Origin of the sequence: Mycobacterium sp. (assembly GCF_035506235.1) — a bacterium.
Classification (GTDB): Bacteria; Actinomycetota; Actinomycetes; order Mycobacteriales; family Mycobacteriaceae; genus Mycobacterium.
In genome coordinates this window covers 1-56,475 of sequence record NZ_DATJPU010000014.1, presented here as the reverse complement: position 1 = coordinate 56,475, position 56,475 = coordinate 1, and the positions used below count along the sequence as shown (strand labels likewise).

The window sequence follows — 56,475 nt, the reverse complement described above, 5'->3', positions numbered from 1 at the left end:
CTGAACGCCGAGGTGTCCACCTGCACCGCGGTCGGGGTCATGCCGCTGCGCCGGACCTGCTCGACCAGGTCGCTGATGCGCGCCGAACCCCGGTACCAGGTGTCCACATCCGGCGCCGCCGCCGACAGCGCCGGGTCCCCGGCGCCCACCAGCACGATCGGCCCCTGGGGGTTCGGGCTGCCGGCGACCACCCGGGTGCTGATCCGGGCCTGATGGTCCAGCGTGAGCAACGCCGCGGCGGCGGTAAGGACCTTGTTGGTGGACGCCGGCACCAGGGGCAGGTCGGCGGCCACCTGCCAGACCGCTTTCCCGGTCAGGGCGTCGGTGATCCGGCCACCCAGCTTGCCCAGGTTGGGATCGGCGGCCGCCGGCGCCAGGGCGGCGGCCACCCCCCCAGGGCTGGGCGTCTCGGCGGTGGCCGGGACCGGGACCAGCCCTGGCGTGACCGTCGGCGGGCGCGGAGGCGGCACCGGGACGTGCGCGGCGCCCGCGCCGTGCCCGCCCGTGGTGAAAAACGTTGCCGCCGCCACCACCGCGGCCACGAACGCCAGCACGGCCAACCCGATGAACACCTGGGTGGATTTCCGCCAGCGAGTAGGACCCATCACTCTCCCGACTGTTTGGACCCATTCTGCCGAATCGGCCGAAACGCGCTCGACTAGGGTAATGCCCGGCGCAACTGACCTACCCAGACCCCATCCCTCGTGAAGGAGCCGGCGCGGTGCAATTCGACGTGACCATCGAGATTCCGAAAGGCCAACGCAACAAGTACGAGGTCGATCACGAGACGGGCCGGGTGCGTCTGGACCGCTACCTCTACACCTCGCTCGCCTACCCGACCGACTACGGCTTCATCGACGACACCCTGGGCGAGGACGGCGACCCGCTGGACGCGATGGTGCTGCTGCCGCAGTCGGTGTTCCCCGGCGTGATCGTAAAGGCGCGCCCGGTGGGCATGTTCCGGATGGTCGACGAGGCCGGCGGCGACGACAAGGTGTTGTGCGTCCCGGCCGGCGACCACCGCTGGGACCACATCCAGGACATCGGCGACGTGCCAGAGTTCGAGCTGGACGTGATCAAGCACTTCTTCGAGCAGTACAAGGCGCTGGAGCCGGGCAAGTTCGTCAAGACGGCCAACTGGGTGGACCGCGCCGAAGCCGAGGCGGAGGTGCAGCGTTCGGTTGAGCGGTTCAAGGCCCACGGGCACTGAAGGGCACTGAAGGGCGCTGACGTAACTCACGCTTTTGGCGTAACCGCGTCCCGCGTCGCGGTGGCATCCTGGCGATGTGACTCCGATGCTGCATTTCGCCGCCAATTTCTGGTGGCTGATCTTTCCGCTGGGCGGCTCGATCGGAGCCGGCGTGCGGGCGGTCGCGGCCGCCAACGAGCGCCGCGCCGAACGGCGGCTCGAACGCTACCGGCTGAAGCAGCAGGCCAAGATCGCTGCTGCCGAGGCGGCCGGGCGGGCGCGCGAAAACGAAAAAGGCTCGCGCCGGGAGCTCGCCAAACTCATTGCGGCGCATGACCGTACCGATGCGCGGTGGTTCGACTACGAACTCGATATCGCCAAATTGCTGGACTTCCCGATGATGACCGATATGCGCGATCCCCTGACCATCGCGTTTCACCGGGCGAAGGCGCGCGCCGACCTGCTACGTCCGGAGCGCGCCGAGGACCTCGTCGGCGACCGGACGGCGCAAGTGGAGTACCGCGACGCAGTGCACGAGTACATCAGCGCGTTCGAAATCGCCGAGGCCGAGGCGATCCGCCGCCGCCGCAGCGACTTCTCGCGGGACGACCAACAACGGCTGGCGCGCGCGCAGAACCTGCTGCACCTGGCGCAGGACGAGGCGGCCACGCATGACGAGCGACAGAACGCCTACCTACGGGCGCGGAAGGAACTCGACGGGCTCATCGTGCTGCCGGCGCCCGCCCGCGCCGCCATCGAACGGCGCATCGCCGGCCAGATCGAGGCCTAGTCCGAGGAAACGGCCCTGGCAGTGCGCCGATTGCGCAGCACGCTCCAGCCCAACGCCGCCCCGATGAAGACCACGCCAACCGATGCGGTGACCGCCTCGGGCACCTGAAAGCGCGGCTCGATGGAAAGCAACATGATCACGGCCAGCACGCCGATCGCCCAGTGCGCGCCGTGTTCTAGGTACACGTAGCGGTCCAGTGTGTCCTGTTGGACCAGGTAGATCGTGATCGAACGGACGAACATCGAGCCCACCAGCCCCAGGCCCAGCGCGATGAGGATCGGGTCCGAGGTGATCGCAAAGGCGCCGGTGACCCCGTCGAAGGAGAAGGCCGCGTCGAGCATCTCGAGATAGAGGAACAGGGTCAGACCGGCCTTGCCGACAGCCGCGCCGGCCGCCTTGCCGGCCGTCACCGCCTCGACGTCAGGCGGCCGGAACGCCCGGCTCAAACCGTTGACGACGAGGTAGGCGATCAGACCCAGCAGCCCGGCGGTCAGCACCGTCGCGCGTTCGTCGCTCGAGTGCGTCAGCTGCGTCCCGGCGAGAACTAGCGCGATGCCGGCCACCACCACGGGCACCTGACCCAGCCGTCCGATGCGCGCGAAAGGGATCTCAATCCATTTGAGCCACTTGATATCCCGGTCGTAAACGATGAAATCCAAAAACAGCATCAACAGGAAAATGCCTCCGAAGGCCGCGATCTGCGGGTGGGCGGCCGCGATCAGCTTTTCGTAGCTGGGTGACCCGTCTGGGAATTCCGGCGCGCCGTGCGGCGGCGGATTGAGCGCCAACTCGAACGCGCGCACCGGTTCCAGGCCCGCCGTCGCCCACACGATCAACAGCGGGAAGACCAGCCGCATGCCGAACACGGCGATCAAGATCCCGATCGTCAGGAACATCTGTCGCCAGAACGGGCTCATCCGCTGCAGGATCGCGGCATTGATGATCGCGTTGTCGAACGACAGCGACACCTCGAGAACGGCCAGCACCAGCAGCAGAAAGAGGGCGTTCGCGCCGCCGTGCGCGTACCCGAGGGCAAGGGCCGCGAAGGTGATTAACAGCGAAATCCCGAAGATGCGGAACGCGGCCATGGATCCTTCCCGACAGCCGCCCACAATAGCGAACCGCCTCGCCGGCGCGATCCGTCGCTGCTGGGCACTTACTATTTTCAAATTGTGGCGATGCCCGAAGTCGGAGGTACCCAGGCCTCGAGGGGGCCGGTCGCGCGTGGCAGTGTGGCCCGGGTCGGCACCGCCACCGCGCTGACCGCCCTGTGCGGGTACGCGGTGATCTATCTGGCCGCCCGTGACCTGGCGCCGCGCGGCTTTTCGGTATTCGGGGTGTTCTGGGGCGCGTTCGGCCTGGTGACCGGCGCCGCCAACGGTCTGCTGCAAGAGACCACCCGGGAGGTCCGCTCGGCGAGCTACCTCGGGGACATCGGAGCGGCCCCGGTCGGGCGCACCCATCCGCTGCGCGTCGCCGCCATGGTCGGCGTGGTCGCGGCCGTCGCGATCGCCGGCAGCTCGCCGTTGTGGAGCGGGCGGGTGTTCGTCGAGGCGCGCTGGCTGTCGGTGGCGCTGCTCAGCGTGGGGCTGGCCGGCTTCTGTCTGCACGCCACTCTGCTGGGGATGCTGGCCGGCACCGATCACTGGACCACTTACGGGGCGCTGATGGTGACCGATGCGGTCATCCGGGTGGCGCTCGCCGCGGCGACGTTCATGATCGGCTGGGGCCTGGCGGGCTTCCTGTGGGCCACCGTGACGGGCGCGACGGCGTGGCTGATCATGCTGGCCGCCTCACCCACGGCGCGCGCCGCGGCGCGGCTGCTGACGCCCGGCAGCGCCGGGACCTTCCTGCGCGGCGCCGCCCATTCGATTACCGCGGCCGGTGCCAGCGCGATCCTGGTGATGGGGTTTCCGGTCCTGCTGAAGCTGACCAGCGCCGACCTGGGTGCGGAGGGCGGCGTGATCATCCTGGCCGTGACATTGACCCGCGCGCCGCTGCTGGTGCCGCTGACCGCGATGCAGGGCAACCTCATCGCTCATTTCGTCGACGAGCGCAGCGACCGGCTGCGGGCGCTGAGCGCGCCGGCGGGGATCATCGGTGGTATCGGGGCGGTCGGGGTGCTGGCGGCGGGCGTTGTCGGGCCCTGGTTGCTGCGGGTCTTCTTCGGGCCGCAGTATCAGGCCAGCAGCGCGCTGCTCGCGTGGCTGACCGCGGCCGCCGTCGCGATCGCGATGCTGACGCTGACCGGCGCCGCCACCGTGGCCGCCGCGCTGCATCGGGCCTACGCGCTGGGGTGGGTCGGGGCGACGGTGGCTTCGGGACTGTTGCTGCTGTTGCCGCTGCCGCTGCAGACGCGCACCGTGGTCGGCCTGCTGTGCGGCCCGTTGGTGGGAATCGGCGTCCACCTGGCGGCGCTGGCGCGCGCCGGGCGCTTAACCGGCTGATCCTGGCTAACCTATGGGCTTAGATGGTTACTGAATCCCAATACTCCGGCGTCTGGATCGTCATTCCCGCCTTCAACGAGGCCGCGGTCATCGGCGAGGTGATCGCCGACGTGCGCTCGGTCTTCGACCACGTCGTCTGCGTGGACGACGGCAGCACCGACGGCACCGGTGAAATCGCCCGGCGGGCCGGGGCCCATTTGGTGCGACATCCCGTCAACCTCGGCCAGGGCGCGGCCATCCAGACCGGCGTTGAGTACGCACGCAAGCAGCCCGGGGCAGGGGTTTTCGCCACATTCGACGCCGACGGCCAGCACCGCGTCAAGGACGTGGCCGCGATGATCGACCGGCTCAGCGAGGGCGATATCGACGTCGTCATCGGCACCCGGTTCGGCACGCGGGAGGGTAGCCGGCCGCCATTTTTCAAGCGGATCGTCCTGCGGACCGCGGCGCGGCTCAGCCGCCGCGGTCGCCGACTCGGCTTGACCGACACCAACAATGGGCTGCGGGTGTTCAACAAGAAGGTCGCCGACGGGCTCGACCTCACCATGAGCGGCATGAGCCACGCCAACGAGTTCGTCTCGTTGATCGCCGAAAACCATTGGCGCGTCGCCGAACAACCGGTGGAGGTGCTGTACACCGAATACTCGAAATCGAAGGGGCAGCCCTTGCTCAACGGCGTCAACATCATCTTCGACGGGTTCCTGCGAGGGAGGATTCCGAGATGAACTGGATCCAGGTACTGCTGATCGGCTCGATCATCGCGCTGCTGTTCTACCTGCTGCGGTCCCGTCGCAGCTCGCGATCGAAGGCATGGGTCAAGGTCGGGTACGTCGTCTTCGTGCTGGCCGGCATCTATGCCGTGCTGCGGCCGGACGACACCACGGTCGTGGCCCACTGGTTCGGGGTGCGCCGCGGCACCGACCTGATGCTCTACGCGCTGATCATGGCGTTTTGCTTCACCACGCTGAGCACGTACATGCGGTTCAAGGACCTGGAATTGCGCTACGCGCGACTGGCCCGGGCCGTCGCGCTGGAGGGCGCGCAGGAACCCGAGCCGTCGTCGAACGTGTAGCTACTGCGAAAATCCGCCGGCGGCTTCTCCCCGTCAGTACACGCTCGGCGCAAGGTCAAACGGTCTGGGCGTGACGGAAGTACTCGACCGTGCGACGGACGCCCTCGTCCAGCCGAACCTGCGGGCGCCAGCCCAAAACCTGTGCGGCCAAGCCGATGTCGAGGCAGGACCGCTTCAGGTCGCCCAGGCGATCCGGATGAAACTCCGGGTCGTCGGGTCCGCCTACGGCGGAGGCCACCGCCGAATGCAGTTGGCGGTCCGAGGTTTCGATTCCGGTGCCGACGTTGAAACGCTGCCCACCGCCGGCCTCCCCGGAGGCCCTGATAAAGGCGTCCACCACGTCGTCGACGTACACGTAGTCGCGGGTCTTCCCACCGTCGCCGAACACCTTGGTGGGCTTGCCCGACAGCAGCGCCTGGGCGAAGATCGCCACCACGCCGGCCTCGCCGTGCGGGTCCTGGCGGGGGCCGTAGACGTTGGCGGGCGCGATGTGTGAGCAGTCCAGGCCGTACAGGTGGCGGAACGTGTTCAGGTAGATCTCGCCCGCCACCTTGCCCGCGGCGTACGGCGACGCCGGATCGGTGGGCACCGTCTCGGGGGTCGGGTACACCGGCGGCGTGCCATAGATGGAGCCCCCAGAGGAGGTGTGCACGATCTTGCGTACCCCGGTCAGTCGGGCCGCTTCGGCCAGGCGGATGGTGCCGACGACGTTGACCGACGCGTCGAACTCCGGGTCGGCCACCGAGTGCCGCACGTCGATCTGCGCTGCCAGGTGAAACACCACCTCCGGCCGGTGCTCGTCGAGGATGGCGTGCAGGTCGGCGGTCACGATGTCGGCCTCGACGAAGACGTGGGCCGGGTTGTCGGCCAGATGCTCGAGGTTCGTCGCGCGACCGGTGGCGAAATTGTCCAGCCCCACCACCGCGTGACCGTCGGCCAGCAGACGGTCGACTAGCGTCGAGCCGATGAATCCGGCTGCCCCGGTGACCAGTGCGCGCACCGGCCCACCATACCGGCGGCCCGCGCGGGCGAGCCGCCTACCTCGCGTGGCGCTGGTCGCCGCCGCGCTGATCGTCGTGCAGCTGGGCATACGCGCGGTACTGGCGTTCGGCGGCTACTTCTACTGGGACGACCTGATCCTCGTCGGGAAGGCCGGCACCGAGGGGCTGTTGTCGGCGCCGTATCTGTTCGACGACCATGACGGCCACGTGATGCCCGCGGCCTTCCTGGTCGCCGGGGGCATCACCCGGCTGGCCCCGCTCGTCTGGACAGGGCCGGCGATCAGCCTGCTGGTGCTGCAGGCGCTGGCCTCGCTGGCCCTGCTGCGCGCGCTGTACGTCATCCTCGGCTGGCGGTGGGCGCTGCTGATCCCGCTGACGTTCGCGCTGTTCACACCGCTGGGTGTGCCGGGCTTCGCGTGGTGGGCGGCGGCGCTGAACTCACTGCCCTTGCTGGCCGCGCTGGCGTGGGTGTGCGGCGACGCAATCCTGCTGGTCCGCACCGGCAACCCGCGCTACGCCCTGACCGGTGTGCTGGCGTACTTCGGCGGCCTGTTGTTCTTCGAGAAGGCAGCCGTCGTTCCGTTCGTCGCCTTCGCGGTGGCCGTCCTGCTGTGCCACGTGCAGGGTGACGGGTCCGCGCTGCGGACGGTGTGGCGGGCCGGTATGCGGTTGTGGATCGCGTCGCTGGCGTTGACCGTCGCCTGGGTGGCGGTGTATCTGGCCGTCGTCAACCAGCGGCGGTGGAGTTTCGACCTGTCGATGACCGGCGATCTGGTGTGGCGATCGATCACCCGTGGCATCGTGCCGGGGCTGGCCGGCGGGCCATGGCATTGGGACCGGTGGGCGCCGGCCTCGCCGTGGGCCACGCCACCGCCGCTTGTGATGGCGCTCGGCTGGCTGGTGCTGATCGGGACGGTCGCCGTGTCGCTGTTGCGCAAAGAGCGCATCGGGCCGGTGTGGCTGACAGCCGCGGGTTACGCCGTCGCCTGTCAAGTACCGATCTATCTGATGCGGTCGTCGAGGCAGACGGCCCTGGAGCTCGCTCAGACCCTGCGGTATCTGCCGGATCTCGTCGTCGTGCTGGCGTTGCTGGCGGCCGTCGCGTTCTGCGCGCCGAACCGACCCGCCACCACGCGGTGGCTGGACGCGTCGCCGAAACGCACCGTGGTGACCCTGGGTGTGGCGGTGGCTTTCGTGGCGAGCAGCCTGTACTCGACCTGGACGTTTCTCGCCAGCTGGCGGGACAACCCCGCGCAGCCCTACCTGGAGAACGCGCGCGCGAGTTTGGCAGCGGCGCACGCAGTTTCGGATGCGCCGCTGCTGGATCAGGAAGTGGACCCGCTGGTGCTGCAACGGGTGGCCGCGCCGGAGAACCTGGCCAGCCACCTGTTCGCGCTGCTGCGCGATAGACCCGAATTCAGCTCGGCCACAACGCAATTGCGCATGCTGGACAGCTCCGGCCGGCTGATCCCCGCACGGGTGACTTGGATCCGCACCATCGTGCCCGGGCCTCTGCCGCAGTGCGGCTACTTCGCCCAACCGGACAAGCCGGCGCGGCTGGTCCTCGACGGCCCGCTGCTGCCCGCCGATTGGACCGTCGAGCTGAATTACCTTGCGAACAGCGACGGTTCGATGACGTTGTCGCTATCCGAGGGACCCGAGGTCAAGGTTCCCGTGCATCCGGGGCTCAACCGGGTCTACGCACGGCTGCCCGGCGCCGGAGAAGCGATCACCGTCCGGGCCAACACCACGGCGCTGGCCTTGTGCCTCGCGTCGGGACCGGTGGGTTTCGTCGCGCCGGCCTGAGTAGGCGGCCCAGCGTCACGCTGGCGTGACGCTGCAGACCGACGGTCACGCTGGCGTGACGTTCGGAGACGAAAGTGGAGCCACCTAGGAGAATCGAACTCCTGACCTGCTCATTACGAGTGAGCCGCTCTACCGACTGAGCTAAGGTGGCGTGCCCTGCCGGGCGGCACGAGTCTACGGCAGGCCGGCCGGGTCACCCAAGTTCCTGGCCGATGGTCGCGACCATCGCGTCGACGGCGAACTTGGGTTTGACGTTGATCGCCAGCGCCTCGCGGCACTCCAGCACCGCCTCGATGCAGCGCAGCAGCCGCTCGGGTGAGGCATGGCTGGCCAGCGCCGCCGCCCGCTCGGCCATGTCGGGATGGTTCGCCCGCACGCCGCCGGCGCGCGCCGCCACCACCAGCGCGTCCCGGAAGTACGTCGCCAGGTCGATCAGCGCCCGGTCCAGGGCATCGCGCGACGCCCGCGTCTGCCGCGACTTCTGCCGTCGCTCCAGGTCCTTCATCGCGCCGACGGCGCCCCGCAGCGCACCCGCGGTGCCCTTGCCCGTCCCGCCGGCGCCCAGGGCGGTGCGCAGCTCTTCGGTCTCGGTCTCGGCGCGGTCCGCCGTCAGCACCACGGCCTCGGCCTCGGCGGCAGCCACGAGTTCCTCGGCGGCGGCGTAGGCGCGCGCCGGGGTCGCGGCGTCGCGCACGAGCCCGAGCGCCCGCTCCCGCCGCTGCCGGGCCTCGGGGTCGGTGGCCAGCCGGCGCGCCCGCCCGACGTGCCCGCCGCTGACCGACGCCGCCCAGTTCGCCGTCGCGGCGTCCAGGCCGTCGCTGTCGACGAGGACCTGCGCGATCGCCTCGGTCGGCGGGGTGACCAGCGCGACGAGCCGGCAGCGGGATCGCAGCGTGACCGCGATGTCCTCGGGATCTACCGACGGCGCGCACAGCAGGAACACCGTCGACGGCGGCGGTTCCTCGACGACCTTCAGCAGCGCGTTCGCCGCACCCTCGGTCAACCGGTCGGCGTCTTCGATCACCACGATCTGCCGGTGCCCCGTAGTGGGCCGGCGCGACGCGATCTGCACGATGGCGCGCATCTCGTCCACGCCGATGGACAGGCCTTCCGGGATCACCCGGCGCACGTCGGCGTGGGTACCGGCCATCGTCGTCGTGCACGCCCGGCAACGCCCGCACCCCGGTTCGCCAGCGGAGGTGCATTGCAGCGCGGCGGCGAAGCACAGCGCCGCCACCGAGCGGCCGGAACCCGGTGGCCCGGTGATGAGCCAGGCATGTGTCATAGTCCCGTCGCCCGCGTCGCTGTGAGCCGGATCACCGCGGGCGGCGCGCGCGGCGGCGAGCAGCCCGGCCACCACGGCCTCTTGGCCTACCAGCCGCGTAAACACCCCGGACATCACCGGCAACATTAGTGACACCGGCGGACAGATACCGATCGGCCACCGTATCGCGACAATGCCGTTACCTTCCGGCGCATTTTGGCAGGTGCCGACGACTTGCCGAGATACTTGTTGTTTTCCGCCAAGTCCGCCCTGCCCGATACGGTGGATTGGTGGCAACCGCGGCAGCACTGCCCGGGCGAATCAACGCGTTCGTCCGGTGGGTGGTGCGCACCCCGTGGCCGCTGTTCGCGCTGAGCATGCTGCAGGCCGACATCATCGGCGGCCTTTTCGTGCTGGGCTTCCTGCGCTACGGGCTGCCGCCCCAGGACCGCATCCAGCTGCAGGATCTGCCGCCGGTCAACCTGGCCATCTTCATCAGCGTGGTGATCTTCCTGTTCCTGGCCGGGATCGTGTTCAACCTCAGGCTGATGCTGCCGGTGTTTCGCTGGCAGCGCCGCGACAATCTGCTCGCCGACGACGATCCGGCCGGCACCGAACTGGCCCGCAGCCGCGCGCTGCGCATGCCGTTCTACCGGGCCCTCACCAGCGGGGTCGCGTGGTGCATCGGCGGTGTGGTGTTCATCATCGCCAGCTGGTCGGTGGCCAAGTACACCGCGCCCGTCGTCGCGGTCGCCACCGCGCTGGGCGCCGCCGCGACCGCGATCATCGGTTACCTGCAGTCCGAGCGGGTGCTGCGGCCGGTCGCCGTCGCGGCCCTGCGCAGCGGCGTGCCCGAGAACGTCAAGGCGCCCGGGGTCATCCTGCGGCAGATGCTGAGTTGGATGCTGTCCACCGCCGTGCCGCTGTTGGCGATCGTGCTGGCCGTGGTGGCCGACAAGGCCTCCCTGCTGCACGCCACGCCCGAGAAGTTGTTCAATCCCATCCTGCTGCTGGCGCTGGCGGCGCTGGGCCTCGGGCTGGTCAGCACCCTGCTGGTGGCGATGTCGATCGCCGACCCGCTGCGGCAGCTGCGCTGGGCGCTGTCCGAGGTACAGCGCGGTAACTACAACGCGCACATGCAGATCTACGACGCCAGCGAACTGGGCCTGCTGCAGGCCGGCTTCAACGACATGGTCCGTGACCTGTCCGAGCGGCAGCGCCTGCGCGACCTGTTCGGCCGTTACGTCGGTGAGGACGTGGCCCGCCGCGCCCTGGAGCGCGGCACCGAGCTGGGCGGGCAGGAGCGCGACGTCGCGGTGCTGTTCGTGGACCTGGTCGGCTCCACCCAGCTGGCCGCGACGCGTCCGCCCGCCGAGGTGGTCCACCTGCTCAACGAGTTCTTCCGCGTCGTGGTGGACACCGTCGGCAAGCACGGCGGGTTCGTCAACAAGTTCCAGGGCGACGCGGCGTTGGCGATCTTCGGTGCGCCGATCGAACACCCCGACGCGTCCGGCGGCGCGCTGGCCGCCGCGCGCGAGCTGCACGACGAGATCCTGCCCGTGATCGGGTCGGCGGAGTTCGGGATCGGGGTGTCGGCCGGCCGCGCCATCGCCGGCCACATCGGCGCGCAGGCCCGCTTCGAGTACACCGTCATCGGCGACCCGGTCAACGAGGCCGCCCGGCTCACCGAGCTGGCCAAGCTCGAGCCCGGGCACGTGCTCGCGTCGGCGATCGCGGTCAGCGGCGCGCTGGACGCCGAGGCGCTGTGCTGGGACGTGGGCGAGGTGGTCGAGCTGCGCGGGCGCGCGGCACCGACCCAGTTGGCCCGGCCGGTGAAACTCGCCACTCCGGAAGATGTTGCCGACGAACAGCTCTCGAGCGAGGTGCGCAGCTAAGCGCGCTTGGTGGCCTTCTTCGCGGGCGCCCTGCGTGTGGATTTCTTCGCGGGCCGCTTGGCCGGGCCCCGGGCCCGCCGGTCGGCCAGCAGTTCGGCGGCGCGCTCGTCGGTGATCGACAGCACCTCGTCGCCCTTGCGCAGGCTGGCGTTGGTCTCCCCGTCGGTGACGTACGGCCCGAACCGGCCGTCCTTGATCACCATCGGCTTGCCCGACGCAGGATCGACGCCCAACTCGCGCAGCGGCGGCGCCGAAGCGGTCTGCCTGCCGCGGCGTTTGGGCTCGGCGTAAATTTTCAGCGCCTCTTCGAGGGTGATGTCGAAAATCTGATCCTCGGTGGCCAGCGAACGAGAATCGTTGCCCCGCTTCAGGTATGGCCCGTACCGTCCGTTCTGCGCGGTGATTTCCTCACCGGACTGGGGGTCCACGCCGACCACGCGGGGCAGCGACAGCAGCTTCAGCGCGTCCTCGAGCGTCACCGTCTGCAGGTCCATGCTGCGCAGCAGCGAACCGGTCCGGGGCTTGGGCCCGGTGGGCTTCTTCCCCTTCTTCGCCGGGGCGCCGCCGTCATCCTCGTCGGGCTGCGGGGGCAGGACCTCGGTCACGTACGGCCCGTACCGGCCGTCCTTGGCGACGATCTCGTGACCGGTTTCGGGGTCGACCCCCAAGACCCGGCCCTCTTGCGGGGTGGCGAAAAGCTCTTCGGCGACCTCGAGCGTCAGCTCGTCCGGGGTCAGCGACTCGTTGAGGTTGGCCCGCTGCGGCGTGGGCTCGCCGTCGTCGTTGGTCACGATGCGTTCCAGGTAGGGGCCGTTCTTGCCCACCCGAACGTAGACGGGCCGACCCTGCGCGTCGTCAAACACTCTGATGGAGTTGACCTCTCGCGCGTCGATGCCTTCGAGGTTGACGCCGACCAGCTTCTTCAGGCCACCGGAGCGGGCCACCGAGTCGGGTACGCCGTGGTCGCCGCCGAAGTAGAAGTTGTTGAGCCAGTTGGTGCGTCGCTCGGTGCCCGACGCGATCGCGTCGAGCTCGTCTTCCATCGCCGCGGTGAAACCATAGTCGACGAGCCGGCCGAAATGCTGTTCCAGCAGCCCCGTGACGGCGAACGCGACCCACGAGGGCACCAGCGCGCTGCCCTTCTTGTAGACGTAGCCGCGGTCCTGGATGGTCTTGATGATCGACGAGTACGTCGACGGACGGCCGATGCCCAGCTCCTCGAGCGCCTTGACCAGCGAGGCCTCGGTGTAGCGCGCCGGCGGGTTGGTGGCGTGGCCGTCGGGGGTGAGCTCGAGGGCCTCCAGCCGCTGCCCCTCGCTCAGGTGCGGCAGCCGCCGCTCGGCGTCGTCGGCCTCCCCGCCGGCCAGCTCGTCCACCGTTTCCACGTAGGCCTTGAGGAAGCCGGCGAACGTGATGGTGCGCCCGCTCGCGGAGAACACGACATCGCGGCCGTTGGATGCGCCGGCGATCCGCAGGCTCAGCGTCGTGCCCCGCGCGTCGGCCATCTGCGAGGCGACCGTGCGCTGCCAGATCAGCTCGTACAACCGGAACTCGTCGCCGTCGAGCTCCCGGCGCACCGCGTCCGGGGTGGCGAACGTCTCACCGGCCGGCCGGATCGCCTCGTGCGCCTCCTGGGCGTTCTTCACCTTGCGGGTGTACTGGCGCGGCGACGGCGAGACGTACTCCGCGCCGTACAGCTGGCGCGCCTGGGTGCGCGCCGCGTTGATCGCCGACTCCGACAGTGTCGTGGAATCGGTACGCATATAAGTGATGTAGCCGTTTTCGTAGAGGCGCTGGGCGATGCTCATCGTGCGTTCGGAGGAGAACCGCAACTTGCGCCCGGCCTCCTGCTGCAGCGTCGACGTCATGAACGGCGCGTAGGGGCGCCGGGTGTAGGGCTTCTCCTCGACCGCCGCCACCGACAGCTGCGCGCCCCGCAATCCCGCCGCCAGCTCGGTCGCGCCGGCCTCGTCGAGAATCACGACCTCGTCGGCCTTTCGCAGCTGACCCAGCGAGTCGAAATCACGGCCGGTGGCGACCCGCAGGCCGTCCACATTGGTCAGCCGGGCCGTGAAGGTGGGCGGCTGGGCCTGCGGGTCCGACACGCTGGCGTCCAGCTGGGCGACGATGTCCCAGTACGAGGCGCTGCGGAAGGCCATGCGGTCGCGCTCGCGCTGCACGATGATCCGGGTCGCCACCGACTGGACCCGGCCCGCCGACAGCTTGGGCGCGACCTTTTTCCACAGCACCGGACTGACCTCGTAGCCGTACAGCCGGTCCAGGATGCGGCGGGTCTCCTGGGCGTCGACCAGGTCGATGTCCAGGTCGCGGGGGTTTTCGGCCGCCTCGAGGATCGCCGGTTCGGTGATCTCGTGGAAGACCATCCGCTTGACCGGGATGCTGGGCTTGAGAGTTTCCAGCAGGTGCCAGGCGATGGCTTCGCCCTCGCGGTCACCATCCGTGGCCAGGTAGAGCTCATCGACGTCTTTCAGCAGGCCCTTCAGCTCGCTGACGGTGCTCTTCTTCTCCGGGCTGATGATGTAGAGCGGCTCGAAGTCGTGGTCGACGTTGACGCCCAGCCGGGCCCAGGGCTCGGACTTGAACTTCGCGGGCACATCGGCGGCGGCTCGGGGCAGATCACGGATGTGGCCGCGCGATGACTCGACAATGTAGCTGGAGCCCAGGTAGCCCGCCAGCTTGCGCGCCTTGGTCGGCGACTCGACGATCACGAGCCGCCGACGGCTGCCATTTGTGCCGCTGACGCGGTCTTTTAGCTTCGGGTCAGCCAACTGCGCTTACGCTCCATCTCTTATCCCGGCCCCCCTTGCGAGACCGCCCTGCAGGAAGAATGACAGGCCAGCGTCCGAAATTCCGGTGAAATCAGATACGCCAGCGTTCCCTCGCCCAGCGGGGCATCTGACAATTTCGCACCCTCGGGTGGGGCTGCGCAAACCGGCCGCTGAAATTTTTGGCGCTGGAGTCCGGCTAGACGCGGGGCCACAGCGACAACGGCTCGTCGCCGTCCGGGGGTTCCCCCACGTTCTCTACCAGGCGCGATAGCCTTCGACGGCCGCTGATCCGAAGCGCCGGGCGACTACCGCGGGTGCCGATCAGGGTGGGCGCGATTCCGACCCGCATCAACGCCGACGCGAGCGGGGAGTGGGTGTCGGGTGCGTGGGGGTCAAGACACAGCAGATAGTGGTCGCCCTCGGGATTGCCGGCCGCCAGCGTCCACGCCCGGAGCTCCCGCGGCCCGGGCAGCCACCGCGGGGGCACCGTCTTGACCGCGCCGCGCGTCCATTCGGCGGCGAGCGACACCAGCGAAGGGGTCACCGCCGTCCGCACCAAGGGGGTGTCCTCGTCGGTTCGGCCGATCTCGGGCTCCAGACCCGCATCCCGGATCATCTCGGCCAGCGCCGAGGCCCGCCACGCCCGGTCCACGACCACTGAAAGGCGGGCAAGCCGAGCGCCCTGCGCCTGGCTTTGAGACGGGGGGCCGACCAGGACGATCTGGCCGGAGGCCGCCAGCACCCCGGAGAGATCGGCGACCGCGGGCGGCACCGACTCCGCAGTGAAGAAGGAAAGCTGGCTCACGCCACCGACAGTAGGCCAGGTCGTCCGTCTGCGCCTTCAGTTCTTCGGCGCGGCGGCTCGGGAGGCCCGGACAGGCTCGACGCAGAAAGAAAACCCCCCGGCGGGACCGCAAAGCGGGTTGCGCGGGGGGTTCTCGTGGAGAATCCGCTCGTCTCAGACGGACCGGACTCCGGTGGCCTGGGGGCCCTTAGGGCTGTGGCCGATCTCGAACTCGACCTTCTGGTTTTCTTCGAGGGTGCGGAAGCCCGAACCCTGGATCTCCGTGTAGTGGACAAAAACATCTGCGGAGCCGTCTTCGGGCGCAATGAACCCGAAACCCTTCTCCGCGTTGAACCACTTCACAGTTCCCTGTGGCATCTCTCGATCTTTCCTTTTCTTTTGGGTGCGGGGCACCGCCTTTCGGTGCCCCGGGCCGACTACGACCGCCATACCTCGCTGAGTCGCCGGAACTTCACCCGACCGATAACCTCGCAGGAACCGCGGCCGCAACGTTGTTCCTGCGAAAGTTTGACACGAACACAGAAGCTGCGACCGCAAATAGTCAACCATGTTCATGGCGTCGGCGACAGACTTGTGTCTTGGACGAATCCTTAGTCGGATGCTTGGAGGGTGTGAGGTGGCGAGTTTCGGCGCCGACCTGCTGGCCGTCGCCCTCGCCGGTACCGCGGCCGACGAGCATCCCCTGCGCCACGTCGCCGAGTTGCCCGCGCGCAGCGGCCGGCCGCACAGCTGGCCCGAGTGGGCCGAGCCCGACCTCGTTCGCGCGTTCGCGCAACGCGGCATCAGTGACCCGTGGTCACACCAGGCGGCAGCTGCGGAGCTGGCCCACGCCGGCCGTCATGTTGTGATCAGCACCGGCACGGCGTCGGGCAAGTCATTGGCCTATCAGCTTCCCGTCCTCAACGCGCTCGCCACGGATCCGCGGGCCCGGGTGCTATACCTGTCGCCGACCAAAGCGCTCGGTCACGATCAGTTGCGCGCCGCGCATGCGCTGACCGCGGCCATTCCGCGGCTGCAGGACGTCGCGCCCACCGCCTACGACGGCGACAGCCCCGCCGAGGTGCGCCGCTTCGCCCGGGAGCGCTCCCGCTGGCTGTTTTCCAACCCGGACATGATCCACTTGTCGATACTGCGCAACCACGCCCGCTGGGCCGTGCTGCTGCGTGGCCTTCGATTCGTGATCGTCGATGAATGCCATTACTACCGTGGGGTTTTCGGCTCAAACGTGGCGATGGTGTTGCGCCGCCTGCTGCGGCTGTGTGAGCGCTATTCCTCTGCGCCGACGGTGGTGTTCGCCAGCGCGACGACGGATTCGCCGGGTGCGACGGCGGCCGAACTCATCGGCCGCCCGGTCGAGGAGGTCACCGAGGACGGCTCGCCGCAGGGGGCCCGGACGGTGGCGTTGTGGGAGCCCGCGTTGCGGGCGGATCTGACCGGCGAGAACGGTGCGCCGGTGCGCCGCTCCGCCGGTGCCGAGGCGGCGCGCGTGATGGCCGACCTGATCGCCGAGGGAGCGCAGACGCTGACGTTCGTTCGGTCGCGGCGTGCCGCGGAACTGACCGCGCTGGGAACGCGGGCGCGTCTCGACGACATCGCCCCGGAGCTGTCTTCGAAGGTGGCGTCGTATCGGGCCGGCTATCTCGCCGAGGATCGCACCGCGCTGGAGCGCGCCCTGGCCGAGGGCCGGCTGCGCGGGCTGGCCACCACCAACGCGCTGGAGCTGGGCGTCGACATCGCCGGCCTCGACGCCGTGGTGCTCGCCGGGTTCCCCGGGACGGTCGCCTCGTTCTGGCAGCAGGCCGGCCGGTCAGGCCGGCGGGGTCAGGGGGCGCTGGTCGTGCTGATCGCCCGCGACGACCCGCTGGACACTTACCTGGTACACAACCCCGCGGCGCTGCTCGGCAAGCCGGTCGAGCGGGTCGTGATCGATCCCGCCAACCCCTACATCCTCGGTCCGCAGCTGCTCTGCGCGGCAACCGAGATGCCCCTCGACGAGGGCGAGGTCCGGGATTTCGGCGCGGCCGAGGTGGCTCAGGGCCTGGTCGATGACGGGCTGCTGCGGCGGCGCAACGATAAGTACTTTCCCGCGGCCGGCATCCAGCCCCATTCCGCGGTGGACATTCGGGGCTCGGCGGGCGGCCAGATCGTCATCGTCGAGGCGGACACCGGGCGCCTGCTGGGCAGCGCCGGCGTCGATCAGGCCCCGGCCTCGGTCCACCCGGGAGCGGTCTACCTGCACCAGGGCGAGACCTACGTCGTCGACTCCCTGGACACCGAGGACGGGATCGCGTTCGTCCACGCCGAGGATCCGGGCTACGCGACGTTCGCGCGCGAGCTCACCGACATCGTCGTCACCGGGACCGGTGAACGCTGCGAGTTCGGGCCCGTCAGCCTGGGTTTGGTGCCGGTCCGGGTCACTCATCGGGTCTTTGGTTACCTGCGGCGCCGGCTGTCCGGGGAGGTCATCGACTTCATCGAGCTGGACATGCCGGAGCACGTGCTGCCCACCACCGCCGCCGTGTACACCATCGTCCCGGATGCATTGCTGCGCAACGGGATCGAGGCCCCCCGCATCCCCGGCTCATTGCACGCCGCCGAGCATGCCGCCATCGGGCTGCTGCCCCTGGTGGCCAGCTGCGACCGCGGCGACATCGGCGGCCTGTCCACCGCGATCGGACCCGACGGGCTGCCCAGCGTCTTCGTCTACGACGGCTACCCGGGCGGGGCGGGCTTCGCCGAACGGGGCTTCCGCCAGGCCCGTACCTGGCTGGGCGCCACGGCCGCGGCGATCGAAGCGTGCGAATGCCGCAACGGATGCCCGTCGTGCGTGCAATCCCCCAAATGCGGCAACGGCAACAACCCACTGGACAAGGCGGGGGCGGTGACGGTGCTGCGGCTGGTGCTCGCGGAACTGGGTCACGACGCACGCTGAGACCTCGGGATGGCGACCGACCCCTCAACGGTCGACCCCCACAAATCAGCGTCGTGACAGACGCCGCTCCAACGCGCGTTTCCTCACTGCCGAAGAAATGCCAACATACCATCACCCGCGATGGTGACGTGGGCAAAAGCCATTGCTCGCCGCACCGAACCCGGCCCCCATCGACCCCGGTGTCCACCGTAAAATCAGCCGCATGGCCCACGACTGGTTGCTCGTGGAGACGCTTGGGGGCGAGCCCGCCGTAGTCGCGCAGGGACGGCAGCTCAAAAACCTCGTCCCGATCACCACCTTCCTGCGCCGCAGTCCCCATCTCGCGGCCGTCCGGACCGCGATCGCCGAGTCGGTGCAGACCGGGCAGAGCCTGACCAGCATCACCACCAAGCGCGACCGCGTCATCCGTACCGAACCCGTGGTCATGTCCGACGGTCAGATCCACGGCATCCATGTCTGGACGGGCCCCGCCGACGCCGAACCGGCCGACCGGCCGACCCCCGGCCCGCTGAAGTGGGACCTGACCCTTGGCGTGGCGACCGATACCCGGGAATCCCTGGCCAACAGCGGCAAGAACCCCGACGTCGAAGTCACCTTGGGCAGGGCTTTTGCGGAAGACCTTCCGTCGCGCCAGCTCAATCCGAACGAAACCAAGGTGCTTGCCATGGCCGTCCGGGCCAAGCCCGACCAAACAATCTGCAGCACATGGGATCTCACCGACTGGCAAGGCAAGCCAATCCGGATCGGTTTCGTCGCGCGGACGGCCTTGGAACCGGGACCGGACGGCCGGGACCACCTGATCGCCCGGGCGATGAACTGGCGCTCGGAACTCAAGGGCCCGGTCGTGTCCACGGACGATCTGGCGCAACGGATCCTGAACGGACTCGCCCAGGCCGGGGTCCACCGGGCCCTGGTCGATCTCGACGGCTGGACCCTGCTGAAATGGCTCGACGAGCCCTGCACTTTCTACGACTGGCGCGGCAGCAAGACGGACAGGCCGAAGGTCCATCCCGATGACGAACACCTAAAGTCCTCCATGACAACGGAATTCGCCGACGGCCCGACGAGTCGGGTACTGCGCATGCGGGGCCACGACGTCGATTGGGTGCCGGTGCACGTCACGGTCAACAGGGTGGAACTCGAACCGGACGCCTTCGCCGGACTCGTCTCCCTGCGATTGCCGACGGAGGAGGAACTCGCCGCCGCGGGCTTGCCAAAGGCCCCCGATGACAGGACCTAGCCGCCGCTGTCGGCCGGCCCCGCCCGCGCGGCCGCCCGCGCCGCGCCCGCAAAGGCCACGGCCACTTGGACCGTGACGACGACGTCGAGGTCGTCCACCTCGCATCGCGCGTCGTTCACTTGCATCTCACGCGCCACCACCGTCGCGCGGGCGCAGGCCGCCGCGGCCCCGGCCGGCAGCCGGGCCGCCGCGGCCAACGCAGCCAGGTCGGCCGCGGCCTGCGCCCGGTGGCGCGCCACCACCACCGAGCCGAGATAGGCGCCCGCGCCGGCGACGAACAGCAGCACCGCCACCATCGCGGCCGCGAGTACCGTCGCCGAGCCCCGATCATCCCCCGGGCTCGGCCGCCGCGACCGCCCTGGCCGCAATGTCCAAGGACGGCAAGACCTTTGAGTGGGCAATGACCGCGGCGACGACAAATTCGCCGTCACGATGCACCTCGACCCGCGCCCCCGCGGGGGCGACGCGGCGGGCGGCGTCAACCGCCGACCGTTCGTCGCCGCGCGCGGCCAGCCGCGCCGCCTCGCGGGCAGCGTCGACGCAGCGCACCTGCATCGACACCGCGGTGACTCCGGCGAGGCACAGCACCAGCACCACGACCAGCGAGGCGATCGCCAGCGCGGCCTCAACGGTGCTCGCGCCCGCACAACCGGCTAGACCTTGGTGTTGAGCGCGCGACCGATGATGTTGGTCAGCGCCGAGACGATGGAATCGCCGGTGACGACGGTGTAGAGGATTGCGCCGAACGCGGCCGCGGCTATGGTGCCGATCGCGTACTCGACCGTGGACATGCCCGACTCGTCGGTCGCCAGCACGGCCACGCGGGCCAGCAATGCGCGAAACATGTTGACCATCAATGCCTTCCTTTCGTTTCACAGCAGGCCGGACTGCAAGACATCACCGGCCAGTCCCACCACCACCGGAACGATGCCCAGGCAGACAAACGCCGGCAAGAAGCAGAGACCGAGCGGTCCGGCGATCAGAATCCCCGCTCGTTCGGCAGCCGCCGTGGCGGCGTGCGCGGCGTCGTGGCGGGATTGGTCGGCCAACTCGGCGACGCTGCTGGCCAGTGCCGAGCCGGAGGACGCCGACCGCCGGGCCAGCCGCAGCAGCGCATCGATGTGCGCGCCGGCCGCGCCGGTCGGCGGGTTCGGCGGAATCGACCATGCGACAGCGGGATCCGCGCCCAGCGCCAGCAGATCCGCGGCGCGGCGCAACACCCCGGCCAGCTGCGGCGGTGCGGATGGGGCCGTCGCCGCGGCGGCCGTCGACACCGCCATGCCCGCCTCCAGGCACACGGCCAGCACATCGAGGCTGGAGGCGACCGCCAGCGGGTCGGGACCACGTCGCGGCCTCGCCGGCACCGTCGCTCGCCGGCGATGAGCGCCCGACAAGGCCCCCGCGCGCGCCCGCACCGCCGACGGGCCCGGGCCGATCCACAACGCCACGGCCAGCAGCACCGCCGCCGTACTCATGCCTCGACCCGATCTGTGATGCGGTCCGACCACAGCAGCCCGCCGCAGGCCAGCGTCGACCCGACGACCAGCAGCCAGCCACCGGTGTGCCCGTCCAGCAGAAATTTCAATGGCCGGGCCCCGATCAGTTGACCCAGCAGCACGCCGAGCACCGGCAGGCCCGCCAGAATCGTCGCGGTGGCGCGCGCGCCGGCCATGTTCGACCTCACGCGTGCCGAAAAGCGTTGCCGCTCGGCGACATCGCGCTGAGCGGCACGCATCAGCGTGGCTATCGCCAGCCCTTGGTCGCCGGCCAGTTGCCAGCACACCGCGAGTCGATCCCACTGTGCGGGCAGGGCCGACGAGCGCGCCGCGGCGCGCAGGCCGGCGGTGACGTCGGCACCCAGCCTGGCCCGCGCCGCGACCGCGCGCAACGCCACGGCAACCGCGCCGGCGGTCTCCTCGGCCGCGACCCGGAACGCGCGCACCGGATGGGAGCCCACGCGCAACTCGCCGACCAGCAGGTCGAGTGCGGCTTCCAGCGTTCGGCCCTCTTCCGCGGCGCGCCGGATACGACGGCGCCGCCGGTACCGCAGGCTCGCGGTCGCGACCACCACCGCGACGGCGAGCACCGCTGTCGCCGGCAGCAGGACGGCGGCGGCCACGAGGACACACGCAGCGGCGCCTGCCACCCCGCTGCGGCCGGCGACAGGCCATCGGGGAACGCGCCCCGGGCTCGTCAACCGGTGCAGCGGCGACGGCGGGAGCGCCAGCAGCGCAAGGGATAACAGCAGGGCGGCAACCGCAAGACCGTTCATGCCGAGGTCCGGCTCCGCAGCAGGCGATGCAGGTCCCCCGCATCATCGGTCAGGCCCCGGTCCGCATGCCAGGCGGTGACCGCCCGGGCCTGCCCGTCAACACGGCGCAACACAGCTATCTCGCCGAGCCGCCGCCGGCCGGCCCGGTCCCGCGCGACGTGCAGCAGTACCTGGACGGCCGCGCCGAGTTGGCTGTGCAGAGCCGCCCGGCCGAGGCCGCCGAGGGCGCCCAGCGCCTCCAGCCGGGCGGGAACCTCGCCCGGACTGTTGGCGTGCAGCGTGCCCGCGCCGCCGTCGTGGCCGGTGTTCAGCGCCGCCAGCAGATCGACCACTTCGGCGCCCCTGACCTCGCCGACCACGATGCGGTCGGGCCGCATCCGCAACGCCTGCCGGACGAGTTCGCGCAGCGGCACCTCGCCGACGCCTTCGACGTTGGCGCACCGTGCGACCAGCTTGACCAGATGCGGATGCCGGGGCGCCAGCTCGGCGGCATCCTCGACGCACACGATCCGTTCGGTGGGCGCTACTGCGCCCAGCATCGCCGCCAGCAAGGTCGTCTTGCCGGCCCCGGTGCCGCCGCATACGAGGAAGGCCAGCCGAGCGGCGATGACGTCGCGGATCAGCGCGCCGGCCCGGGCGTCGATCGCGCCGGCCGCGATGAGGGCCGGCAAATCCTGCGTGGCCGGCCGCAACACGCGCAGCGACAGGCAGGTGCCGCCGGCCGCGATGGGCGGCAACACGGCATGCAGCCGCACCGCGAAACCTCCGGAGCCGATGCCCGTCAACCGGCCGTCCACCCACGGCTGCGCGTCGTCCAGGCGCCGACCGGCGGCCAACGCCAGCCGCTGCGCCAACCGCCGAACCGCGGCCTCGTCGGCGAAACGGATACTGCTGCGCCGCAACCCTTTTCCGTCATCCACCCACACCGCGTCGGGTGCGGTGACCAAGACGTCGGTGGTGCCGTCCCCGCACAACAACGGTTCGAGGATGCCGGCACCGGTGAGCTCGGTTTCCAAGACCCGAAGATTGGCGAGGACCTCCGTATCGCCGAGCATCCCGCCCGACTCGGCCCGGATCGCGGCCGCCACCACGCCGGGTCGCAGCGGGACGGATTCGGCTGCCAGCCGCTCGCGCACCCGGTCGATCAGGGAGCCGCTCACGCCGCCCAGCCGTTCCGCGCCGATCCGGCCGACGGGAGCACGGCCAACACCCGGCGCGCCGCCACCCCAAGGGGACAACGCCGTCCCAGCCGCAGGCCACCGCGCTCCAACCGCCCGGCGAGTTGCGGCTGAGCCTTGACGGACGCGAGCAGCGGCAGGCCGGCGATGTCGGCGACCTCGGCGGCCCGCAAACCCCCGGGCGACGGGCCCCGCACGACCAGCCCGAGATTGGGATTGACCTCGGCCAGCAGCGGGGCCATCGCCGCGGTCGCCGCGCACGCCCGCACGTCGCAGCGACTGACCACCACGACGAGATCGGCGGCATCCAGCGCGGCTTGCGTCGCATCGCTGAGACGGCGCGGAAGGTCGCACACGACGGCGACTCCCCCGCGGCGACCGGCGTCGACCACGGCGTCCACCGGCGCAGCGCCCAATTCGTACCCGCTGCGGGTACCGGACAGCACGCTGATGCCGCGGTGCCGCGGCAGCGCCTCCCGCACCGCCGACCAGTTGAGCCGACCGCCCTCTAACGCCAGATCGGGCCACCGCAGGCCGGGTGCGCTTTCGCCGCCCACCAGCAGATCGATGCCGCCGCCCCACGGGTCGAGGTCCACCAGGAGCGCGTCGCCGGCGGCTTGCGCTATGGCGACCGCGAGCGAAGACGCGCCGGCCCCGCCACAGCCCCCGACGACGGCGACGACCGCGCCACGCGAACCGTCATCGCGCGCCGACTCACCGGCCTCGGCAAGCTCGCGGATCAATTCGCGCTCTTGCTCGGGCAGCTTGAGCACGCGTTGGGCGCCGACGGCGACGGCCGCCGCCCAGGTCGCCGTCGCGGGGTCCTCGAGGGTCACGACGCTGACGTGCGTGCGCCGCGGCAGCGCCGCCTGCCCGCATCGATCCGCTGCGGCCTCGTCCAGCACCACCGCCGCGGCCGCAGACCACGCCTTCCGGCTCACCGTCGAGGCGCCGCCATGAACCACCCGACCACCGACCGCCGCGGCCACCCGGTCCGTCTCGTCGCGCAATTCCGGGTCGGTCAACATCGCCAACACGGCCGCGGATCCCGCCACTTTCGTGCCCGTGGTGCTGGTCATCCACCCACCCTGCGGGGCCGTGACCTTGGCACACCAGTCCCAAAGCCGGTTTTGTGGATAGAGACGCGAGTGTGTACAAACGCCGCGCCACCGGGCACGTCCGCGGCGCCAAGGCGCCCTTCCCGCAACGCGCGGCAGCCGGCGGGACGACGCCCAACCGGAGGAGAAAATTACCCTAGAAAAGGGACGACCCCCGCCAGGGGGGGAGGAGGCGAGGGTCGTCGTGTATCAGCCCCGGGGGGTCGGGCTGATGCACCCTCGGCTCAGGCCGAGTAATGCTTACTATACACATGACAGTCCGCACTAACGCAAGTAGTTGTTCGTGCGAAAGGTGCGTTGAGCCGCAAAAATACCGACGGTATGTTCTTGCGGCGGCTATGAGCGGCCGTTTTCGGCCCAACGCCGCGGCGCCCCCGGACGACCGACCTATGCTGGTTCGGTGACCGTTTCCGACTCGGCCGCGCGGCAGCAAACCTCACCGGAAACAGCTGCGACTACCGGTCCCCGCGCCCGTACTGCCGCCTTCTTCGACCTGGACAAGACCATCATCGCCAAGTCCAGCACGCTGGCTTTCAGCAAACCCTTCTTCAACCAGGGACTGCTCAACCGCCGCGCCGTGCTCAAGTCCAGCTACGCCCAGTTCATCTATCTGCTCTCCGGCGCTGATCATGACCAGATGGACCGGATGCGCATCCACATGACGAACATGGTCGCCGGTTGGGACGTCGAACAGGTCAAGTCGATCGTCAACGAAACCCTGCACGACATCGTGACCCCGCTGGTGTTCGCCGAAGCCGCGGACCTCATCGCCGCCCACAAGCTGTGCGGCCGCGACGTCGTCGTGGTCTCGGCGTCCGGGGAGGAGATCGTGGCCCCCATCGCCCGGGCGCTCGGCGCCACGCACGCGATGGCGACCCGGATGGTCGTCGACGACGGCAAGTACACCGGCGAGATCGCGTTCTACTGCTACGGCGACGGCAAGGTGCAAGCGATCCGGGAGCTGGCCGCGCGGGAGAGCTATCCGCTCGAGCACTGCTACGCCTACTCCGACTCGATCACCGATCTGCCCATGCTCGAGGCCGTCGGCCACCCCAGCGTGGTCAACCCGGACCGCGGTTTGCGAAAGGAAGCCGTCGAGCGCGGCTGGCCAGTGTTGATGTTTTCCCGTCCGGTATCGCTGCGCGACCGGATTCCGGCACCGTCGGGCGCCGCGATCGCGACCACCGCCGCGGTCGGCGTCACCGCACTCGCCGCCGGCGCGGTCACCTACTCGCTGCTGCGCCGCTACGCCTTTTAGGCACGGCAGCAAACATGCCATTCGCGCAATACATTTTTGTTTCGCAATTAGGCCTTGATGTGGTTGGGGTCTAGTAGTACAAAGGAACCACGGAAGCCCGGTGAGGCCTAGGTCGATCCGGAAGAGAAGGATCGTTCTCCCGAATCGGGCGCCCAGCATGGAACCCGGCACCCACGCGGAGTCATAGCCGCGATAATGGCAGAAGTGTTGCGGGCCTGCGTAATTGCGAAAAGCGGAAGGTGTCGACGGCCCTTTGGGTGGGGCTGCAACCGGAAGCGTCGCAAGATCGCCGAGGCCAACCCGCGCAGCCCAGAGATGCACGCTTGGTAACCGAGTTCCGTGCTAGCGGGCGGCGGACCGAATATTTCGGGACGTCGCCCGCTTTTACATTTGCGAAACGCATTCTTTGGTGCCGGTTCGAAGCCCTCGGCTACCGTCTCGGCAGCGACTCGGCGATCGACAAAGCCTCCTGCGCACCGGCCTGCAGCGCCCGGCAACACAGCACCAACCAGGCGCCCACCCCGTCCGGTGTGCCGTCGGTGAATCCCCGCGCCGCATCGCGATAATCGGCGGGCCGCCGCATCCAATTCACCTCGGGCACGCCCAATCCGTGTGGGTCCAGCCCGCTGGCGATCGTCACCAGCCGCGACACCGCGCGGGCCACCACGCCGTCCGCACTGCCAAATGGCTTGAGCGTCAGCAGTTCCCCATGTGCGACCGCCGCCACCACTGGCGCCGGAGCGCGGGTGCGGCCGGCCACCAGCTCCGCCAGCAGCTCCAGCCGCGGCCCCACCTCGGCGTCGGCCCGCGGGCGGCCGAGACGGTCGTCTTCCGCCAGCTCTGCCGCGGCGAGCATGTGCAGACGGGCCAGCGCCTGCAACGGTGCCCGCCGCCATATTCCGATCAGGGGCCCTTCCCCACCCTCCAGCGCCTGGGCCACGCGCAGCGCCCCGCCGAACACCGGGTCGCTGACTCCCCTGTTTGGTAAGGCGGCCTCCGCCAGGTCGTCCAGCCGCACGGGACCGCCGTCGAGCACCGACGAAGCGCGCGCAGCCCGCAGCGCCGCTTCGGCGGCGGTCACCGGCCACCGCCGCAGGTTGGCCGGATGGCGGTGGACGCGACCCAGCGCGTCGCGGGCCCGGTCGCTGGCCTCCGCGACGCCGGGCAGCTCCATCAGCGGGGCCAGCGGATCAGCCGTCACAGCTTGCCAACCTATCGGGCGGCGCCACCGCCCTCAGGACGGCCTCAGAATGGCCTCGGTATGGCCTCCAGCAACCGGCGGGTGTACTCGTGGCCGGGCCGGGTGAACAGCTCCTCGGCGGGCGCCTGCTCCACCACCCGGCCGGCGCGCATCACCAGGACGTCGTCGGCGATCTGCCGGATCACCGCCAGGTCATGGCTGATGAACAGGTAGGTCAGCCCCAGTTCGGCCTGCAACTCGGCCAGCAGGTCCAGTATCTGCGCCTGCACCAGCACGTCGAGCGCGGACACCGGCTCATCTAGCACCAGGACCTCGGGCCGCAGCGCCAGCGCCCGAGCGATCGCGACCCGTTGCCGTTGGCCGCCCGAAAGTTCGCGCGGCAGCCGCCCCAACAGCGAGGACGGCAGCGCCACGTGGTCAACGAGCTCGCGCACCGCGCGCTCGCGCTGGTCGCGATCGCCCACCCGATGGATCCGCAACGGCTCCTCGATGGCACGAAAAACCGAATACATGGGATCCAAACTGCTGTAGGGGTTCTGGAACACCGGCTGCACGCGCCGGCGAAACGCCAACGCCGTCTCGCGGTCCAGCCTGTCGTTGATGTCGGTGCCATCGAAAACCACAGTGCCCGAGGTGGGCGACAGCAGGCCCAGCACCATCCGCGCCAGCGTCGATTTCCCCGACCCCGACTCTCCCGCGATCGCCAGCGTGCTCGCCCGGCGCAGCCGAAACGACACGGCATCGACCGCGCGGAACTGTCCACGCCGCCGAGGCGCCCCGCGCGACTCACGGTAGGTCTTGGTCAGCTCGGAGGCGACGAGAATGTCGTCGGGGGGCGGCTTCGGGGTGTGCGGCCGGGGCCGGGACGGACTCGGTGTCAGCGACGGGGCGGCGGCCACGAGCCGTCGGGTGTATTCGTGTTGCGGCTCACGGAGAATAGACTGCGCCGCACCGGATTCCACCACCAGCCCGCGGTGGACGACGAACACGGACTCGGCCCGTTCGGCGGCCAATGCCAGGTCGTGGGTGATCAGCAGCAGCGCGGTTCCGCGTTCGGCGGTGAGCCGCTGCAGATGGTCCAGCACCTGCCGTTGCACGGTGACGTCGAGCGCCGAGGTCGGCTCGTCGGCGATGAGCAGCTTCGGCCGTCCGGCCAAGCCGATGGCGATCAGCGCGCGTTGGCACATGCCGCCGGAAAGCTGATGGGGGTACCGGGCGGCCTGCTGGACCGGGTCCGGCATGCCCGCCTCGGCGAGGAGTTCGAGAGCGCGTTGCCGCGCCTCACGGCCATCCGCGTTGGCCCGCAACGCTTCCCGGATCTGAAAGCCCACCTTCCACACCGGGTTGAGGTTGGTCATCGGATCTTGCGGCACGTAGCCTATGGCGCGGCCCCTGATCGATCGCAGCAACCGGCGGTCGGCGGCGGTGATGTCATGCCCGTCGAAAACGATGCGCCCGGCGGCGATTCGCCCCCCGGGCGGCAGCAACCCGAGAATCGCGGCGGCCGTCGTGGATTTCCCCGATCCGGATTCGCCGACGACCGCGACGGTCTGACCGTGCCGCACCGTCAGATCCACGCCGCACACCACGGCATCGTCGCCGAACCCGACCTCCAGGCCCTCGACCGACAGCAGCGGCTCGTCCGAGGTGTTCATGCACGCCGTGCCCGCGAGCCGGGATCCAGGGCGTCACGCAGCGCGTCGCCCATCATCATGAAGGCGAGCACCGTAATCGCGAGCGCGCCGGCGGGATAGAACAGGATGGGCGAGCCCGACCGCAGCCGGCTCTGCGCCAGGTTGATATCGCCACCCCAGGACACCACCGACGCCGGTAGGCCGACGCCGAGGTAGGACAGCGATGCCTCGGTGACGATGAACACGCCGAAGGCCAGTGTGCACACCGCGAATACCGGGCCCAGGGCGTTGGGCAGCACATGCCGGAAAAGGGTCTGGAAGTTGCTCAGCCCCAACGCTTTCGCGGCAAGCACATGGTCGCCGGCCCGCACCTCGAGGACCGCGCCGCGGGCGACCCTGGCCACCTGTGGCCAGCCGAACAGGGCCAGGATGGCGACCACGGTCCACACCCGGCGGTGGTGCATGACGCCCATGATGACGATGGCGGCCAGCAGCAGCGGCAGGCCGAAGAACACGTCGGTGATGCGCGAGGCGACGGCGTCGATCCACCCCCCGTAGAAGCCGGCCAGCGAGCCGAGCGCGCCGCCGACGACGAACACGAGCAGGGTGGCCCCGAGCCCAACGGTGACCGAGGCCCGCGCCCCATAAACGGTGCGCGCGTAGATGTCGTGGCCCTGCAGGTCGGTGCCGAACCAGTGCGCGGCCGACGGGGGCAGCAGGCTCTGGCTCGGGTCGGCGTAACCGGGATCGATTCCGGTGAACAACACCGGGAACAACGCGACGACAACGATCAGCGCGATCAACGCGGCGGCGATGATGAACTTCGGACGCCGCCGCAGCGTACGCCAGGTGTCGCGCCAGAAGCCGTGGCGATCGGTGTTGCGCTCAGCCATAGCGGATCCGGGGATCGAGGGCGGCGTACAGCAGGTCCACCGCCAGGTTGGTGATCAGGTAGACGACCACCAACACCGTCACTATCGAGACCACCGTCGGCGCCTCCTGCCTCATGACGGCCTGATACAAGACGCCGCCGACGCCGTGGATGTTGAAGATGCCTTCGGTCACGATGGCCCCGCCCATCAGCGACCCGAGATCGGCGCCGAGGAACGTGACCACGGGGATCAGCGAGTTGCGCAGGATGTGCACCGTCACGACCCGTCGCCGCGACAGCCCCTTGGCGGTGGCGGTGCGGACATGGTCGGCGTGCGCGTTGGCGGCCACCGCCGACCGGGTCAACCGCACCACGTACGCGAACGACACCGCGCCCAAGACGATCCCGGGCAGCAGCAGCCGCGCGAAGGTCGCCCGCTCGCCGACGGTGACGGGCGCGATCCCGAGCCGCACACCAAACACGAATTGCGCCAGAAAGCCCAGGACGAAGATCGGGATCGCGATGATGACGAGGCCGGCGATCAGCACCGTGGAATCGAAGATTCCGCCCTCGCGCAGGCCCGACACCACGCCGAAGCCGATGCCGAACGCCGTTTCCACCGCCACCGCGATTAGGGCTAGCCGCAGCGTTACCGGAAAGGCATGGGCCAGAACGGCACTGACCGGCAGCCCGGAATAGGAGCGCCCCAAGTCGCCGTGCAGGATGCCGCCCAGGTAGCGCAGGTACTGCACGACGAAGGGATCGTCGAGGTGGTAGCGGGCACGCAGTGCGGCGGCCACCGCGGGAGTCAGCGGCCGGTCCCCGGCCATCGCCGCCACCGGATCGCCGGGCAACAGGAAGACCATGCCGTAGATCAGCAGCGTGGCGCCGAGAAAGACCGGCACCATGATGACGATCCGCCGCGCGATGTACCAGCCCATCTCAAGCTTTCACGATGTTCTCGTAGTCGGGCAGACCGTTCCAGGTGACGTGTACGTCCTTGACCTCCGCCGACCACCCGACCACCCCGATGTTGTCCCACAGCGGGACAACGGGCATGTCGTGGAACAGGATTCGCTGCGCGGCATTGGCCAAAGCATCCGACTGGTCAATACTCGGCGCGGCCTCGGCGGCCGCCAGCGCCGCGTCGAATTCGGGATTGGCGTAACCGACGTCGTTGGACCCCGCGTCGGTGGCGAAAAGGGGGGCGAGGAACTCGATCATCGACGGGTAGTCCCCCTGCCACGCGGCGCGAAACGCGGTCCCGATGGTGTGGTTGGTGATCTGAGTGCGAAACCCGGCGAAGGTCGGCTGCGGCGCGCCGACGGCGTCGATGCCCAGCACGTTCTTGATGCTGTTGGCCAGCGCGTCCACCCATTCCTGGTTTCCGGCGTCGGCGTTGTAGGCGATGGCATACTGGCCGCCCCACGCCGAGATCGCGTTGGCCTGCGCCCAGAGTTGCCGCGCGCGATCGGGATCGAAGTTCAGCACGTTGTTGCCCGGCAGGTTCGGGTCGAAGCCCGGCAACGACCGGGCGGTGAAATCGCGCGACGGGGTGCGGGTGCCCATGAAGATCCGCCGGCAGATCTGCTCGCGGTTGACCGCGGCCGACAGCGCGAGCCGGCGCAGGCGGCCTTCCTCGCCGCCGAAATGCTGCAGCCGCAGCGGGGTGTCGAGGCTGTGCTTGACCGCCACGGGCCCGCTGGTCACGTTGTCACCCAGGTCGCGCTTGTAGACCGGCAGCGCGCTCGGCGGAATCGTGTCCAGCACATCGAGATTGCCCGACAACAGGTCGGCGTAGGCGGTGTCGAGGTTGGCGTAGAACTCGAACCGCAATCCTTTATTGTGCGGCATCCGGTTGCCGTGGTAGCCGGGGTTGGGCCGCAGGTCGATCTTGACGTTGTGCTCCCAGGCCGGCCCGTCGGGGCCGTCGGCGAGCCGGTACGGGCCGTCGCCGAAAGGGTTGCGGCCAAACGCGGCCATGTCGCGGAACGCGGCGTCCGGCAGCGGATAGAACGCGCTGTGGCCCAGCCGCAACACGAAGTCGATGGTCGGCGCCTTGAGTCGCACGGTGAACTCGAGATCGTTGACCACCCGCAGCCCGGACATGGTGGTCCGTCCGTTTTTGGGGGCCGCTGCGGCCGCCTCGTCGAACCCGTCGATCGGGCTGAAAAAGCTTTGCTGCAGCTGGGCATTGGTGCTCAGGGCGCCGTAGTTCCACGCGTCGACGAACGAGCGGGCCGTCACCGGCGAGCCGTCGGTGAACTTCCAGCCGGCTTTGAGGACCACACGGTAGTTGACGTTGTCGGTGGTCTCGATCGACTGGGCCACCTCGTTCGCCGGGTGTCCGGCGGCGTCATAGGACACCAGGCCGGCGAACAGCCGGTCGATGATCCGCCCGCCGTTGCTGTCGTTGGTGCTGGTGGGGACCAGCGGGTAGGGCGGCTCCCCGCCGTTGACCAGCACGAGATCGGGGCTCAGGACGCCGCCGCCGCAGCCGGCCAGGGACCCGGCCGCCAGCATCCCGGTGAGGACGGCCAGCGCGGCCCGCATCCGACGCATGACAGCGACCCTAGTGACGGTCGCAAGCGCGGCGCTGGGGGCACCTCCCGCTTGCGGGGGACCGGGCGCGGCGGGCCGTCATCAGCGACCCAGTGACGGTCGCAAGCGCGGCGCTGGGGGCACCTCCCGCTTGCGGGGGACCGGGCGCGGCGGGCCGTCATCAGCGGCCCTGGGGCTTGCAGCCGCGAGGGCCCGACCGGGGCGCGGCTCTCAAGCGACGATGAAGAGCCGCAATTGGGTCGCCGTGACTAGGATGGCGCTGTGACGTTGTACGAAATCGTTGTTCAGGTTGGGTATCTGGCGGCGATGTTCGGCATTTCCGCGATCGGATTGGCCTGTCTGATCATCGGATTACGCGCACGCAATCGAGCGGTCACCGCCGTTGCCGGCCTTTCCGTTGATGCCGGCTACCCGTACCCGCCCACAACGCCAGTGACGTACCCGCCGCAGCGCCGACAGGGAAAGTGGGGTACCACGCTAATCGTCATCGGTGTCGCACTGCTGACCTTGGGTGCGCTGGGAATTGCCGGGGGTCTGTTGCGACCAATCTACCGCAGCCCGTTCGACACGAACAAGTCCATGCAGTTCGGCCAGTGCGTCGACCAAAACTCTTTTCTCGCAACGCGTTTCATTTCAGAGCCGGAAAACGATTGCGCCAACGCCGCGAATACCTATGAACTCGCCTTCAGAGGCGGTCCCTCGGCGACCTGCCCGGACGGCAAACGCGATCACTCCGTTTACAACCGGTACACCGATGACGCCACGATCCTGTGCTTTGCGCTCAACCTCAAGCAGGGCCAGTGCTACCAGCTGGCCGATGGTGCCGGGAACTTGACGATGCGGCCCGGCGACTGCGACGAGTCCCAGCCGTTGCGGACCAGAGTCGTGCGGCGCATCGACGGCAGCACGGACACAACGGCTTGCCCGCCCGGGGACAAGACCATTGCTTACCCCTCCCCGCCGCGGGTCTACTGCCTGGCGCCGGCCGATTCCTGACCAGCGCGCCATCAGCCCGCGGTGACGGGGTGGACCTCCAGCCGGCAGGCGTCGATGGTGGCCGTCACGGTGAACACCTGAATGATGTCGGGCGGGCTGACGGCCAGGTCGGTATAGGTGGGGCAGGCGTTGCCCTCGGCGTCGAAGCCCGGGCCCTCCACCCCCTCCACCCCCTCGACAACGGCTTGCCCTGAAGTCGACAGCGACAGGATGACGCTCGGCGGCACGTCGACTCCGGCGGGCAGGCCACCCATGTACCCACGCGGCGTGGGCTGGGCGTGGATCGCCGGGCCGCCGGTGCCGGAGTCGACGCCCGGGTAACCGGTGAGTGTGCACGGGTCCGCGCCGCCGGCAAGGGTGAACATCAGCGTCAGCCCGCGATGGCCCGCGGCGCCCTGCGTCGGAGATGCGCTGACGGCGACCTGTTCCGACCAGCATGGCGCCGGCTGGTCGACGCTGTCGGCCGGTTCGGCCCATGCCGGCGGCCCCACCAGGGCGGTGGCCGCGTAACTCGTTGCGGCCACGGCGAAGCTGGGGACTGATCGGCGAAGGCGCCGCGCCTGCGGTCCCGGCACACCGGTGATTATCCGCCCTCCGGGCGCATTTGAACCGGGATTGGGCAGCGGCTTTTCACCTCAAAGGTTTAGGCTCACTGACGGTTGACGTGCCTCGACATTAGGAGGAAACCAGTGACCGCCACCCACACCGAGGGCTCGTCTCATCCGGCTTCGTATCCCCCGCCGGCCGAGTTCGCCGCGCAAGCCAACGCCGGTGAGGACTTGTACCGCGAGGCCGAGCTGGATCGGCTGGCGTTCTGGGCCAAACAGGCCCACCGGCTCTCGTGGTCGACGCCGTTCACCGAGATCCTCGACTGGTCGGAAGCGCCGTTCGCCAAGTGGTTCGCCGACGGCAAGCTCAACGTCGCCTACAACTGCGTGGACCGCCACGTGGAGGCCGGGCTGGGGGATCGGGTGGCGATCCACTGGGAGGGCGAACCCGGCGACAGCCGCAGCCTGACCTATTCCGATCTGCAGACCGAGGTGTGCAAGGCGGCCAACGCGCTGACCGACCTCGGTCTGGTCGCCGGCGACCGGGTCGCCATCTACATGCCGTTGATTCCGGAGGCCGTGATATCGATGCTCGCCTGCGCACGCTTGGGCGTCATGCACAGCGTCGTGTTCGCCGGTTTCACCGCCAAGGCGCTGCGCGCCCGAATCGCCGACGCCGAGGCCAAGCTGCTGATCACCAGCGACGGGCAGTTCCGCCGCGGCAAGCCGGCGCCGCTGAAGGACGCCGCAGACGAGGCGGTTTCGCCCGGCCCAGACGGTCCCAGCACCGTCGAGCGCGTTCTGGTGGTGCGGCGCACGGGAATTGACGTGTCCTGGAACGACGACCGCGACCTGTGGTGGCACGACGTCGTCGACGCCGCATCGCCCGAGCACACCGCGGAGCCGTTCGGGGCCGAGCAGCCGTTGTTCCTGCTGTACACCTCGGGCACCACCGGCAAGCCGAAGGGGATCGTCCACACCAGCGGCGGCTATCTGACCCAGTGCTCCTACACGCACTACTACGTCTTCGACATCAAACCCGAAAGCGACGTCTTTTGGTGCACCGCCGACATCGGCTGGGTTACCGGACACACCTACGGTGTCTACGGTCCGCTGTCCAATGGCGTCACCGAGGTCCTGTACGAGGGCACGCCCGACTCGCCCACCCAGCACCGGCATTTCGAGATCATCGAAAAGTACGGCGTGACAATCTATTACACCGCGCCCACGCTCATCCGCACCTTCATGAAGTGGGGCCGCGATATCCCCGATGCGCACGACCTGTCCAGCCTGCGGCTGCTGGGGACGGTCGGCGAACCGATAAATCCCGAGGCGTGGCGCTGGTACCGCAAGGTGATCGGGGCCGAGCGCCTCCCGATCGTCGACACCTGGTGGCAGACCGAGACGGGCGCCGCCATGATCAGCCCGCTGCCCGGAGTCGCCGCGGCCAAACCCGGTTCGGCGATGAGGCCGTTGCCGGGCATCTCGGCCAAGATCGTCGACGACCACGGCGACCAGATCCCGCCGGGCAATGCCAACGGCGAGCACGCCACCGGCTACCTCGTCCTGGATCAGCCGTGGCCGTCCATGCTTCGCGGCATCTGGGGCGATCCCGAACGCTACGTCGAGACCTACTGGTCCAGGTTCGCCGAGCAGGGCTGGTACTTCGCCGGCGACAGCGCCTATTACGACTCCGACGGCAACATCTGGGTGGTCGGCCGCATCGACGACGTGATGAACGTGTCGGGGCATCGGCTCTCGACCGCCGAGGTGGAGTCGGCGCTGGTCGGCCACGTCGCGGTGGCCGAGGCCGCTGTGGTCGGTATGACGGACGAGACCACCGGCCAGGCGATCTGCGCGTTCGTCGTCTTGTGTGCCGACTTCGAGGTGCACGACGGGATCGTCGACGAGTTGCGCATCGAGGTGGCCCGGGAGATCTCGCCCATCGCCAAGCCCCGCGAGGTCCACGTGGTGCCCGAGCTGCCCAAGACCCGCAGCGGCAAGATCATGCGCAGGCTGCTGCGCGACGTCGCCGAGAACCGGGAGTTGGGTGACACCTCGACACTGCTGGATCCCGGCGTGTTCGACGCGATCAAGGCCGGGAAATAGTTCAGCGCGGTCAGGCCGGCAGCGGCACGAAGCCCGCGCCGGGCCGGTGCTTGGCGTTGATGTCGGCGAGGTCGGCGTTGATCGACATCACCACCGCCGGGGTGTGCAGCGGGATGTATTTGATGATGCACGTCGGCAGGTTGTCGCTGAACGCTCCGTGAATCATGCCGACGAGCAAATTGTTGACGGTCACCGGCGCCCCGGAGTCGCCCGGCTGGCCACACACCTGCATGACGATGGTGCCCGGGTCCTGGCCAGGCCCCCAGGTGACACCGCACGAATTGCCGGTCGTGCGGCCCTGTTTGCAGGCGATCTGGCCAAAGGCCGGATCCGGACCGATGCCGCTGATCACAAAACCGTTGTAGTTGGCCACCGGCGCCACCTTGGCCGGATCGAATTTGATGACCGCGTAGTCGAGGATGTCGTTGCCCGCGACCATGATGCCCAGCGGGCCCCTGTTCTGCGCGGCCTCGGCGGCGACCTGCGCGCCGGGACCGCCGCAGTGCGCGGAGGTGAAGCCGATCATGTCGCCGGCGGTATCGGTGCCGATCGTCGTCAGGGTGCACATCGTGTCGCCGTTGATGACGATGCCGGCCCCACCACCCATCGGGACCCTGTCGTCGGCGGCCGCGTGCGCGGGCACACCGATGAGTACCACCAGCGCGGCCACCATCGCCGCCTGGTAGCAACGGTAGGCCGTCTGCAAAGCAACACTCCCATCGAGCGGTCGGCATCCCCAGTGGCCTGGTCAGTCTAGTCCGCTATGGTGTCAGGTTCGCCGGGGTCGATGTGGCGGCTACGCTGCTTACCTATTCCTTTCCCGCTCAAGGGGATCCATCACCTTACCCCCTCGTCGTCGGCTTCGCTGCCCGGACGCCGGGCCCCGAGCCCCGGCCGGGATCGGCACCGTCCCTCGGCCGGCCTTCAGCTGCCCTCGTGTGGCATGCCACCGCATGGCAACATAAACCGCGACGAGAACACCGAGAGGACGGTCTGTGAGCAAAGTCGATCGCAACAACGGTGTGCCCAGCACACTGACCACGATTCCGTTGGCCGACCCGCACGCCCGGCCCGCCGAGCCGTCGATCGGTGACCTGATCAAAGACGCCACAGCCCAGGTGTCCACCCTGGTGCGCGCCGAGGTGGAACTGGCCCGCTCGGAGATCACCCGGGACGTCAAAAAGGGCCTGACCGGCAGCGTCTATTTCATCGCCGCGCTGGTGGTGCTGTTTTACTCAACGTTCTTCTTCTTTTTCTTCGTCGCCGAGCTGCTCGACACCTGGCTGTGGCGCTGGCTGTCGTACCTGATCGTGTTCGGGATCATGGTGATGGTCGGCGCCGTGCTGGGGCTGCTGGGCTTTCTGAAGGTCCGCCGCATCCAGGGACCGCGGGAGACGATCGAATCGGTCAGGGAGACGCGCACCGCCCTCACGCCCGGCCACGACAAGGCCGCCGCGCCCAAGGAACTCCCCGAGTCCTCCGGCGGGAGGCACGAAAAACCCGCGGATCCCTCGGGCTGGTAGATGCCGGCACCAGATCCGTCGGTCACCCGCATCGACGGGCCGTGGCGCCACTTGGACGTGCACGCCAACGGCATCCGCTTCCACGTCGTCGAAGCCCTGCCGGACGGACGGGATCCGGCGGTTCCGGCCTCGGAGCCGGCAACGGCGCGGCCGCTGGTGATGCTGCTGCACGGTTTCGGATCGTTCTGGTGGTCCTGGCGCCATCAGCTGCGCGGGCTGAGCGGCGCGCGAGTGGTCGCGGTCGACCTGCGCGGCTACGGCGGCAGCGACAAGCCACCCCGGGGCTATGACGGCTGGACGCTCGCCGGCGACACGGCCGGGCTCATCCGCGCGCTCGGGCACTCGTCGGCGACGCTGGTCGGCCACGCCGACGGCGGGCTGGCCTGCTGGGCGACCGCGCTGCTGCATTCGCGGCTGGTGCGCGCCATCGCGCTGATCAGCTCGCCACACCCGGCGGCGCTGCGCCGATCCACGCTGACGCGCCGCGATCAAAGTTACGCGCTGCTGCCGACGTTGCTGCAATACCAGTTGCCCATCTGGCCGGAGCGCCTGCTGACCCGGGGCAACGCGGCGGAGATCGAGCGCCTCGTCCGGAGGCGCAGCTGCGCCAAATGGGTTGCCTCCGAGGACTTTTCACAGACAACCGATTACCTGCGGACCGCGATCCAGATTCCCGGGGCGGCACACTGCGCGCTGGAGTACCAGCGCTGGGCGGTGCGAAGCCAGCTACGCGGCGAGGGCCGGCGATTCATGCGGTCGATGTCCCAACAGCTCGGCACGCCATTGCTGCACCTGCGCGGTGACGCCGACCCCTACGTGCTTGCCGACCCGGTCGACCACACCCAACGCTACGCGCCGCAGGGCCGCTACCTATCCATCGACGGCGCAGGGCATTTCAGCCACGAGGAGGCGCCGGAGGAGATCAACAGGCACCTGATGAAGTTCCTCGAGCAGGTGCACGGGCCGCGAGCGAGGTAAGCGCGCGGGGCGCGGGCGCAGCCGAGCGACAATCGGGCGCGGCATCAGCTGACGCAGGCCCCGGTCGCCACCCGTTGAGTGTCACCGATCTTGGAAAGCTGGGAGGCCACCTCGTCGGCCGTCAACACGAACCCCGTGTCGGGGTCGTCGACGGCCGCGCCGAACACCACGCCGAGCACGTTACCGTTCAGGTCGATCAACGGACCACCCGAATTACCTTGCTCCACGTTGGCTCTGATGGTGTACACGTCGCGGGTGACCGGCGCCGGATCGCGGTAGATGTCGGGGCCGCTGAGCCTGATCGCCTCGCGAATCCTGGCCGGTGTCGCGGTGAAATTGCCGCCACCCGGATAGCCCAGCACCACAACGCTTTCGCCGCTCTTCGCCTCGCCCTGGGCGAAGGCCAACGGCGGCGGCGGCAGGTTCGGGACGGCGAGGATCGCGATGTCGACCGACGGGTCGTAGGACACCACGGTGGCGTCGAGGGGATTGCCGCTGGCGTAGACCTGGACGCTGTTGGAACCGGCCACCACGTGCGCGTTGGTCATCACCCGGTCGGGAGCTATCACAAACCCGCTGCCCTCCAACACTTTCTGGCAGCTCGGCGCCAGGCTGCGCACCTTGACGACACTGGGCGCGGCGCTCGTCACCACCGGATTGCTGGCCAGGGCGGGGTCCGGTGAGGCGACCGGAATCACCGGGGTGCGGCTGAACGGTTCGAGCACCGCCGGCAGCCCAGAGGTGTTCAGCAGCGCCGACAGCCGCTTGGGCACCGTCTTGAGCCACGGCGGTGCCAGCTCGTTGACCTGGGCGAGCACCCGGGAGCCCTTGACCGCGGAAGCCAGCTCGGGCTGATCCTTGGACTGCGTCAGCGGCGTCGCCAACAGCCACGCCGCGGTCAGCACCACGACGAGCTGAACGCCCACCCCGATGACGGAATCGACCGTTCTTATTGTGCGGCTACGGATTGCGCCGCGAACGGCGCGTCCCAGCACCACGCCGGCGACCTCGCCGACGACGACCAGCGCGAGGATCAAAAACAGCGCGGTGAACAGCTTGGCGCGGGGCGCGGCGATGTGGCTGACGATGTGGGGTGCCAGCAGCACGCCCGCGATGGCGCCGAGCAGTACACCGACGAACGACAGCAGCGAGCCCAGCGCGCCCGAACGCCAGCCCGAGATGGCCGCGATGAAGGCGACCGCCAGGACGGCGATATCCAGCCACTGCGACGGCGTCATCGAGTTGACGTTCATCAGAGGGGACCATCCTCGTCACCGACGAGCACCATCGCCTCTTCCAGCTCACGAACGTCGTCGGTGTCCCAGGGCAGGGCCCAGCCGGCGACGTCGAGCATCGCGGAGATCACCTGGCCGGTGAATCCCCACACCAGCATCTCGTTCAGCAGAAACGCCGGCCCGGCCCAGCGGCGGCCGAGGTTCCCCCGGTACACCATCAGCCGGTTCGCCGGATTGATGAAGGCGCGCAAGGGAACTCGCGCCACAATGGCCGTTTCGGCGTCGTTGACGACGGAGACCGGGCCTGGATCCGGCGAGTACGCCAGCACCGGGACGACGTGGAACTGTGACGGCGCGATGAACGTCCGTTCCATGGTCGCCAGCGGATGCAGCCGGCGGACGTCGATCCCGGTTTCTTCGTGCGCCTCGCGCAGGGCGGTGGCCACCGGGCCCTCGTCGGTGGGATCGGAGGCGCCCCCCGGAAAGGCCGCCTGGCCGGCGTGGTGGCGCAGTGTCGAGGCGCGCACCGTGACCAGCAGGTCGGCGTCGTCGGGGACGCCACCGGTCGACGGGGATTCCGGGCCCGAAAACAACACGAGGACCGCGGCCTCGCGGCCGTCACCGCGCAACGACGCCAACGACGAAGCGGCCTTGGCGGTCACCATCGCGAGCAGGTCGGCCGGCAACCGGCGCCGATACGCGTCGGGGATCTGCCCGACGTTGTCGACCAGCGGACGCAACCAAGGTGGTGACACGTCGGGCCTGAGTGGAACCGGCGCCCGCCCATGGGTTGGGTCCCCGCTGGGCGGGGGCGTACCCCCAGCGCTCACCGGCACCTCCCTCGGCCTCAACCCGCGTCGTTTCCGACGGCAGCCGCGATCTCGTCGGCATCGGCAAAAGGCCGCGGCAGCATCTGGGCAACGCTACCGTCCGGCCGGAGTACGACCGTCGCGGGCATCACATTTACCACACGCAGCGCAGCAGCGATCCGACGACGGCCGTCCTGCAGGGTCGGAAGCCGAACACCCAACTCCGCCAACCGCAGTAACGCGGCCGTCTCGTTCTCGTCCTGGTGCACCGTCACCACCATCACGTCCGGCCCGACCCGTCGTTGATACTCGGCCATCGCCGGAAGCTCGGCGGCGCAGGGCCCGCACCAATATGCCCACAGGTTGAGGACCACCCGGTGTCCGGCCAGCGCGCGGGCGACGTCGACGGCCGAGCCGTCGGCGGCGCATTCCACCGTGACACCGCGCAGCGCCGCGGGGCCGGGGCCGTCCCCGGGGGCGGGACACGGCGGCAGGCTGGCCCGCTGCCGGGGGCCCGCCAGCGCGGCAGGGGTGTCGGCGTCGCGATGTTCCCGGGGAGCCGGCGATTGATTCGGAGCGGCAGCGGGACCGCCCGCCTGCGGGGGACTGTCACGCAACTGGGCCACCAGGGCCACCACCAACGCCGCCACCACCACGAGGATCGCGATGGTCCAGCGCGTCGCCCGGGTCACGGTCTTCCGCCGGGTATTAGAGCCCCACCAGGGCCAGCAGGTGCTCGGTCTCCGGGCCCTGCACGAGGGGCGCGGCCAGCAGCGGTTCCGTCGGCCCGAGGCCGAAGGAGGGGCAGTCCTTGGCGAGGATGCAGGCGCCGCAGGCGGGTTTGCGGGCGTGGCACACGCGGCGGCCGTGGAAGATCACCCGGTGGCTCAACATCGTCCACTCCCGGCGTTCGATCAGTTCGCCGACCGCGTGCTCGATCTTCACCGGGTCCTTTTCAGCGGTCCAGCGCCACCTGTGCACCAGCCGCGAGAAATGGGTGTCGACGGTGATTCCCGGGATGCCGAAGGCGTTGCCCAGGATGACGTTGGCGGTTTTGCGGCCCACCCCCGGCAGCGTGACCAACTCGGCCATCGTCGAGGGCACCTCGCCGCCGAACCGTTCGACCAGGGCCTGCCCCAGACCGATGAGCGAGGTTGCCTTGTTGCGGAAGAAACCCGTGGGACGGATGAGGTTCTCGAGTTCGTCGCGGTCGGCCTGCGCATAATCCAGCGCCGTGCGATATCGCTTGAACAATGCCGGCGTCGTCAGGTTGACCCGTTTGTCGGTGCTCTGCGCCGAAAGGATGGTGGCCACCGTCAGCTCCAGTGGCGTCGTGAAATCGAGTTCGCAGTGTGCGTGCGGAAACGCTTGCGCCAGCGCCCGATTCATGCGCCGCGCCCGGCGCACCAGCCCGACCCGCGTTTCTCTGGACCAGCGATCGACGGAGACACCGTCGGGCGAGGATGGCGTCGACTTCGTGCGCCCGGATGCCTTTGCCGCTGTCACCTACGACAGAGTACTGATTTCGTGATCTCACTGAGACCTAAGCCATGTTTACTCTCCTTGTGTCATGGTTGCTGGTGGCGTGCGTCCCCGGTCTGCTGATGCTCGTGGCGCTCGGTCTCGGGCGGCTGGAATCCGAGCTTGCCCACGACACCGTGACGGCGACCGATGTCGACGACTTCCTCGACCATGCGGAGCCCGTCGACGTGCACACGCTGGCCCGCGAAGGCATGCCAGAGGCGCTGGAATACCTGCATCGGCGCCAGGCGCTGCGGCTGGCCGATTCGCCGCCGGCCCGCCCCCAAACGGGGCCGCGCCACGCCAAGCCGGAGTTTGCCGCCGATCTCGGTGACCGCGCCGAGCCCGGATTACCGACGCGGGTGGGGGCCCATTCGCACGTCAATCCGCAACTTAGGGGGCCTAGACACGTCAATCGTGTGTAGCGTGGCACGTTGGACACACTTCGCCTACCTCTAGACTTACGTCACACGAGCAGGGTTGGCCTGCCCGCACACATCATTGGAAAGCTGAAGAGGCAACGTGGACGAGATCCTGGCAAGGGCCGGAATCTTCCAAGGGGTTGAGCCCGGCGCGGTCACCGCGCTGACCAAGCAATTGCAACCCGTCGACTTCCCCCGCGGGCACACGGTTTTCGCCGAGGGGGAGCCGGGCGATCGGCTCTACATCATCGTCTCCGGAAAGGTCAAAATCGGGCGGCGTTCGCCGGATGGCCGGGAAAACTTGCTGACAATCATGGGCCCGTCGGACATGTTCGGCGAATTGTCGATCTTTGACCCTGGCCCACGGACCTCCAGCGCGACCACGATTACCGAGGTGCGGGCGGTGTCGATGGACCGCGACGCGCTGCGGGCATGGATCGCCGACCGGCCGGAGATCGCCGAACAGTTGCTGCGGGTGCTGGCCCGGCGGCTGAGGCGGACCAACAACAACCTGGCCGACCTCATCTTCACCGACGTCCCCGGCCGGGTGGCCAAGCAGCTGCTGCAGCTGGCCCAGCGTTTCGGCACCCAGGAGGGCGGCGCGATGCGGGTAACCCACGACCTGACGCAGGAGGAGATCGCCCAGCTGGTGGGCGCCTCCCGGGAGACGGTGAACAAGGCCCTGGCCGATTTCGCCCACCGCGGCTGGATCCGGCTCGAGGGCAAGAGCGTGCTGATCTCGGATTCCGAAAGGCTGGCGAGGCGCGCGCGATAGTCCTCTAGCGGTGTTCGCCGGGCCCTGCCCGGCCACCAGTCGCGAAAGCCCACGACACGCCCGGAAATCGGGGGTTTTTGCGACTGCTCGCGCTAATGAGCCCGCAGGTAGTCCAGCTGCGCCTGAACCGACCACTCCGCCGCGTCCCAGAGTTTCTCGTCGACGTCGACATAGACGTGTTCGACGACCTGGCGGGTGGTGGCGTCGTCGCCGAGGTCCCGCACCGCCGCGCGCACCTGCTCCAGGCGTTCGTGCCGGTGCGTCAGGTAACCGGCCGCGACGGCTTCCAGATTCGGCAGATCCGGCCCGTGCCCGGGCAGCACCCGGCGCCGCCCCAGGCCGCGCAGCCGCCGCAGCGATTCCAGGTAGTCGGCCAGGCTGCCGTCCTCCTTGTCGATGACGGTGGTGCCGCGGCCCAGCACGGTGTCCGCCGTGAAGACGGCGTCGTCGAGGACGAACGACAGCGAGTCGGCGGTGTGGCCGGGCGTCGCCATCACCTTTATCTTCAGGCCGGCCGCGTCGATCACTTCGCCATCGACCAGCTCACCGCCCAGGCCGCGCAGAAACCCGCTGCCGGCGGAACGGACGGTTGCTCCCGTGCGTTCGACTAGTTTGTCGATGCCATCGGTGTGGTCGCCGTGCCGGTGGCTGATCAGCACCAAGGCGATGCGACCGACGGCGGCGACCCGGCCGATGTGCTCGTCGTCCTCGGGGCCGGGATCCACGACGACCATCTCGTCGCTGCCCGGTCCGCGCAGCACCCAGGTGTTGGTGCCATCCAGCGTCAGCAGGCCGGGGTTGTCGGCCAGTAGGACCGAGATGGTGTCAGTGACCGCCCGCAACCTGCCGTATGCGGGATGGGTCGGCGACTCGGCAACCTCGGTCACGGGCCTTCGCCGACCTCCACGATCAACTCCACCTCCACGGGCGCGTCCAGCGGAAGCTCGGCTACGCCGACCGCCGAACGCGCATGCGCCCCCGCGTCGCCGAACACCTCGGCGAGAAGCTCGGAGGCCCCGTTGACGATGCCTGGCTGGCCGTGGAACCCCGGGGCCGAGGCGACGAAGCCAACCACCTTGACCACCCGGGTGACAGCGTCGATGCCCACCAGCGAATTCACCGCCGCGAGGGCGTTGAGGGCGCAGATCCGCGCCATCGCCTTGCCTCGTTCGGGGCTGACCTCGGCGCCGACCTTGCCGGTTCCCGCCAGTTCTCCGGCCTCCATCGGCAGCTGGCCCGAGGTGTAGACCAGGTTGCCGGTTCGCACCGCGGGTACGTATGACGCCAGCGGCGCGGCCACCTCCGGCAGCGCGACCCCGAGCTGCCCCAGCCGGGCGGAGGCATACATCTTTATTTGGGGCGCTTCAAATACGCGACGTGCTGTTCGCCGGTGGGCCCGGGCAGTACGGATACCAGCTCCCAGCCGTCGGCCCCCCACTGGTCGAGGATCTGCTTGGTCGCGTGCGTGAGCAGTGGGACCGTGACGTATTCCCATGCGGTGGGTTGGCTCATGACGCGAGCTTATCGGTCGGCCCTGAACGGCTCTGGTCAGCCCAAGCGCCGTGCGGCGGTCGGGCTAGCATGCGATGGTGGCATCCACTCCTAGCGGCGGCAATTCGGTCGGCTGGCCAGCGCGCCTGTCGAAGGTCCGCCTGCATTTCGTGACCGGCAAGGGCGGGACGGGGAAGTCGACGGTAGCGGCGGCGCTGGCACTGACGCTGGCGGCGGGCGGCCGCAAGGTGCTCCTGGTCGAAGTCGAAGGCCGCCAAGGGATCGCGCAGCTTTTCGATGTCCCGCCCCTGCCCTACCAGGAACTCAAGATCGCCACCGCCGAGCGGGGCGGCGAGGTCAGCGCGCTGGCGATCGACATCGAGGCCGCGTTCCTGGAATACCTGGACATGTTCTACAACCTGGGCATCGCGGGCCGGGCGATGCGCCGCATCGGTGCCATCGAGTTCGCGACGACCATCGCGCCCGGCCTGCGCGACGTGCTGCTCACCGGCAAGATCAAGGAGTCGGTGGTGCGCCTCGACAAGGGGTCCAAGAACCCGGTCTACGACGCGGTCGTCGTCGACGCGCCGCCGACGGGCCGGATCGCCCGCTTCCTGGATGTCACCAAGGCGGTCAAGGACCTGGCCAAGGGCGGCCCGGTGTTCTCGCAGGCCGAGGGTGTGGTGAGGCTGCTGCACTCCGACCAGACCGCCATCCATCTGGTCACGCTGCTGGAAGCGCTGCCCGTGCAGGAAACGCTGGAAGCCATCGAAGAGCTCGCGGAAATGGAGCTGCCGATCGGCAGCGTGATCGTGAACCGCAACATCCCGTCGCTCCTCGAGCCGCGTGACCTGGCGAAGGCGGCGGAGGGGGATGTGGACGCGGACTCGGTGCGGGCGGGGCTGGAGATGGCCGGAATCAAGCTCAACGACACCGACTTCGCCGGGCTGTTGACCGAAACCATCCAGCACGCGACCCGGATCACCGCGCGCGCGGAGACCGCGCAGCAGCTCGACGCTTTGAAGGTGCCGCGGCTGGAACTGCCCGCGATTTCCGACGGCATCGATCTGGGTAGCCTGTATGAGCTTTCGGAATCGCTTGCACAGCAAGGAGTTCGATGACTACCACGCCGACAACCCTTGACATGGCGGCCATTCTGGCCGACACGGCGAACCGGGTGGTCGTGTGCTGCGGCGCCGGCGGGGTCGGCAAGACCACCACCGCGGCCGCCATGGCGCTACGCGCAGCCGAATATGGCCGTACCGTATGCGTTTTGACGATCGACCCAGCCAAGCGGTTGGCGCAAGCGCTCGGAGTCAACGACCTCGGTAACACGCCGCAGCGGGTTCCGTTGGCACCCGAGGTCCCCGGGGAGCTGCACGCGATGATGCTCGACATGCGCCGGACGTTCGACGAAATGGTGGTCCAGTACTCCGGAAACGGGCGGGCACAAGCGATTCTGGACAACCAGTTCTATCAGACCGTCGCGACTTCGCTGGCCGGCACGCAAGAATACATGGCGATGGAGAAGCTCGGCCAACTGCTGGGCCAGGACCGCTGGGACCTGGTGGTGGTGGACACTCCCCCGTCGCGCAATGCGCTGGATTTCTTGGATGCGCCGAAACGACTGGGCAGCTTCATGGATAGCCGATTGTGGCGATTGCTGCTCGCACCCGGCCGCGGAATCGGCCGATTGGTCACCGGCGCAATGGGTTTGGCGATGAAGGCGATGTCCACGGTGCTCGGTTCGCAGATGCTGGGCGACGCTGCGGCATTCGTGCAGTCGCTGGACGCCACCTTCGGCGGCTTCCGCGAGAAGGCCGACCGCACCTACGCGCTGCTGAAAAGGCGCGGCACACAATTCGTGGTGGTGTCGGCCGCCGAGCCGGACGCGCTGCGTGAGGCGGCGTTCTTCGTCGACCGGCTGTCGCAGGAAGCCATGCCGCTCGCGGGGCTCGTCCTGAACCGCACTCACCCCACACTGTGTTCGCTTCCGGTCGAACGGGCGATCGACGGAAGCGAGACGTTGGACGCCTCGGATTCCGAGGCCGCCGCGCTGGCCGCCGCGGTGCTGAAAATTCACGCCGACCGCGCACAGACCGCCAAGCGGGAGGTCAGGCTGCTCTCCAGATTCACCGCGGCCCACCCGCATGTGCCGGTCATCGGGGTGCCGTCGCTGCCGTTCGACGTCTCGGACCTGGACGCGCTGCGCGCGCTCGCCGACCAGATCACCGCCGTCGGTGACGAAGCGGCCCGCGCAGCGGGGCGCTGAGAAACCGGCGCATCCGAACCCCGTCGGTGACGAAGCGGCCCGCTGAGAAACCGCCGAAAGCCTTGTTGGCCCAGCGTGCATTTCACGACGGGACACGCCGGAAAAGCGTCGCTTGGCTCACGCTCGGCAATTGTGGGCGGCGCCGCGCTCAATAATTTCCCTATTGCGCACACCCCAATTAAGGGTCGGCGAAAGCTATTTGACACCGGCCGGTCTGTTGCGGAACGGCCGTTTTCGTTACTGCCCAATCCCTATTGGGCACAAGCCGGCTCGTATTCAACATGCGTCAGTCTGCTATTGAACACGGATCCGCCAAAACCCTTGACGAGGGTCGTAACAAGAAAGTAATGATGAAAACCAAGCTTTTCAGGACGAATCGACGGGTTACCCCGCCGCGCGATGCGCGCTCGAAGGGGCGAGTCAGCCGGCGGTGCGGCCCCGGCGCTTTTCAAAGAAGTCCGACCACGAGACGACCTCGGGATGCTGCTTGAGTAAAGCCCTGCGCTGGCGCTCCGTCATACCGCCCCAGACGCCGAACTCGACCTTGTTGTCCAACGCGTCCGCGCCGCACTCCTGCATTACCGGGCAGTGCCTGCAGATCACCGCGGCCTTGCGTTGGGCGGCGCCCCGAACAAACAGTTCATCGGGGTCAGTGGTCCGGCACAGCGCTTGCGAGACCCAGGCGATCCGATCTTCGGAGTCGACACTGCGAAGTACCCCCTGTGCAGCCGCAATGTTTGTTCTACGCGCGGCCGGCCGTGAACCTGACACGAGCTGTTCCCTTCCTTCCGGCCGCTCGTCACGGCCGCCCTCCTCGGGTGCAGACCCTCTGTTTGCGATCTACGCCACACCATGCGATTCGGTGTTATCTGAATCGCACCGTGTGTCTAAGTTAGGTGCTCAGGTGGCAATTGCGCAACAGTCTGATAACGGTTTTTTTGGGACGCGCGTGCAGTCTTGCCCAACCAGGATAAATCCGGCCACGGGACCGAGCACTTCGTCCCGGTGGACCACCAGTGACGGAGTCGCAAATTTTCTGCCGATGCCGATCGTAAGTTCGCTGGTCATGACGTGGGAGGGTCTCTGGTCCCTGGCCAGGAGGGCCTTTGGTCAACTCATGGCGTGGCCCGGTGACCAGGGGCCGCTACCCTAGTACGCATGTCAGACCGCCCGCCGGCCGCGCTCACGATTCTCAAGCTCGCGGGGTGCTGCCTATTGGCGAGCGTCGTCGCCACAGCACTGATGTTTCCGCTCGCCGGCGGGGTCGGGCTGATGTCCAACCGGGCCTCCGAAGTCGTCGCCAACGGGTCGGCCCAGCTGCTGCAGGGCGAGGTGCCGGCGGTGTCGACGATGGTCGACAAGAAGGGCAACGTCATCGCCTGGCTGTATTCGCAGCGCCGGTTCGAGGCACCCACCGACAAGATCGCCAACACCATGAAGCTGGCGATCGTCTCGATCGAGGACAAGCGGTTCGCCGACCACAACGGGGTGGACTGGAAGGGCACCCTGACGGGGTTGGCGGGCTATGCGTCCGGCGACGTCGACACGCGCGGCGGCTCGACCATCGAGCAGCAGTACGTGAAGAACTACCAATTGCTGGTGACCGCCCAGACCGATGCGGAGAAGCGCGCCGCCGTCGAAACCACCCCGGCGCGCAAGCTGCGCGAGATCCGGATGGCGCTCACGCTGGACAAGACCTTCAGCAAGCCCGAGATCTTGACCCGCTACCTGAACCTCGTCTCGTTCGGCAACGGCTCGTTCGGGGTGCAGGACGCGGCGCAGACCTACTTCGGCATCAATGCGTCCGACCTGAACTGGCAGCAGGCGGCGCTGCTGGCGGGCATGGTGCAGTCGACCAGCGCGCTGAACCCGTACACCAACCCCGACGGCGCCCTGGCCCGGCGGAACCTGGTCCTGGACACGATGATCGAGAACCTGCCGCAGGAGGCCGACGCCCTGCGTGCCGCGAAGGCCACTCCGCTGGGCGTCCTGCCGCAGCCCAACGAACTGCCTCGCGGCTGCATCGCGGCCGGCGACCGCGCCTTCTTCTGCGACTACGTCCAGGAGTACCTGTCGCGCGCGGGGATCAGTAAGGAGCAGCTGGCCAGGGGCGGCTACCTGATCCGCACCACGCTGGACCCCGACGTGCAGATCCCGGTCAAGGCGGCCATCGACAAGTACGCCAGCCCGACCCTGCCGGGCATCTCGAGCGTGATGAGCGTGATCGAGCCGGGTAAGACCTCCCACCACGTCATGGCGATGGCCAGCAACCGCACCTACGGCCTGAACCTCGACGCCGGCGAAACGATGCGGCCACAGCCGTTCTCCCTGGTCGGCGACGGTGCGGGGTCGGTCTTCAAGATCTTCACGACGGCCGCCGCGCTGGACATGGGCATGGGCATCAACGCCACGCTCGAAGTGCCGGGCAGGTTCCAGGCCAAGGGCATGGGCAGCGGCGGGGCCAAGGGCTGCCCCAAGGACACCTGGTGCGTGGTCAACGCGGGCAACTACCGGGGCTCCATGAACGTGACCGAGGCGCTGGCCACCTCGCCGAACACCGCGTTCGCCAAGCTGATCCAGCAGGTCGGTGTCACCCGCACGGTGGACATGGCGATCAAGCTCGGGCTGCGCTCCTATGCCGATCCCGGCACCGCCCGCGACTACAACCGAGACAGCAACGAAAGCCTGGCCGACTTCGTCAAACGGCAGAACATCGGCTCGTTCACCCTCGGCCCGATCGAGGTGAACGCGCTGGAGCTGTCCAACGTCGCGGCGACCCTGGCCTCCGGCGGTGTGTGGTGCCCACCGAGCCCGATCGACAAGCTGATCGACCGCAATGGCAATGACGTCGCCGTGACCACCGAGACCTGCGATCAGGTGGTGCCGGAGGGTCTGGCGAACACCATGGCCAACGCGATGAGCAAGGACGCGCTGGGCGGCGGCACGGCGGCCGGTTCGGCCAGCGCGGCGGGCTGGGACCTCCCGGTGTCCGGTAAGACGGGGACCACCGAGGCCCACCGCTCGTCCGGCTTCGTGGGTTTCACGAGCCACTACGCGGCCGCGAACTACATCTACGACGACTCGCCCAACCCGACCGACTTGTGCTCCTCCCCGCTGCGCCACTGCGGCGAGGGTGACCTGTACGGCGGGAACGAGCCGGCGCACACGTGGTTCACCGCGATGAAGCCGATCGCCACCAGCTTCGGGCCGGTGGCACTGCCGCCCACCGACCCGCGCTACGTCGAGGGTTCCCCCGCGGGACGGGTGCCCAGCGTCACCGGCCTGGACGTCGACATGGCCCGCCAGCGCATCAAGGATGCGGGTTTCCAGGTCTCCGACCAGACCAACTCCGTCAACAGCAGCGCAAAGCAAGGCGAGGTGGTCGGAACGACACCCAGCGGCCAGACGATCCCGGGGTCGATCATCACGCTCCAGGTCAGCAACGGCGTTCCTCCGGCGCCGCCTCCGCCGCCAGCAGGGGGGCCGGGTGGAGCGCCGCCGCCGGTCGGGTCGCAGGTCGTCGAAATTCCGGGTCTACCACCGATCACGATCCCGCTCCTGGCCCCACCGCCACCGCCCGGGGAGCCGCCACCTCCATAGAAGCGTGGCATAAGCGATACCAGGCCAACCCGCAACTGGCAGTAGGCTGCCTGCATGGCTGAAGTTACGCCCGTCCTCATGCGCACCGGCGCGGTCGCGGTTGGCTCGACCCTAGCCGGCATCGGCTATGCCGCGTTCGTCGAGCGCAACGCGTTCGTGCTGCGCGAGATCACCATGCCCGTCCTGTCGCCGGGATCCACGCCGCTGCGGGTGCTGCACATCAGCGACCTCCACATGCTGCCCAACCAGCGCCGTAAACAGGCCTGGCTGCGCGAACTGGCCGGCTGGGAGCCCGACCTGGTGGTCAACACCGGCGACAACCTGGCGCACCCGAAGGCGGTGCCCGCGGTGGTGCAAAACCTGGGCGACCTGCTGTCGCGGCCGGGTGTCTTCGTCTTCGGCAGCAACGACTACTTCGGGCCGCGACTGAAGAACCCGTTGAACTACCTGACCAACCCGTCCCATCGGGTCCGCGGCGAGCCGTTGCCCTGGCAGGACCTGCGCGCAGCGTTCACCGAGCGCGGCTGGCTCGACCTCACCCACACCCGGCGTGAGTTCGAGGTGGCCGGCCTGCACATCGCTGCAGCGGGTGTGGACGACCCGCACATCGACCGGGACCGCTACGACACCATCGCCGGCCCGGCCAGCCCGGCGGCGAACCTGCGGCTGGGATTGACCCACTCCCCCGAGCCGCGGGTGCTGGACCGCTTCGCGGCCGACGGCTACCAGCTGGTGATGGCCGGACACACCCATGGCGGGCAGCTTTGCCTGCCGTTCTACGGCGCGGTGGTGACCAACTGCGGCCTAGACCGCTCCCGGGCCAAGGGACCGTCCCGGTGGGGCGCCAACATGCAGTTGCATGTCTCAGCCGGCATCGGCACCTCGCCGTTTGCGCCAGTGCGATTCTGCTGCAGGCCCGAGGCGACGCTGCTGACGCTGATCGCCACCCCGATGGGCGACCGCGATGTCACCAGCGACTTGAGCCGTTCGCAGCCGACCGCTTCGGTGCGTTGAGTGATCGGGTCCGGATCGCGGTCCGCGCCCTGCCACGAGACTGGACGGACAACGCGATCCGGCTGATCCAGGCCGACACCCGGCGCAGCGCCGACACCCATCTGCTGCGGTACCCACTGCCGTCGGCCTGGGACACCGGCGTCGACGTCGCGCTGTACCTCAAAGACGAGACGACGCATATCACCGGCAGCCTCAAACATCGGTTGGCGCGCTCGTTGTTCCTGTATGCGCTGTGCAACGGGTGGATCGGCGAGGGCACCACAGTCGTCGAGGCGTCCTCGGGTTCGACGGCGGTGTCGGAAGCCTACTTCGCGGCACTTCTGGGGCTGCCTTTCGTCGCCGTGATGCCTGCGTCAACCAGCGCGGCCAAGGTGGCGCTGATCGAATCACAGGGCGGCCGTTGCCATTTCGTGGCCGACTCGAGTCAGGTCTATGCCGAGGCCGAGCGGGTCGCCCAAGACACCGGTGGGCACTACCTGGACCAATTCACCAATGCCGAGCGCGCCACCGACTGGCGCGGCAACAACAACATCGCCGAGTCGATCTACGAGCAGATGGGCGAGGAGCAATACCCCATCCCGGAGTGGATCGTCGTCGGCGCGGGAACGGGCGGAACCAGCGCGACGATCGGCCGTTACATCCGCTACCGGCGGCACTCGACCCGGCTGTGCGTCGTGGACCCGGAGAACTCCGCGTTCTTTCCCGCCTATTCCGAGGACCGCTACGACATCGTGATGCCGACGTCCTCCCACATCGAGGGCATCGGCCGGCCACGGGTCGAGCCCTCGTTTCTGCCCGGCGTGGTCGACCGCATGGTCGCGGTCCCCGACGCGGCGTCGATCGCCGCCGCTCGCCACGTCAGCGCCGTCCTGGGCCGCCGGGTGGGGCCGTCGACGGGCACCAACCTGTGGGGCGCCTTCGGGCTGCTCGCCGAGATGGTCGCCGAGGGACGTAGCGGGTCGGTGGTCACCCTGCTCGCCGACAGCGGCGACCGCTACGCCGACACCTATTTCAGCGACGAGTGGGTCAGCGCGCAGGGGCTCGACCCGGCCTGCTCCGCCGAGGCGCTGGTGGAATTCGAGCGCACCTGCGTGTGGGCCTAACCCGTAGCCTGCGGTTTGGTCAGTGGGCGGGCCGGTGCGATAGGCTGTCGAGGCTTCAAGCGGGGTGTGGCGCAGCTTGGTAGCGCGCTTCGTTCGGGACGAAGAGGCCGTGGGTTCAAATCCCGCCACCCCGACTCAAAAAGCCTGGTAGCGGGCTTAACGAGTGGGCTATGCGGACTGCTGCAGCGTACTCGGTACGTTTTCTTCCTCAGGCTCACTGCCAGCGTTGGCATTTGATGGTTGCAGTGCCGCAGTGCGGTGCTGGTCGAGCACGTCGGCTAGGGCATCCAAGTCTGAGTCGAACAGGTCGGCGTATGTCCGCAGTGTGAGGCTCGGGTCCTCGTGGCCCAGCATCCTTGCCAGCGCCAAAACGTTGCCGCCCGCAGACACCGCCAAGCTGGCGGCTGTGTGTCTCAGGTCGTGCGGCGTCACGCTCGGAAAGCCATGTAGCGAGTCACGGGCGGCGTTGAACACTCGGGGCCTCCAGTGGGAGATCCGGAGCGGTCCACCCTTCGCCCCTGAGAACAGCAGATCCTCCCGGCCCTTGCCGAGCATCTGCTTACCGAGGTCATCCGCAAGGAACGCCGGGAAGGGCACCGAGCGGCGTTCATGGTCCTTTGGCGATTTCCACTCCAGTCGGCCATCTGCCTCGGCTACCGCTTGGGCGATCTGCATTCGACGACGAAGCATGTCTACCGACGAAACCGTGAGCGCCGCCAGCTCGCCCCACCGCAGGCCGGTGTAAGCCAGGAGGCGGACCACCAGGCCGTCGACATCACTGGCGGCCATAGCGAGCTGCTCGACTTGCTGGTGAGTGAGGTACGCCCTCGACTTGTACTGCCGTTTGGGGGCATTGATCCCCTCGCACGGGTTGCGGATCAGCCGCCCATCTTCCACCGCGTCCTTCAGCACCATCCGCAGGACGCCAAGCGTGTTCTCGATGGTCGGTACGCCCGTCCCGGCGTCGACCATGTCAGCCACCCATGCCTTGATTTCTGGAGGCAACACCTTCGTCAACTGTAGGTCGCCCCACTTGTCAGCGACGTGCGCCCGCCATGTGTGCTGCCGCGTGGCTCGGGTAGTCTCCGCAATGTCTGCCTTGCGTATCCAGAGCGAGAACTGCTGCGCAACAGTCCATTCCCCCGTCATAGGTGGAGCAATGTCGACTCCGCTACGCGTGATCTGTTTAAGCCAGTCCGTCGCGTCGGCCTTGTACTGGAATCGTCGAGAATGTTCCTTGCCGCTGGTGTCGACGTAGCGTGCCCGGTACTGCTTACCTTTGCCGTAAAGCTTCGTCCTCTGGCCAGACCTGCTAACCCATAGGTTCTCAACGCCTTGACGCTGCCCTCGATGATGCTTCATGGCTCGAATCGTAAGGTACGCATCCGACTGTGCGACGGGTTATGCGAGCAGAGTCCAGTTGTGCCACATGTGCTGGCATGGCACAACTGGCACAAGGGTAAAACGGGTTGAGAGACAATAGATTCCGTTAGCAGCACATCAGTTCAGACACCGTCGGGTCCGATGAAACTCGTGGTCGACCGTGGAACTGATCGTGGTCAGATTAATGAGAATGAGTTGGCGTAATCGGCCAACAACAGCTACCGCGAAAACGGAGAGATCATGCCCAGCACAACGACACCTAACGACGAGTTGCTAAGCATCGGCGACGCCGCTGCCTTGAGCGGCCACAGCGTAGCGACCTACCGCTGGTATCGGGCAAACGGTATTGGCCCCAAGAGCTGGAAGTGTGGACGCTACGTCCGGTACTGGCGTACCGACGTACTCGCATGGATGGCCTCGCAGGAGGCGGCGACCGCCAAAGGTGGTGTGGAGTGACCTCACTCGACAGGGACATCGCGGACCTCGCGGATCTCGCGCACGTTGGCGGGTGGGCAGTCCTAGATGCCGTGGACAAGTTCCTGACTCGCTTCATTGCCCACCCCAACGAGCACGCCCGCTACGCACACGCACTGTGGCTCGCCCACACATGGCGCATGGACGAATGGGACTCCACCCCGCGACTCGGCTTCATGTCACCGGAAAAGGGCAGCGGAAAGACTCGTGCACTGGAAGTCAGCGAGCATCTGGTGCCGCATGGCGTCCGAGTCTCGCAAGCAACGACGGGATATATCTTGGCGAGAATCTCCGAAGATCCTCCGCCAACGCTGTTGTATGACGAGATCGATACTGTCTATGGCCCAAAGACCAGGGGCAATGAGGAACTCAGGGCGGTACTGAACGCGGGTCATCGTCGTGGCGCGACAGCCGGTCGAGGCAACTGGGGAAATGATGGCCTGGCAGGTCAGGACTACCCTGCCTATTGCGCAGTCGCGCTCGCCGGACTCGGGAAGTTGCCAGAAACGATTGCCGACCGAGCTGTGATCATCCGAATGAAGAAGCGCAAGCGAACTGAACGCGTCGAGCCGTGGCGTCCGCGTGTAAACGCTAAGGAGGCCAATGCACTTGGCGCTGCACTCGGCTCGTGGATGATGGACGCTTCACTGTCGTGGCCCGACAACATGCCGGTGGAGGATCGCGCCGCCGATGTGTGGGAGCCGCTCATCATGGTTGCTGACGCTGCAGGGGGTCACTGGCCCGCCACTGCACGCAATGCAGCTCTCGTCCTCACTTCTGACAAGCCACAGGCAAGTCTCGGTGTTCGGCTCCTGCGGGATCTTCAGATCGTGTTCGGGCCGAACGACAAGATGCGCAGCGAGGACATCATCACTGCGTTAACGGAGCTGTCAGAATCACCGTGGCAGCGGTTCCACGCCGACGGCAGTCCGCTCGACTTCCGTGACCTGGCCCGGTTTTTGCGGGAGTACGACATCCGGCCGAGAGATGTCTGGATCGATGGCAGTTCATCGAAGGGCTATCACGCCGATGACCTACGGGACGCGTGGGAGAGGTACGTCCACCCCTCGACCATCCGCGAGGTCCGCGAGGTCCGCGATGGCTTGGATGGGACGCGGTGATCAACTGTACCTGCAAGCCGCAGGCGTACTTCGAGAAGGCCTTGTGCGATTTGCATTTCGCATTGCACGGACCGATTTTCTTCAGGGAGAGAGGCCGAAATATCGCAGGCCTGTCCGGCCAAAACGCCAGGCGGGGGTATACCCCAGGCATCTCACGACTAATAGAAGAGCGGAGAAACTATGCGCTGCAAGCACACTGACTGCGGCCGTCGGGCATACACGTCGGGCTGGTGCTCGACGCACTACAGGCGTTTGCGATCAGGCCAGTCCATGGACGCGCCGATCAGGCGCTACGTGCGGATGCAACAGCCGGTGGGCAGTCCAAGTAAGCCAGCGGAGGGAAAGCCTTCTCAAGTGAAGCGAAGGAAGCCGTTCGAGGCGGAGTGGGCGTTGTTGAAGGAACTTGGCTTGGCCTGAGAGTCGGAACATACACGCAGGCCGCTGCATCGAGGCGGTCGGGGTTGAGGGGGATCGCTTCCTGTCTGCCCGCTAGCGTTGCGCACTACAGATCAAGGAGTGGATGTTGAGCCTCTTCGAGACGATGGAGCCATACGCTTGGCATGGAAGTTGGGCAGTCTGGGGATCGTGGGATGCCACACCTCCGTTTGGCCGGCACGGCAACCTCCGATTCCCAACGCACGAAACCCAGCAGCTCAACAGACTGCACGGCCGGGCCGTGATCCTCGGACTCAACCCAGCGGGCGATGGGCAGCCCCCGGTGCGCATACCCGGCCGCGAATGGGCCAACTTTCACACGCCGGGCGTACACAACGACCACTTTCTTGCCACAGCGTTTTACGGCACGTGGCTTTGGGGGTGCTACATGACAGACCTCATACCAGGGACGCATCAAAGCAAGTCGGCAGAAGTGAATCCCGGCGATACGGATGTCGAAGCCTTCATTCAGGAAGTGTCCTTACTTGGGGAACCAGACCAGTTGTTCGTATGCCTGGGTGACAAGACCTATAAGGCGCTGTCCAGGTCATTACCCGCGGATTCGCGAGTTGTGAAACTTCCGCACTACAGCGCCTCCAATGGGCGTGTGCACAAGGGGCGGCCAGAGGTGTATCGAGAGATCTGCCAGCAAGCGTTGGCGGAATACCTCTGATCTGCCGCTCCGGGCCTACTACTGGCCGCTGCCCCACCACCACGAGGAACGCCACGATGGCCGATGCTAGGCGGGAGTGTGTCTGTTGTGGGATTCTGCTGGTGTGTCCGCGCCTGCGGCAGCTGCCCCTTCCGGGGTAGTGACGTTTCTGTTCACCGACGTAGAGGGTTCAACCCGTCGGTGGGAAGCCGACGCCGATGAGATGCGAGCGGCGCTGGCCGCCCATGACAAGGTCTTGCGAGCGGCGATTGAGGCGCATGGGGGCTGGTTGTTCAAGCACACCGGTGACGGTGTATGCGCCGCGTTCGCCTCGCCCAGGTCAGCGGTGGATGCGGCTGTGGCCGCCCAGCAGGCGCTGGAGTTGCCGGTGCGGATGGGCATCGCGACCGGCGAAGCAGAGCTGCGGGACCGCGACTACTTCGGTGCGGTGCTGAACCGGGCGGCGCGGGTGATGGCCGCCGGGCACGGTGGTCAGATCCTTTTGGCCGAGTCGACCGCAAGTCTGCTCAGCGGGGTGGACCTGGTGGATCTAGGAGGCGTCTGAACAACGTTCGCGGCAGGGGCGGGAAGAACGCCGACAAGGCCGTTTCTTCGGCAGTAGGTCAGACCTGATTGGTCGACAACGTGGTCGTTCTTCCCGCCGATACCAGTTTGGGCAAGGGCCGGGTC

General features: G+C 68.3%; 54 protein-coding genes, 2 tRNA genes and 1 pseudogene (1 of these 57 only partly in view). 26 read left to right on the top strand and 31 right to left on the bottom strand.

The annotated features are described in order from the left end of the window. Positions 1 to 605: the 5' end (the start) of a D-alanyl-D-alanine carboxypeptidase/D-alanyl-D-alanine endopeptidase gene (dacB, locus tag VMD50_RS02060; RefSeq protein WP_325424408.1), read on the bottom strand. It extends 781 nt beyond the left edge of the window; only the first 605 of its 1,386 coding nucleotides appear in the window; the start codon lies at positions 603 to 605; its stop codon lies beyond the left edge, outside the window. A gap of 116 nt (positions 606 to 721) precedes the next feature. Between dacB and VMD50_RS02055 the strand changes: the two genes are divergently transcribed. Then, a complete protein-coding gene (locus VMD50_RS02055) occupies positions 722 to 1,210 on the top strand; it encodes an inorganic diphosphatase (protein WP_325424348.1) in 489 nt (162 codons plus the stop codon). Positions 1,211 to 1,295: 85 nt separating this feature from the next. Further along, on the top strand, positions 1,296 to 1,979 hold the full coding sequence (locus VMD50_RS02050; RefSeq protein WP_325424346.1) for a hypothetical protein: 684 nt from the start codon (positions 1,296 to 1,298) through the stop codon (positions 1,977 to 1,979). Here VMD50_RS02050 and VMD50_RS02045 read toward each other — a convergent pair. Continuing rightward, positions 1,976 to 3,067, bottom strand: coding sequence for a DUF475 domain-containing protein (locus tag VMD50_RS02045; RefSeq protein WP_325424344.1), 1,092 nt, complete (start codon positions 3,065 to 3,067; stop codon positions 1,976 to 1,978). The genes VMD50_RS02050 and VMD50_RS02045 overlap by 4 nt on opposite strands. 90 nt (positions 3,068 to 3,157) lie before the next feature. On the opposite strand from VMD50_RS02045, the gene VMD50_RS02040 reads away from it, so the two are divergent. The 3 genes from VMD50_RS02040 to VMD50_RS02030 are packed head-to-tail and all read left to right on the top strand — an operon-like array spanning position 3,158 to position 5,498. Then, positions 3,158 to 4,426, top strand: a complete 1,269-nt coding sequence (locus tag VMD50_RS02040) for a hypothetical protein (RefSeq protein WP_325424342.1) — start codon at positions 3,158 to 3,160, stop codon at positions 4,424 to 4,426. Positions 4,427 to 4,449: 23 nt separating this feature from the next. Then, positions 4,450 to 5,151 carry a glycosyltransferase family 2 protein gene (locus tag VMD50_RS02035; RefSeq protein WP_325424340.1) on the top strand — a complete coding sequence of 234 codons (702 nt, stop codon included), beginning with the start codon at positions 4,450 to 4,452 and terminating at the stop codon, positions 5,149 to 5,151. Beyond that, positions 5,148 to 5,498 (top strand): DUF2304 domain-containing protein, encoded by a 351-nt coding sequence (locus tag VMD50_RS02030; RefSeq protein ID WP_325424338.1) that lies wholly within the window; start codon positions 5,148 to 5,150, stop codon positions 5,496 to 5,498. The genes VMD50_RS02035 and VMD50_RS02030 overlap by 4 nt, the downstream gene beginning before the upstream one ends. 55 nt (positions 5,499 to 5,553) lie before the next feature. On the opposite strand, the gene VMD50_RS02025 is transcribed toward VMD50_RS02030, so the two are convergent. Further along, on the bottom strand, positions 5,554 to 6,498 hold the full coding sequence (locus VMD50_RS02025) for an NAD-dependent epimerase/dehydratase family protein (RefSeq protein ID WP_325424336.1): 945 nt from the start codon (positions 6,496 to 6,498) through the stop codon (positions 5,554 to 5,556). On the opposite strand from VMD50_RS02025, the gene VMD50_RS02020 reads away from it, so the two are divergent. Continuing rightward, positions 6,464 to 8,305 carry a hypothetical protein gene (locus VMD50_RS02020; RefSeq protein ID WP_325424334.1) on the top strand — a complete coding sequence of 614 codons (1,842 nt, stop codon included), beginning with the start codon at positions 6,464 to 6,466 and terminating at the stop codon, positions 8,303 to 8,305. The genes VMD50_RS02025 and VMD50_RS02020 overlap by 35 nt on opposite strands. Before the next feature lie 75 nt (positions 8,306 to 8,380). Here the strand turns inward: VMD50_RS02020 and VMD50_RS02015 are convergent. Next, positions 8,381 to 8,456 (bottom strand) — tRNA-Thr (locus tag VMD50_RS02015). 42 nt (positions 8,457 to 8,498) lie between these two features. After that, on the bottom strand, positions 8,499 to 9,704 hold the full coding sequence (locus VMD50_RS02010; RefSeq protein ID WP_325424333.1) for a DNA polymerase III subunit delta': 1,206 nt from the start codon (positions 9,702 to 9,704) through the stop codon (positions 8,499 to 8,501). Between the two features lie 107 nt (positions 9,705 to 9,811). Here VMD50_RS02010 and VMD50_RS02005 point away from each other — a divergent pair, with 107 nt between their 5' ends. Beyond that, a complete protein-coding gene (locus VMD50_RS02005; protein WP_325424406.1) occupies positions 9,812 to 11,464 on the top strand; it encodes an adenylate/guanylate cyclase domain-containing protein in 1,653 nt (550 codons plus the stop codon). Here the strand turns inward: VMD50_RS02005 and topA are convergent. The 3 genes from topA to cspA all read right to left on the bottom strand — a co-directional run bounded on the left by topA (position 11,461) and on the right by cspA (position 15,415). Then, a complete protein-coding gene (gene topA / locus VMD50_RS02000; RefSeq protein WP_325424331.1) occupies positions 11,461 to 14,253 on the bottom strand; it encodes a type I DNA topoisomerase in 2,793 nt (930 codons plus the stop codon). The genes VMD50_RS02005 and topA overlap by 4 nt on opposite strands. A 196-nt stretch (positions 14,254 to 14,449) precedes the next feature. Beyond that, on the bottom strand, positions 14,450 to 15,058 hold the full coding sequence (locus VMD50_RS01995; protein ID WP_325424329.1) for a hypothetical protein: 609 nt from the start codon (positions 15,056 to 15,058) through the stop codon (positions 14,450 to 14,452). Positions 15,059 to 15,211: 153 nt separating this feature from the next. Continuing rightward, the gene (gene cspA, locus VMD50_RS01990) at positions 15,212 to 15,415 is read right to left on the bottom strand and encodes a cold shock protein CspA (protein ID WP_007166602.1); all 204 of its coding nucleotides are present in this window, start codon (positions 15,413 to 15,415) and stop codon (positions 15,212 to 15,214) included. A gap of 259 nt (positions 15,416 to 15,674) precedes the next feature. Here cspA and VMD50_RS01985 point away from each other — a divergent pair, with 259 nt between their 5' ends. Then, positions 15,675 to 17,990 carry a DEAD/DEAH box helicase gene (locus tag VMD50_RS01985; protein ID WP_325424314.1) on the top strand — a complete coding sequence of 772 codons (2,316 nt, stop codon included), beginning with the start codon at positions 15,675 to 15,677 and terminating at the stop codon, positions 17,988 to 17,990. 202 nt (positions 17,991 to 18,192) lie between these two features. Further along, on the top strand, positions 18,193 to 19,230 hold the full coding sequence (locus VMD50_RS01980; RefSeq protein WP_325424404.1) for a PAS domain-containing protein: 1,038 nt from the start codon (positions 18,193 to 18,195) through the stop codon (positions 19,228 to 19,230). Here VMD50_RS01980 and VMD50_RS01975 read toward each other — a convergent pair. Genes VMD50_RS01975 through ssd form a run of 7 tightly spaced genes read right to left on the bottom strand, consistent with a single transcriptional unit; the run spans position 19,227 to position 23,708 of the window. Next, entirely contained in the window at positions 19,227 to 19,526 is a 300-nt protein-coding gene (locus VMD50_RS01975) for an Rv3654c family TadE-like protein (RefSeq protein WP_325424312.1), read from the bottom strand. The genes VMD50_RS01980 and VMD50_RS01975 overlap by 4 nt on opposite strands. Before the next feature lie 31 nt (positions 19,527 to 19,557). Continuing rightward, complete coding sequence (locus VMD50_RS01970; RefSeq protein WP_414685976.1) at positions 19,558 to 19,833, bottom strand: TadE family type IV pilus minor pilin; 276 nt, start codon at positions 19,831 to 19,833, stop codon at positions 19,558 to 19,560. Between the two features lie 50 nt (positions 19,834 to 19,883). Continuing rightward, entirely contained in the window at positions 19,884 to 20,084 is a 201-nt protein-coding gene (locus VMD50_RS01965; RefSeq protein WP_325424310.1) for a DUF4244 domain-containing protein, read from the bottom strand. A gap of 18 nt (positions 20,085 to 20,102) precedes the next feature. Further along, positions 20,103 to 20,705, bottom strand: a complete 603-nt coding sequence (locus VMD50_RS01960; protein WP_325424308.1) for a type II secretion system F family protein — start codon at positions 20,703 to 20,705, stop codon at positions 20,103 to 20,105. Next, a complete protein-coding gene (locus tag VMD50_RS01955; RefSeq protein WP_325424306.1) occupies positions 20,702 to 21,502 on the bottom strand; it encodes a type II secretion system F family protein in 801 nt (266 codons plus the stop codon). The genes VMD50_RS01960 and VMD50_RS01955 overlap by 4 nt, the downstream gene beginning before the upstream one ends. Then, complete coding sequence (locus VMD50_RS01950; protein ID WP_325424304.1) at positions 21,499 to 22,662, bottom strand: TadA family conjugal transfer-associated ATPase; 1,164 nt, start codon at positions 22,660 to 22,662, stop codon at positions 21,499 to 21,501. The genes VMD50_RS01955 and VMD50_RS01950 overlap by 4 nt, the downstream gene beginning before the upstream one ends. After that, complete coding sequence (ssd, locus tag VMD50_RS01945) at positions 22,659 to 23,708, bottom strand: septum site-determining protein Ssd (protein WP_325424400.1); 1,050 nt, start codon at positions 23,706 to 23,708, stop codon at positions 22,659 to 22,661. Before ssd ends, VMD50_RS01950 begins: the two co-directional genes overlap by 4 nt. 490 nt (positions 23,709 to 24,198) lie before the next feature. On the opposite strand from ssd, the gene VMD50_RS01940 reads away from it, so the two are divergent. After that, positions 24,199 to 25,056: an HAD-IB family hydrolase gene (locus tag VMD50_RS01940; protein ID WP_325424302.1), complete on the top strand. Its 858-nt coding sequence runs from the start codon at positions 24,199 to 24,201 to the stop codon at positions 25,054 to 25,056. 430 nt (positions 25,057 to 25,486) lie between these two features. Here the strand turns inward: VMD50_RS01940 and VMD50_RS01935 are convergent, their stop codons facing one another. From VMD50_RS01935 to VMD50_RS01915, 5 genes are read right to left on the bottom strand one after another with little or no spacing between them, the layout of a single operon-like run. Beyond that, on the bottom strand, positions 25,487 to 26,257 hold the full coding sequence (locus tag VMD50_RS01935; RefSeq protein WP_325424301.1) for an oxidoreductase: 771 nt from the start codon (positions 26,255 to 26,257) through the stop codon (positions 25,487 to 25,489). Between the two features lie 44 nt (positions 26,258 to 26,301). Further along, complete coding sequence (locus tag VMD50_RS01930; RefSeq protein ID WP_325424299.1) at positions 26,302 to 27,912, bottom strand: ABC transporter ATP-binding protein; 1,611 nt, start codon at positions 27,910 to 27,912, stop codon at positions 26,302 to 26,304. After that, a complete protein-coding gene (locus VMD50_RS01925) occupies positions 27,909 to 28,784 on the bottom strand; it encodes an ABC transporter permease (RefSeq protein ID WP_325424297.1) in 876 nt (291 codons plus the stop codon). The genes VMD50_RS01930 and VMD50_RS01925 overlap by 4 nt, the downstream gene beginning before the upstream one ends. Next, on the bottom strand, positions 28,777 to 29,703 hold the full coding sequence (locus VMD50_RS01920) for an ABC transporter permease (RefSeq protein WP_325424295.1): 927 nt from the start codon (positions 29,701 to 29,703) through the stop codon (positions 28,777 to 28,779). Before VMD50_RS01920 ends, VMD50_RS01925 begins: the two co-directional genes overlap by 8 nt. A gap of 1 nt (position 29,704) precedes the next feature. Next, complete coding sequence (locus VMD50_RS01915; protein ID WP_414685975.1) at positions 29,705 to 31,315, bottom strand: peptide ABC transporter substrate-binding protein; 1,611 nt, start codon at positions 31,313 to 31,315, stop codon at positions 29,705 to 29,707. 270 nt (positions 31,316 to 31,585) lie between these two features. On the opposite strand from VMD50_RS01915, the gene VMD50_RS01910 reads away from it, so the two are divergent. Beyond that, positions 31,586 to 32,320, top strand: a complete 735-nt coding sequence (locus VMD50_RS01910) for an LppU/SCO3897 family protein (protein WP_325424291.1) — start codon at positions 31,586 to 31,588, stop codon at positions 32,318 to 32,320. A gap of 11 nt (positions 32,321 to 32,331) precedes the next feature. Here the strand turns inward: VMD50_RS01910 and VMD50_RS01905 are convergent, their stop codons facing one another. Next, positions 32,332 to 32,895 carry a DUF4232 domain-containing protein gene (locus VMD50_RS01905; RefSeq protein ID WP_325424289.1) on the bottom strand — a complete coding sequence of 188 codons (564 nt, stop codon included), beginning with the start codon at positions 32,893 to 32,895 and terminating at the stop codon, positions 32,332 to 32,334. Positions 32,896 to 33,009: 114 nt separating this feature from the next. Between VMD50_RS01905 and acs the strand changes: the two genes are divergently transcribed. Beyond that, the gene (gene acs / locus VMD50_RS01900; protein WP_325424287.1) at positions 33,010 to 34,977 is read left to right on the top strand and encodes an acetate--CoA ligase; all 1,968 of its coding nucleotides are present in this window, start codon (positions 33,010 to 33,012) and stop codon (positions 34,975 to 34,977) included. Between the two features lie 10 nt (positions 34,978 to 34,987). On the opposite strand, the gene VMD50_RS01895 is transcribed toward acs, so the two are convergent. After that, positions 34,988 to 35,683, bottom strand: a complete 696-nt coding sequence (locus tag VMD50_RS01895) for a chymotrypsin family serine protease (protein ID WP_325424285.1) — start codon at positions 35,681 to 35,683, stop codon at positions 34,988 to 34,990. 289 nt (positions 35,684 to 35,972) lie between these two features. Here VMD50_RS01895 and VMD50_RS01890 point away from each other — a divergent pair, with 289 nt between their 5' ends. Both VMD50_RS01890 and VMD50_RS01885 read left to right on the top strand, forming a co-directional pair. After that, positions 35,973 to 36,500, top strand: a complete 528-nt coding sequence (locus VMD50_RS01890; RefSeq protein ID WP_325424283.1) for a phage holin family protein — start codon at positions 35,973 to 35,975, stop codon at positions 36,498 to 36,500. Next, on the top strand, positions 36,501 to 37,478 hold the full coding sequence (locus VMD50_RS01885) for an alpha/beta fold hydrolase (RefSeq protein WP_325424281.1): 978 nt from the start codon (positions 36,501 to 36,503) through the stop codon (positions 37,476 to 37,478). Positions 37,479 to 37,522: 44 nt separating this feature from the next. Here the strand turns inward: VMD50_RS01885 and marP are convergent, their stop codons facing one another. The 4 genes from marP to nth are packed head-to-tail and all read right to left on the bottom strand — an operon-like array spanning position 37,523 to position 40,911. Beyond that, positions 37,523 to 38,716 carry an acid resistance serine protease MarP gene (gene marP / locus VMD50_RS01880; RefSeq protein ID WP_325424398.1) on the bottom strand — a complete coding sequence of 398 codons (1,194 nt, stop codon included), beginning with the start codon at positions 38,714 to 38,716 and terminating at the stop codon, positions 37,523 to 37,525. Positions 38,717 to 38,730: 14 nt separating this feature from the next. After that, entirely contained in the window at positions 38,731 to 39,543 is an 813-nt protein-coding gene (locus VMD50_RS01875; RefSeq protein ID WP_325424279.1) for an NUDIX hydrolase, read from the bottom strand. A 17-nt stretch (positions 39,544 to 39,560) separates the two neighbouring features. Next, entirely contained in the window at positions 39,561 to 40,214 is a 654-nt protein-coding gene (locus VMD50_RS01870) for a TlpA family protein disulfide reductase (protein WP_325424277.1), read from the bottom strand. A 16-nt stretch (positions 40,215 to 40,230) separates the two neighbouring features. Further along, positions 40,231 to 40,911, bottom strand: a complete 681-nt coding sequence (gene nth, locus VMD50_RS01865; protein ID WP_325424396.1) for an endonuclease III — start codon at positions 40,909 to 40,911, stop codon at positions 40,231 to 40,233. A 161-nt stretch (positions 40,912 to 41,072) separates the two neighbouring features. Here nth and VMD50_RS01860 point away from each other — a divergent pair, with 161 nt between their 5' ends. Both VMD50_RS01860 and crp read left to right on the top strand, forming a co-directional pair. After that, the gene (locus tag VMD50_RS01860; RefSeq protein WP_325424275.1) at positions 41,073 to 41,468 is read left to right on the top strand and encodes a hypothetical protein; all 396 of its coding nucleotides are present in this window, start codon (positions 41,073 to 41,075) and stop codon (positions 41,466 to 41,468) included. Positions 41,469 to 41,565: 97 nt separating this feature from the next. Next, positions 41,566 to 42,240, top strand: a complete 675-nt coding sequence (crp, locus tag VMD50_RS01855) for a cAMP-activated global transcriptional regulator CRP (protein ID WP_036465140.1) — start codon at positions 41,566 to 41,568, stop codon at positions 42,238 to 42,240. Positions 42,241 to 42,332: 92 nt separating this feature from the next. On the opposite strand, the gene VMD50_RS01850 is transcribed toward crp, so the two are convergent. From VMD50_RS01850 to VMD50_RS01840, 3 genes are read right to left on the bottom strand one after another with little or no spacing between them, the layout of a single operon-like run. Then, positions 42,333 to 43,127, bottom strand: coding sequence for an MBL fold metallo-hydrolase (locus tag VMD50_RS01850; RefSeq protein ID WP_325424272.1), 795 nt, complete (start codon positions 43,125 to 43,127; stop codon positions 42,333 to 42,335). Next, on the bottom strand, positions 43,124 to 43,588 hold the full coding sequence (locus tag VMD50_RS01845; protein WP_325424270.1) for a RidA family protein: 465 nt from the start codon (positions 43,586 to 43,588) through the stop codon (positions 43,124 to 43,126). The genes VMD50_RS01850 and VMD50_RS01845 overlap by 4 nt, the downstream gene beginning before the upstream one ends. A 2-nt stretch (positions 43,589 to 43,590) precedes the next feature. Beyond that, the gene (locus VMD50_RS01840; protein ID WP_007166633.1) at positions 43,591 to 43,752 is read right to left on the bottom strand and encodes a Sp36 family protein; all 162 of its coding nucleotides are present in this window, start codon (positions 43,750 to 43,752) and stop codon (positions 43,591 to 43,593) included. A 74-nt stretch (positions 43,753 to 43,826) separates the two neighbouring features. Between VMD50_RS01840 and bagA the strand changes: the two genes are divergently transcribed. Both bagA and bagB read left to right on the top strand, forming a co-directional pair. After that, complete coding sequence (bagA, locus tag VMD50_RS01835; protein WP_325424266.1) at positions 43,827 to 44,852, top strand: ATPase BagA; 1,026 nt, start codon at positions 43,827 to 43,829, stop codon at positions 44,850 to 44,852. Further along, complete coding sequence (gene bagB / locus VMD50_RS01830; RefSeq protein ID WP_325424264.1) at positions 44,849 to 46,003, top strand: ATPase BagB; 1,155 nt, start codon at positions 44,849 to 44,851, stop codon at positions 46,001 to 46,003. The genes bagA and bagB overlap by 4 nt, the downstream gene beginning before the upstream one ends. A 420-nt stretch (positions 46,004 to 46,423) precedes the next feature. Here bagB and VMD50_RS01825 read toward each other — a convergent pair whose 3' ends face one another. Further along, positions 46,424 to 46,774: a WhiB family transcriptional regulator gene (locus tag VMD50_RS01825; RefSeq protein WP_325424262.1), complete on the bottom strand. Its 351-nt coding sequence runs from the start codon at positions 46,772 to 46,774 to the stop codon at positions 46,424 to 46,426. Positions 46,775 to 47,161: 387 nt separating this feature from the next. Between VMD50_RS01825 and ponA2 the strand changes: the two genes are divergently transcribed. The 4 genes from ponA2 to VMD50_RS01805 all read left to right on the top strand — a co-directional run bounded on the left by ponA2 (position 47,162) and on the right by VMD50_RS01805 (position 51,854). Next, positions 47,162 to 49,603, top strand: a complete 2,442-nt coding sequence (gene ponA2, locus VMD50_RS01820) for a transglycosylase/D,D-transpeptidase PonA2 (protein ID WP_325424260.1) — start codon at positions 47,162 to 47,164, stop codon at positions 49,601 to 49,603. Positions 49,604 to 49,657: 54 nt separating this feature from the next. Then, entirely contained in the window at positions 49,658 to 50,617 is a 960-nt protein-coding gene (locus VMD50_RS01815; RefSeq protein WP_325424258.1) for a metallophosphoesterase, read from the top strand. Continuing rightward, a complete protein-coding gene (gene cds1 / locus VMD50_RS01810) occupies positions 50,614 to 51,720 on the top strand; it encodes an L-cysteine desulfhydrase Cds1 (RefSeq protein ID WP_325424256.1) in 1,107 nt (368 codons plus the stop codon). Before VMD50_RS01815 ends, cds1 begins: the two co-directional genes overlap by 4 nt. Before the next feature lie 60 nt (positions 51,721 to 51,780). Then, positions 51,781 to 51,854: transfer RNA gene (locus VMD50_RS01805), tRNA-Pro, on the top strand. A 34-nt stretch (positions 51,855 to 51,888) separates the two neighbouring features. Here the strand turns inward: VMD50_RS01805 and VMD50_RS01800 are convergent. Continuing rightward, positions 51,889 to 53,082, bottom strand: coding sequence for a tyrosine-type recombinase/integrase (locus tag VMD50_RS01800; protein WP_325424254.1), 1,194 nt, complete (start codon positions 53,080 to 53,082; stop codon positions 51,889 to 51,891). 261 nt (positions 53,083 to 53,343) lie between these two features. Between VMD50_RS01800 and VMD50_RS01795 the strand changes: the two genes are divergently transcribed. The 4 genes and pseudogenes from VMD50_RS01795 to VMD50_RS01780 all read left to right on the top strand — a co-directional run. After that, the gene (locus VMD50_RS01795) at positions 53,344 to 53,559 is read left to right on the top strand and encodes a helix-turn-helix transcriptional regulator (RefSeq protein WP_325424252.1); all 216 of its coding nucleotides are present in this window, start codon (positions 53,344 to 53,346) and stop codon (positions 53,557 to 53,559) included. Continuing rightward, the gene (locus VMD50_RS01790) at positions 53,556 to 54,698 is read left to right on the top strand and encodes a DUF3631 domain-containing protein (RefSeq protein ID WP_325424250.1); all 1,143 of its coding nucleotides are present in this window, start codon (positions 53,556 to 53,558) and stop codon (positions 54,696 to 54,698) included. Before VMD50_RS01795 ends, VMD50_RS01790 begins: the two co-directional genes overlap by 4 nt. Positions 54,699 to 55,221: 523 nt before the next feature. Further along, positions 55,222 to 55,806, top strand: a complete 585-nt coding sequence (locus VMD50_RS01785; protein ID WP_325424248.1) for a hypothetical protein — start codon at positions 55,222 to 55,224, stop codon at positions 55,804 to 55,806. 139 nt (positions 55,807 to 55,945) lie between these two features. Continuing rightward, positions 55,946 to 56,341: pseudogene (locus VMD50_RS01780) on the top strand (adenylate/guanylate cyclase domain-containing protein); the annotation flags it as partial. Positions 56,342 to 56,475: the final 134 nt, after the last annotated feature.

Bases quoted from the DNA above. Each gene is read 5' to 3' on its own strand.
- VMD50_RS01925 (WP_325424297.1), bottom strand. From the start codon at position 28,784: ATGGCTGAGCGCAACACCGATCGCCACGGCTTCTGGCGCGACACCTGG.
- VMD50_RS01955 (WP_325424306.1), bottom strand. From the start codon at position 21,502: ATGAACGGTCTTGCGGTTGCCGCCCTGCTGTTATCCCTTGCGCTGCTG.
- VMD50_RS01975 (WP_325424312.1), bottom strand. From the start codon at position 19,526: ATGGTGGCGGTGCTGCTGTTCGTCGCCGGCGCGGGCGCCTATCTCGGC.
- VMD50_RS01795 (WP_325424252.1), top strand. From the start codon at position 53,344: ATGCCCAGCACAACGACACCTAACGACGAGTTGCTAAGCATCGGCGAC.
- VMD50_RS02040 (WP_325424342.1), top strand. From the start codon at position 3,158: ATGCCCGAAGTCGGAGGTACCCAGGCCTCGAGGGGGCCGGTCGCGCGT.
- cspA (WP_007166602.1), bottom strand. From the start codon at position 15,415: ATGCCACAGGGAACTGTGAAGTGGTTCAACGCGGAGAAGGGTTTCGGG.
- bagB (WP_325424264.1), top strand. From the start codon at position 44,849: ATGACTACCACGCCGACAACCCTTGACATGGCGGCCATTCTGGCCGAC.
- VMD50_RS01840 (WP_007166633.1), bottom strand. From the start codon at position 43,752: ATGAGCCAACCCACCGCATGGGAATACGTCACGGTCCCACTGCTCACG.
- VMD50_RS01800 (WP_325424254.1), bottom strand. From the start codon at position 53,082: ATGAAGCATCATCGAGGGCAGCGTCAAGGCGTTGAGAACCTATGGGTT.
- VMD50_RS01845 (WP_325424270.1), bottom strand. From the start codon at position 43,588: ATGTATGCCTCCGCCCGGCTGGGGCAGCTCGGGGTCGCGCTGCCGGAG.
- VMD50_RS01980 (WP_325424404.1), top strand. From the start codon at position 18,193: ATGGCCCACGACTGGTTGCTCGTGGAGACGCTTGGGGGCGAGCCCGCC.
- VMD50_RS01815 (WP_325424258.1), top strand. From the start codon at position 49,658: ATGGCTGAAGTTACGCCCGTCCTCATGCGCACCGGCGCGGTCGCGGTT.
- nth (WP_325424396.1), bottom strand. From the start codon at position 40,911: ATGAATCGGGCGCTGGCGCAAGCGTTTCCGCACGCACACTGCGAACTC.
- VMD50_RS02035 (WP_325424340.1), top strand. From the start codon at position 4,450: ATGGTTACTGAATCCCAATACTCCGGCGTCTGGATCGTCATTCCCGCC.
- VMD50_RS01960 (WP_325424308.1), bottom strand. From the start codon at position 20,705: ATGAGTACGGCGGCGGTGCTGCTGGCCGTGGCGTTGTGGATCGGCCCG.
- VMD50_RS02050 (WP_325424346.1), top strand. From the start codon at position 1,296: ATGCTGCATTTCGCCGCCAATTTCTGGTGGCTGATCTTTCCGCTGGGC.
- VMD50_RS02010 (WP_325424333.1), bottom strand. From the start codon at position 9,704: ATGTCCGGGGTGTTTACGCGGCTGGTAGGCCAAGAGGCCGTGGTGGCC.
- VMD50_RS01965 (WP_325424310.1), bottom strand. From the start codon at position 20,084: ATGGTCAACATGTTTCGCGCATTGCTGGCCCGCGTGGCCGTGCTGGCG.
- VMD50_RS02045 (WP_325424344.1), bottom strand. From the start codon at position 3,067: ATGGCCGCGTTCCGCATCTTCGGGATTTCGCTGTTAATCACCTTCGCG.
- bagA (WP_325424266.1), top strand. From the start codon at position 43,827: ATGGTGGCATCCACTCCTAGCGGCGGCAATTCGGTCGGCTGGCCAGCG.
- VMD50_RS01920 (WP_325424295.1), bottom strand. From the start codon at position 29,703: ATGGGCTGGTACATCGCGCGGCGGATCGTCATCATGGTGCCGGTCTTT.
- ponA2 (WP_325424260.1), top strand. From the start codon at position 47,162: ATGTCAGACCGCCCGCCGGCCGCGCTCACGATTCTCAAGCTCGCGGGG.
- ssd (WP_325424400.1), bottom strand. From the start codon at position 23,708: ATGTTGACCGACCCGGAATTGCGCGACGAGACGGACCGGGTGGCCGCG.
- VMD50_RS01885 (WP_325424281.1), top strand. From the start codon at position 36,501: ATGCCGGCACCAGATCCGTCGGTCACCCGCATCGACGGGCCGTGGCGC.
- marP (WP_325424398.1), bottom strand. From the start codon at position 38,716: ATGACGCCGTCGCAGTGGCTGGATATCGCCGTCCTGGCGGTCGCCTTC.
- VMD50_RS02030 (WP_325424338.1), top strand. From the start codon at position 5,148: ATGAACTGGATCCAGGTACTGCTGATCGGCTCGATCATCGCGCTGCTG.
- VMD50_RS01930 (WP_325424299.1), bottom strand. From the start codon at position 27,912: ATGAACACCTCGGACGAGCCGCTGCTGTCGGTCGAGGGCCTGGAGGTC.
- VMD50_RS01915 (WP_414685975.1), bottom strand. From the start codon at position 31,315: ATGCGGGCCGCGCTGGCCGTCCTCACCGGGATGCTGGCGGCCGGGTCC.
- VMD50_RS02020 (WP_325424334.1), top strand. From the start codon at position 6,464: ATGAATCCGGCTGCCCCGGTGACCAGTGCGCGCACCGGCCCACCATAC.
- VMD50_RS01860 (WP_325424275.1), top strand. From the start codon at position 41,073: ATGTTTACTCTCCTTGTGTCATGGTTGCTGGTGGCGTGCGTCCCCGGT.